General features: G+C 68.0%; 50 protein-coding genes (1 of these 50 running past the window's edge). 21 read left to right on the forward strand and 29 right to left on the reverse strand.

Going from position 1 to position 57,371, the window contains the following annotated elements:
- Positions 1–539: 539 nt before the first annotated feature.
- Positions 540–998, reverse strand: coding sequence for an L-alanine exporter AlaE (alaE, locus tag KYC_RS01870; protein WP_008158270.1), 459 nt, complete (start codon positions 996–998; stop codon positions 540–542).
- Positions 999–1,123: 125 nt separating this feature from the next.
- On the opposite strand from alaE, the gene KYC_RS01875 reads away from it, so the two are divergent.
- Complete coding sequence (locus KYC_RS01875) at positions 1,124–1,747, forward strand: glutathione S-transferase family protein (protein ID WP_008158272.1); 624 nt, start codon at positions 1,124–1,126, stop codon at positions 1,745–1,747.
- A 44-nt stretch (positions 1,748–1,791) separates the two neighbouring features.
- Here KYC_RS01875 and sodC read toward each other — a convergent pair whose 3' ends face one another.
- The 5 genes from sodC to KYC_RS01900 form a co-directional block, all read right to left on the reverse strand.
- On the reverse strand, positions 1,792–2,316 hold the full coding sequence (gene sodC, locus KYC_RS01880; RefSeq protein WP_008158274.1) for a superoxide dismutase family protein: 525 nt from the start codon (positions 2,314–2,316) through the stop codon (positions 1,792–1,794).
- 157 nt (positions 2,317–2,473) lie between these two features.
- Positions 2,474–3,802 carry a DUF445 domain-containing protein gene (locus KYC_RS01885; RefSeq protein ID WP_043517331.1) on the reverse strand — a complete coding sequence of 443 codons (1,329 nt, stop codon included), beginning with the start codon at positions 3,800–3,802 and terminating at the stop codon, positions 2,474–2,476.
- A 78-nt stretch (positions 3,803–3,880) separates the two neighbouring features.
- Positions 3,881–5,203: a cation:proton antiporter domain-containing protein gene (locus tag KYC_RS01890; protein ID WP_008158278.1), complete on the reverse strand. Its 1,323-nt coding sequence runs from the start codon at positions 5,201–5,203 to the stop codon at positions 3,881–3,883.
- Positions 5,204–5,227: 24 nt separating this feature from the next.
- Entirely contained in the window at positions 5,228–6,430 is a 1,203-nt protein-coding gene (locus tag KYC_RS01895) for an AI-2E family transporter (RefSeq protein ID WP_008158285.1), read from the reverse strand.
- Between the two features lie 52 nt (positions 6,431–6,482).
- A complete protein-coding gene (locus tag KYC_RS01900; protein ID WP_008158288.1) occupies positions 6,483–7,415 on the reverse strand; it encodes a LysR family transcriptional regulator in 933 nt (310 codons plus the stop codon).
- 193 nt (positions 7,416–7,608) lie between these two features.
- Between KYC_RS01900 and KYC_RS01905 the strand changes: the two genes are divergently transcribed.
- The 7 genes from KYC_RS01905 (at position 7,609) to KYC_RS01935 (ending at position 17,092) form a co-directional block, all read left to right on the forward strand.
- The gene (locus KYC_RS01905) at positions 7,609–9,729 is read left to right on the forward strand and encodes a 3-hydroxyacyl-CoA dehydrogenase NAD-binding domain-containing protein (protein WP_043517314.1); all 2,121 of its coding nucleotides are present in this window, start codon (positions 7,609–7,611) and stop codon (positions 9,727–9,729) included.
- A 23-nt stretch (positions 9,730–9,752) separates the two neighbouring features.
- Positions 9,753–10,934 carry an acetyl-CoA C-acyltransferase gene (locus tag KYC_RS01910; RefSeq protein WP_008158294.1) on the forward strand — a complete coding sequence of 394 codons (1,182 nt, stop codon included), beginning with the start codon at positions 9,753–9,755 and terminating at the stop codon, positions 10,932–10,934.
- An 8-nt stretch (positions 10,935–10,942) separates the two neighbouring features.
- A complete protein-coding gene (locus KYC_RS01915) occupies positions 10,943–12,139 on the forward strand; it encodes an acyl-CoA dehydrogenase family protein (RefSeq protein WP_008158296.1) in 1,197 nt (398 codons plus the stop codon).
- Between the two features lie 9 nt (positions 12,140–12,148).
- Positions 12,149–13,282 (forward strand): acyl-CoA dehydrogenase family protein, encoded by a 1,134-nt coding sequence (locus KYC_RS01920; RefSeq protein WP_008158298.1) that lies wholly within the window; start codon positions 12,149–12,151, stop codon positions 13,280–13,282.
- A 16-nt stretch (positions 13,283–13,298) separates the two neighbouring features.
- The gene (locus tag KYC_RS01925) at positions 13,299–15,230 is read left to right on the forward strand and encodes an acyl-CoA synthetase (RefSeq protein WP_008158301.1); all 1,932 of its coding nucleotides are present in this window, start codon (positions 13,299–13,301) and stop codon (positions 15,228–15,230) included.
- A gap of 38 nt (positions 15,231–15,268) precedes the next feature.
- Positions 15,269–16,252: a tripartite tricarboxylate transporter substrate binding protein gene (locus KYC_RS01930; RefSeq protein WP_008158302.1), complete on the forward strand. Its 984-nt coding sequence runs from the start codon at positions 15,269–15,271 to the stop codon at positions 16,250–16,252.
- A 153-nt stretch (positions 16,253–16,405) separates the two neighbouring features.
- Positions 16,406–17,092, forward strand: a complete 687-nt coding sequence (locus tag KYC_RS01935; protein WP_008158305.1) for a GntR family transcriptional regulator — start codon at positions 16,406–16,408, stop codon at positions 17,090–17,092.
- Positions 17,093–17,099: 7 nt separating this feature from the next.
- Here KYC_RS01935 and KYC_RS01940 read toward each other — a convergent pair whose 3' ends face one another.
- Positions 17,100–17,972 (reverse strand): LysR family transcriptional regulator, encoded by an 873-nt coding sequence (locus tag KYC_RS01940; protein WP_043517332.1) that lies wholly within the window; start codon positions 17,970–17,972, stop codon positions 17,100–17,102.
- Between the two features lie 127 nt (positions 17,973–18,099).
- On the opposite strand from KYC_RS01940, the gene KYC_RS01945 reads away from it, so the two are divergent.
- On the forward strand, positions 18,100–19,620 hold the full coding sequence (locus tag KYC_RS01945; RefSeq protein WP_008158309.1) for an MFS transporter: 1,521 nt from the start codon (positions 18,100–18,102) through the stop codon (positions 19,618–19,620).
- Positions 19,621–19,676: 56 nt separating this feature from the next.
- Here KYC_RS01945 and KYC_RS01950 read toward each other — a convergent pair whose 3' ends face one another.
- Positions 19,677–20,960 carry a cystathionine gamma-synthase family protein gene (locus tag KYC_RS01950; RefSeq protein ID WP_008158311.1) on the reverse strand — a complete coding sequence of 428 codons (1,284 nt, stop codon included), beginning with the start codon at positions 20,958–20,960 and terminating at the stop codon, positions 19,677–19,679.
- Positions 20,961–21,239: 279 nt separating this feature from the next.
- Between KYC_RS01950 and KYC_RS01955 the strand changes: the two genes are divergently transcribed.
- The 9 genes from KYC_RS01955 (at position 21,240) to KYC_RS01995 (ending at position 30,630) form a co-directional block, all read left to right on the forward strand.
- A complete protein-coding gene (locus KYC_RS01955; RefSeq protein ID WP_008158312.1) occupies positions 21,240–22,115 on the forward strand; it encodes an NAD(P)-dependent oxidoreductase in 876 nt (291 codons plus the stop codon).
- A gap of 61 nt (positions 22,116–22,176) precedes the next feature.
- Positions 22,177–23,142 carry a Bug family tripartite tricarboxylate transporter substrate binding protein gene (locus tag KYC_RS01960; protein ID WP_008158315.1) on the forward strand — a complete coding sequence of 322 codons (966 nt, stop codon included), beginning with the start codon at positions 22,177–22,179 and terminating at the stop codon, positions 23,140–23,142.
- Positions 23,143–23,176: 34 nt separating this feature from the next.
- Positions 23,177–23,848 carry an RraA family protein gene (locus KYC_RS01965; protein ID WP_043517334.1) on the forward strand — a complete coding sequence of 224 codons (672 nt, stop codon included), beginning with the start codon at positions 23,177–23,179 and terminating at the stop codon, positions 23,846–23,848.
- A gap of 2 nt (positions 23,849–23,850) precedes the next feature.
- Positions 23,851–24,903, forward strand: a complete 1,053-nt coding sequence (locus KYC_RS01970) for a hydroxyacid dehydrogenase (protein ID WP_008158319.1) — start codon at positions 23,851–23,853, stop codon at positions 24,901–24,903.
- Positions 24,904–24,936: 33 nt separating this feature from the next.
- Positions 24,937–25,596 (forward strand): GntR family transcriptional regulator, encoded by a 660-nt coding sequence (locus tag KYC_RS01975; RefSeq protein ID WP_008158322.1) that lies wholly within the window; start codon positions 24,937–24,939, stop codon positions 25,594–25,596.
- A 136-nt stretch (positions 25,597–25,732) separates the two neighbouring features.
- On the forward strand, positions 25,733–27,208 hold the full coding sequence (locus tag KYC_RS01980; protein WP_008158323.1) for an aldehyde dehydrogenase: 1,476 nt from the start codon (positions 25,733–25,735) through the stop codon (positions 27,206–27,208).
- Positions 27,209–27,245: 37 nt separating this feature from the next.
- Positions 27,246–28,277 (forward strand): Bug family tripartite tricarboxylate transporter substrate binding protein, encoded by a 1,032-nt coding sequence (locus tag KYC_RS01985; protein WP_043517317.1) that lies wholly within the window; start codon positions 27,246–27,248, stop codon positions 28,275–28,277.
- Positions 28,278–28,295: 18 nt separating this feature from the next.
- Positions 28,296–29,201 (forward strand): NAD(P)-dependent oxidoreductase, encoded by a 906-nt coding sequence (locus KYC_RS01990; RefSeq protein WP_008158328.1) that lies wholly within the window; start codon positions 28,296–28,298, stop codon positions 29,199–29,201.
- A gap of 22 nt (positions 29,202–29,223) precedes the next feature.
- On the forward strand, positions 29,224–30,630 hold the full coding sequence (locus KYC_RS01995; protein WP_008158330.1) for an MmgE/PrpD family protein: 1,407 nt from the start codon (positions 29,224–29,226) through the stop codon (positions 30,628–30,630).
- A 37-nt stretch (positions 30,631–30,667) separates the two neighbouring features.
- On the opposite strand, the gene KYC_RS02000 is transcribed toward KYC_RS01995, so the two are convergent.
- The 11 genes from KYC_RS02000 to KYC_RS02050 form a co-directional block, all read right to left on the reverse strand.
- Positions 30,668–31,558: a LysR family transcriptional regulator gene (locus KYC_RS02000; RefSeq protein ID WP_008158332.1), complete on the reverse strand. Its 891-nt coding sequence runs from the start codon at positions 31,556–31,558 to the stop codon at positions 30,668–30,670.
- A 108-nt stretch (positions 31,559–31,666) separates the two neighbouring features.
- The gene (locus tag KYC_RS02005; RefSeq protein ID WP_008158334.1) at positions 31,667–33,070 is read right to left on the reverse strand and encodes an MmgE/PrpD family protein; all 1,404 of its coding nucleotides are present in this window, start codon (positions 33,068–33,070) and stop codon (positions 31,667–31,669) included.
- A gap of 56 nt (positions 33,071–33,126) precedes the next feature.
- Complete coding sequence (locus KYC_RS02010) at positions 33,127–33,930, reverse strand: N-acyl homoserine lactonase family protein (RefSeq protein WP_008158336.1); 804 nt, start codon at positions 33,928–33,930, stop codon at positions 33,127–33,129.
- Positions 33,931–33,951: 21 nt separating this feature from the next.
- Complete coding sequence (locus KYC_RS02015) at positions 33,952–34,665, reverse strand: ABC transporter ATP-binding protein (RefSeq protein ID WP_008158339.1); 714 nt, start codon at positions 34,663–34,665, stop codon at positions 33,952–33,954.
- The gene (locus KYC_RS02020) at positions 34,652–35,449 is read right to left on the reverse strand and encodes an ABC transporter ATP-binding protein (protein ID WP_008158341.1); all 798 of its coding nucleotides are present in this window, start codon (positions 35,447–35,449) and stop codon (positions 34,652–34,654) included. Before KYC_RS02020 ends, KYC_RS02015 begins: the two co-directional genes overlap by 14 nt.
- The gene (locus KYC_RS02025) at positions 35,446–36,447 is read right to left on the reverse strand and encodes a branched-chain amino acid ABC transporter permease (RefSeq protein ID WP_100148246.1); all 1,002 of its coding nucleotides are present in this window, start codon (positions 36,445–36,447) and stop codon (positions 35,446–35,448) included. Before KYC_RS02025 ends, KYC_RS02020 begins: the two co-directional genes overlap by 4 nt.
- A 7-nt stretch (positions 36,448–36,454) precedes the next feature.
- Positions 36,455–37,318 (reverse strand): branched-chain amino acid ABC transporter permease, encoded by an 864-nt coding sequence (locus KYC_RS02030; RefSeq protein ID WP_008158346.1) that lies wholly within the window; start codon positions 37,316–37,318, stop codon positions 36,455–36,457.
- Positions 37,319–37,336: 18 nt separating this feature from the next.
- A complete protein-coding gene (locus KYC_RS02035) occupies positions 37,337–38,512 on the reverse strand; it encodes an ABC transporter substrate-binding protein (protein ID WP_008158349.1) in 1,176 nt (391 codons plus the stop codon).
- An 83-nt stretch (positions 38,513–38,595) separates the two neighbouring features.
- The gene (locus KYC_RS02040; protein ID WP_008158351.1) at positions 38,596–38,907 is read right to left on the reverse strand and encodes a DUF4387 domain-containing protein; all 312 of its coding nucleotides are present in this window, start codon (positions 38,905–38,907) and stop codon (positions 38,596–38,598) included.
- A gap of 15 nt (positions 38,908–38,922) precedes the next feature.
- Positions 38,923–40,287, reverse strand: a complete 1,365-nt coding sequence (locus KYC_RS02045) for an acyclic terpene utilization AtuA family protein (RefSeq protein WP_100148241.1) — start codon at positions 40,285–40,287, stop codon at positions 38,923–38,925.
- Positions 40,288–40,299: 12 nt separating this feature from the next.
- Positions 40,300–41,664, reverse strand: a complete 1,365-nt coding sequence (locus KYC_RS02050) for an LLM class flavin-dependent oxidoreductase (RefSeq protein WP_043517319.1) — start codon at positions 41,662–41,664, stop codon at positions 40,300–40,302.
- Between the two features lie 104 nt (positions 41,665–41,768).
- Here KYC_RS02050 and KYC_RS02055 point away from each other — a divergent pair, with 104 nt between their 5' ends.
- Both KYC_RS02055 and KYC_RS28360 read left to right on the forward strand, forming a co-directional pair.
- A complete protein-coding gene (locus KYC_RS02055; RefSeq protein WP_081477968.1) occupies positions 41,769–42,704 on the forward strand; it encodes a LysR family transcriptional regulator in 936 nt (311 codons plus the stop codon).
- Positions 42,705–42,862: 158 nt separating this feature from the next.
- A complete protein-coding gene (locus tag KYC_RS28360; RefSeq protein WP_008158355.1) occupies positions 42,863–43,951 on the forward strand; it encodes a flavin reductase in 1,089 nt (362 codons plus the stop codon).
- Positions 43,952–43,965: 14 nt separating this feature from the next.
- Here KYC_RS28360 and KYC_RS02065 read toward each other — a convergent pair whose 3' ends face one another.
- The 9 genes from KYC_RS02065 to KYC_RS02105 form a co-directional block, all read right to left on the reverse strand.
- Positions 43,966–44,979, reverse strand: a complete 1,014-nt coding sequence (locus tag KYC_RS02065) for a diguanylate cyclase (protein WP_043517341.1) — start codon at positions 44,977–44,979, stop codon at positions 43,966–43,968.
- 35 nt (positions 44,980–45,014) lie between these two features.
- On the reverse strand, positions 45,015–46,025 hold the full coding sequence (gene cheB, locus KYC_RS02070; RefSeq protein WP_008158357.1) for a chemotaxis response regulator protein-glutamate methylesterase: 1,011 nt from the start codon (positions 46,023–46,025) through the stop codon (positions 45,015–45,017).
- The gene (locus KYC_RS02075) at positions 46,022–48,334 is read right to left on the reverse strand and encodes a hybrid sensor histidine kinase/response regulator (RefSeq protein WP_008158358.1); all 2,313 of its coding nucleotides are present in this window, start codon (positions 48,332–48,334) and stop codon (positions 46,022–46,024) included. The genes cheB and KYC_RS02075 overlap by 4 nt, the downstream gene beginning before the upstream one ends.
- The gene (locus KYC_RS02080) at positions 48,331–48,996 is read right to left on the reverse strand and encodes a chemotaxis protein CheW (RefSeq protein WP_008158359.1); all 666 of its coding nucleotides are present in this window, start codon (positions 48,994–48,996) and stop codon (positions 48,331–48,333) included. Before KYC_RS02080 ends, KYC_RS02075 begins: the two co-directional genes overlap by 4 nt.
- Positions 48,989–50,275, reverse strand: coding sequence for a CheR family methyltransferase (locus KYC_RS02085; protein WP_008158360.1), 1,287 nt, complete (start codon positions 50,273–50,275; stop codon positions 48,989–48,991). Before KYC_RS02085 ends, KYC_RS02080 begins: the two co-directional genes overlap by 8 nt.
- Positions 50,272–50,814 (reverse strand): chemotaxis protein CheW, encoded by a 543-nt coding sequence (locus KYC_RS02090; protein ID WP_008158361.1) that lies wholly within the window; start codon positions 50,812–50,814, stop codon positions 50,272–50,274. Before KYC_RS02090 ends, KYC_RS02085 begins: the two co-directional genes overlap by 4 nt.
- Positions 50,815–50,822: 8 nt before the next feature.
- Positions 50,823–52,442: a methyl-accepting chemotaxis protein gene (locus tag KYC_RS02095; protein ID WP_008158362.1), complete on the reverse strand. Its 1,620-nt coding sequence runs from the start codon at positions 52,440–52,442 to the stop codon at positions 50,823–50,825.
- 250 nt (positions 52,443–52,692) lie between these two features.
- Positions 52,693–54,159: an amidase gene (locus KYC_RS02100; RefSeq protein ID WP_008158363.1), complete on the reverse strand. Its 1,467-nt coding sequence runs from the start codon at positions 54,157–54,159 to the stop codon at positions 52,693–52,695.
- A gap of 129 nt (positions 54,160–54,288) precedes the next feature.
- A complete protein-coding gene (locus KYC_RS02105) occupies positions 54,289–55,344 on the reverse strand; it encodes an RNA methyltransferase (protein WP_008158364.1) in 1,056 nt (351 codons plus the stop codon).
- A gap of 228 nt (positions 55,345–55,572) precedes the next feature.
- On the opposite strand from KYC_RS02105, the gene KYC_RS02110 reads away from it, so the two are divergent.
- A complete protein-coding gene (locus tag KYC_RS02110; protein WP_050814822.1) occupies positions 55,573–55,935 on the forward strand; it encodes a group III truncated hemoglobin in 363 nt (120 codons plus the stop codon).
- Positions 55,936–55,947: 12 nt separating this feature from the next.
- On the opposite strand, the gene KYC_RS02115 is transcribed toward KYC_RS02110, so the two are convergent.
- Positions 55,948–57,371: the 3' portion of a helicase C-terminal domain-containing protein gene (locus KYC_RS02115; RefSeq protein WP_008158367.1), read on the reverse strand. 847 nt of this gene lie beyond the right edge of the window; only the last 1,424 of its 2,271 coding nucleotides appear in the window; its start codon lies off the right edge, out of view; its stop codon occupies positions 55,948–55,950.

Consider the following 57,371-nt stretch of genomic DNA (forward strand, 5'->3'; position numbering starts at 1 on the left):
GAAAGCCTAGTTTTACCTCCTCCGTTCGCGCCGACAAAGACAACCGACGAACCCGGCTCGACGCTAATCGTCACTGCCGCGTTGGGCGTAGGAATTTGAAAGCTGAACGGCATGCGCGCCCTGTCTTAACTTAAATAGTCGACGCGGGAGTTTAATGCATGTCGATGCGCCTGTACCAATCAAACAAACCTGATTAGTCGTTTTACTAAGCCGAAGATGAGAACGGTACAGCAACTACTCGGCGCGTGGTGCACCGACCCGTACGCAAGCCAGGCCTGGCTTAAGTATTCGCGATACTGACGGGCCACGAGCTACCGTTCGCCCAGCTTCGTCACGTCGCCAGTTGAGTGGCTGTTTGCTCCAAAAACGGATGTCGGGGTCGCAGAGTCCTGACTGCCCGGAATGGGTCGAAATCAGCCGTCCCCTATACCACGCCAATACGTGCGTCACCCGCTCACTCGTACATTCTTCCGCAGTACAGGAAAGTGGCGAATTGACGCCAGGGGTTGGATGCTGGAAGCCCTTTTGCAGCTTCCGCCTCAATAGTTCAGCGACATCGGCTTCTCCCCCCCAGGCGCCAGCCCAAACATCCGCCGAACCCCGTTAAGAAACGCCCCATAAGGCCGCCCCAGCACCAACATCATCACCGCCGCCCCCAGCACTCCGCGCACCAACCCCCACCCCGTCGCGCCGCTAATGGCAATAATCCCGGCATAAATCGGCACCTGAAAACTCATCAAAGCCAAGCTGTCCCAATGCACCCGGGATACCCGCGTATCGCCAGCATGGCTCATGACCCAATCGCGCCACATCCCATAAGGCCGTCCCACCGGAATCATGAGCGCACCGCCGATAAGCCGCGCGTGCAGCACCTGCTCCCAGCTCATTCCCGCGACCCACCGTTCGTTTATCACCCCGGTCGTCGTAAAGAACAGGACCAACGCCAACGTATCGGCGAGGTAAGCCCGCGAGGGGTGTGGCAATCGCATCTTGCGCATCAGCGAGCTATCCCCCTGCTTCTGTTCCGCATCCGTTCTCTCCTATCTGTATCTGGCGGCGCCTTCGCAGGCAGGCTAGACTGCCGCAACCCTGCCCCTGAACACCCCCGCCAACCATACGCACCATGCTGAAAATATTGGGAAAGTCCTCGTCCATCAATGTACGCAAGGTGCTGTGGACCTGCGCCGAACTGAATCTGCCTTTCGAGCGCGAGGATTGGGGTAGCGGGTTCCGCCCTACCAGTGATCCCGGCTTTCTGGCGCTCAATCCCAATGCGATGGTGCCCGTGCTGCAGGATGGGGGCTTTGTGTTGTGGGAGTCGAACAGCATCATCCGCTACCTGGCGGGGCAGTATGGCGGCCAGGGCCTGTACCCGGCGGAGCCGAAACGCCGGGCGCGGGTGGATCAATGGATGGACTGGCAGGCGACGGATCTGAACCGGTCGTGGAGCTATGCCTTCATGGCGCTGGCGCGGCAGTCGGCGTCGCATCGCGACACGGTGGCGATCGAGGCGTCGTGCCAGGCTTGGGGGCAGTTCATGGGTATTCTGGACCAGCGCCTGTCCGCCACGGGCGCGTATGTGGCGGGCGATGCGTTCACGTTGGCGGACATACCGGTCGGCCTGTCCGTGAACCGCTGGTTCGAGACGCCTTTTGATAAGCCGATGCTGCCCGCGGTGGCCGCGTATTACGACCGGCTGGCCGGGCGCGAGGGCTATCGGCTGTATGGCCGCAACGGGACGGCTTAGGCGCAATTGATGATGCGCCGGCGGCGCCGGCGCATTTGCGTGGCTTATTTGACGACGCCGCAGACCAGGCGCCCGCCTCCGCCGCCCAGGGGCTCGGGCTTGTCGCTGTAGTTGTCGCCGCCAGCGTGGATCATGAGGGCGCGGCCCTTTACGTCGGCCAGCTTCAGGTGCGGGGCGACGACGGCCTTGGTGGCGGAGCCGTCGGCGGCGACCGTGAGGAACGGCAGGTCGCCTTGGTGGCCGTCGGTGGCCATGGGGCCTTTGTGGGACTTGGTGCCCTTGGGGTCGAGGTGACCGCCCGCGCCGCCGCCGGGCGCCATTTTGTTGTTCACCATGCCCGGCTCGCAGGAGCCTTTTTCATGGACGTGGAAGCCGCGTTCGCCGGGGGGCAGGCCTTTCAGGTGGGGCGTGAGCTGCAGCCCTTCCTTGGTGTCTTTCAGGGTGATGGTGCCGGCGCTCTTGCCGACGCCCTCGGGCGTCAGGAACGACATCGAGACGTCTTCGGCCAGCGCGGCGCTGGACGCGCCCGCAAATGCCAGGGCCGTGACAAGCATCGAGATTTTCTTCATGAATTGCCTCCAGGGATGATGCCCGCGAGTTGCGGGCGGCCGGCGGCGCAAGGCCCGCCCTGCTCCGCCAGTGGCGCAGATGACAATAGCACCGGCGCCGGGCGGTCGGCCAGCAAACTTCATTCCTGATACAAGGTTGTGACATGGTGTGGGGCGGCTACCCATTCACCAGCAACACCACCCCATGCAGCAGCACGCCGATCAGCCCGCCGACCAGCGTGCCGTTGAAGCGGATGTATTGCAGATCCCGCCCCACGCTCAGTTCCAGCTCGTTGACCAGATGCCGCTCGTCCCAGTTCTTCACGGTGCGCGAGATGTGTTCGGTGACGCCGACGCGCAGGCGACCGGTGAGGCGGCGGGCAGCGCCCAGGATGTGGTTGTTGATGGCTGCTCGCAGGCCGGGGTCCTGGCCCAGTTTGCGGGCCAGCGCCAGCAATGCGCTTTCCAGGTGCGCGGCCAGGGCGGAGTGTTCGTCGGACAGGTCGCGCCGCAGCGCGGCATGGATGTCGTCCCACAGGCCCTGGACATATTCCTGGACCTTGGGGTGGTCGATGGCGCGCTGTTTGAGTGATTCGACCTGTTCGGCCAGCGCCGGATCGCTTTTCAGGCGCTCGATGTAGTTCATCACCCAGGCTTCGTAGTCGCGCCGCACAGGATGGCCAGGTTCGGACAGGACGTCGCGCAGTTCTTCCACCAGCGCCCGGGCAAGGCGGTCGGCCAGGTTGTCGGCGATACCGTCCACGGATTTGACGACGTCGACGGCCGCGATGATGCGCGGCCATTCCTTGCGGGCGAATTTCACCAGCAGGGTCGACGCCCGCTCCTTGACGTCTTCTTCCGCCAGGTAGCCGCCCAGCCGTTCCAGGGCGGCGTCCAGCAGTTCCTGGTGGCGGCCGTCGCGAGTCAGAAGGCCCAGCACTTCGCCCGCGGTGCCGGCCGCGTCCCAGCGCCGCAGGTTGCTGACCACGAATTCCTGGATGACGCCGCGCACCGCCCGGTCGTCCAGCAGGTCCAGGGTCTGCAGGGCGACCCGGCGCGCGCCGTCGCTCAGGGCGTGCGCCTGGGCGGGCCGGGCCAGCCAGCGGCTGAGCCGGGCGGCGGGATCGAAGACGCGCAGTTTTTCGATAAGCGTGTCCGGGTCCAGGAAGTGGTCGCGCACGAACACGGCCAGGCTGTCGCCGATGCGGTCCTTGTTGCTGGGGATGATGGCGGTATGCGGGATGGGCAGTCCCATCGGGCGGCGGAACAGCGCCACGACGGCGAACCAGTCGGCCAGGGCGCCCACGGTGGCCGCTTCGCAGAAGGCCCGCACCCAGGCCCACGGCCCCTGCCCGCCCATGACGTGGCTGGTGATGAAGCCGCTGACCATGGCCGCCAGCAGGGCCAGCGCCGCGATTTTCATCCGGCGCAGCTGCGCGCGGCGCGCGTCGGAATCCAGGGCGGAGCGCGTGGCGGCAAAGGCGGTGGAACGGGATGTATCGGTCATGAAAAATCCGGCGAAATGAGGCACCAGCATACCAACTCGCCATGGCGCGGCCGTTGCGCCGCGGCACCCGGGATGGAGTCAGCGGCGGCCGTCGGGCCGGCGGCGGTAATACCATGTCAGCAAAGGCGACGCCGTGACGCCGTGCACCAGCACCGATCCGGCGATGGCGGCGAGCAGCAGCGGCGCCAGTTCGCGCGCCACGTCGTGCGGCGCTTGCTCGACGGCCAGCATCAGATAATAGAAGGCGCCGACGCCGCGGATGCCCAGCCAGCTCGCCATCCAGCGCTGCCGGCTGTTCATGGAAGACCCGGCCAGGGCCAGCATTACGCTGACCGGGCGCACGGCGACGAACAGGGCCGCCGCGGCCAAGAGCGGCGTCCAGGCCAGCATTTCGCGCCAGTACGCCGACACCACGCTGCCGATAATCAGCATCAGCGCCAATTCCACGAAGCGTTCCAGCCCGACCGAGACCGCCATCATGGACTCGGCCAGATGGGCGTGGGCCAGTTGCGGATCCTGCGCGCTGGCTTCCTGCTCGGCGGGCGTCACCGCTTCCACCGCCTGGCGCGGGCTGCGGGCGCCGCCGGTGGCGCGCAGTTCCTGCTGGCGCAGGGCGACGCCGGCGCAGAACACTGCCAGGAAGCCATAGCCGTGGGCAAGCAAGGTCGCGCCGTAGCACAGGGCGATCAGCCCCAGCGCCAGGAACTCGTCCAGCCCCAGCGCGTTGCCGTAGCGGATGCGCAACATGGCGATGAAGCGTTCGCTGCCGGTGCCCATCAGCCAGCCGATGGCGATGGCTACGGCCACGCCCCAAGTCATTTCGGCGGCCGTCGCCCAGGGGTTTTCTAGCCCGGCGGGCCCGGCGTTGCACAGGGCGATTCCCAGCACCACAAACGGAAACGCGGCGCCGTCGTTGGCGCCGCCCTCTCCGGACAGCGCAAAGCGCAGCGGCTCTTCGTCGCCAGCCTCGACCGGACGCAGTTCATTGGCCAGGACCGGATCGGTAGGCGCCATCGCCGCGGCCAGCAGCAGCGCCGGCCCCCAGGCCAGTCCAAGCGCCAGATGGCCCAGGGCCATCATCAGCCCGATCGTCAGCAGCATGGCGGGCGCCGCCAGGCGCAACGGAAGCCGCCACAAGGGGTCGCCGCAGGCGGCGCGCAGGTGCATGCCAATGGCGAACAGCGAGACCGGCAAGGCGGCCTCGGCGATCAGGCGCAGCGCGTGGCGGTCGTCAAACAGATCCGGCGTCAAGAGGCCCAGGCCGGCAGGCCCGATCAGAAAGCCCGCCGCCAGATACACCATTGCGCCCGTCATGGGCAGCAGGTCGATGAAGCGCCTGGCCAGCGCCATCAGCACAAGCAGCGCGCCCACCAGCAGGAACCAGACGGCCTCGATGTTCACATGCACGCTCCATCCGCGGCGGCGCTACTCGCCCAGGAATTCCGACACCGCCTCCAGGCCCTCGATGTGATCCGCCACCACCTTGGCGATGAACGCGATGGGCACCGAGAGCAGCGTGCCCCACACGCCCCACAGCCAGGTGAAGAGCAGCAGCAGGATGAACACCGCGACGGCGTTCATCTTGGCGATGCGGCCCGACATCCACGTGGTGATGACCACGCCCATCAGCAGGGCGATCGCCACCGAACTCAGGGCTACCGCCAGCGCGGGGCCCAGTTCGCCAAACTGCACCAGGCCCGCGATGCCGGTGCCCACCGCCGTCAGCAGCGGGCCGAAGTACGGAATGATGTGCAGCGCGCCCGCGACGATGGCCCAGGTGGCGGCGTTTTCCAGGCCCAGCAGGCGGAAGGCCGCCCACGACAGCAGCGCCAGCGCCACATTGGTGACGAGCATCATCGCCATGTACATGTGGATGGAGCTGTTGATCTGGTCCAGCATGTGCACGCTGATCTTCTTTTGCGACAGGGTCTTGCCCGCCACCTTCACGAATTTGCGCTTGAAGGCGTTGCCCGACAGCAGCAGGAAGAACACCAGGAACACGCACATGGTGGCCTGGCCCACAAAAGAGGCCACGCTCTTGGAGCCCCACAGCAGGATGTCGGTGAGCCCGCCATCGGACTTGGCGACGACCACCTGCCCCGCCGGCGGCGCCTTGCCGGAATCCTGCAGGAAACTTGCCGCGCCCCTGAGCTTTTCCAGGAAGGACCCGTCCCCGCTCCACAGGCCGCCCAATGTGCGGGACAGCTTGCCCGATATCTCCGGCAGCGCATGGACGATGTCGGCAACCTGATCCTGGGTCACGTAGAACAGGCCGACCAGCGCAACCGCGATGGCGGACATCAGCACCACGGTGCCCAGCGCGCGCGGCAGGCGCGCCCGCTCCATCAGGGTCACCGCGGGATCCAGGGCGTAGGCCACGACAATGGCCATCACGACGGGAACAATGAATTCCTGCGCAAGCTTCAGGCTGAACAGGACGGCCAGCACCGTCAACGTGACCAGGCAGACGCCGCGCGCGCGCACGGCCGGCGTGACGGGCGCGGACGGCTCGATCAGGCCCGCGTCCTGCGCCGTGACTTTTTCCTGGGGCGGTTCGGACGGTTCGGCCGCAGCCGGGGCGGCCTCGGCCGGGGCCGCAGGCTGCGCAGTGGTCACGCTATCCATCATTCCCCCCGCATTCGATTGCCGAATGCCCCCAGCAAGCGCCGTGCCCGACGCCCTACCCGCCGCCGACGGCCAGCAGGCCGGCTTCGCCGTCATGGCGGCGCTGGGCCCGGTCCAGGATGAATTCGATCATCATCGACAGCGCCCGCGGATGGTGGCGGTTGGGCATGTAGAGCATGTACATGCCGCGCCCGAAGATGCTCAGGCGCCAGTCGGTCAGCGCGGGCACCAGGTCGCCGTTCGCGATGTCGTCGTGCACGACGTAGTCGGGCACCACGCCCACCCCGATGCCGGCGCGGATGGCGTCGCGCAGGAAGGCGTAGTTGCGCGAGATGACGGTGGGTTCCAGCACCACGTGCTGGCGGGGCTGGCCGCCGTAGTAGGCGGACAGGCGCAGCGGCCTGCCGATGACGGCGGCGCTGATGACGGGCGTGCCGGCCAGGTCTTCCGGGCGTTGCGGCAGGCCCCGGCTCTCGGCGTAGGCGCGGGACGCGCAGGCCACGTAGCGGACCTGGCCCAGTTCTCGGGCCACCAGGTGCTGGGGCGGCTCGGACATGATGCGCACGGCGATGTCCACTTCGTCGCGCAGCAGGTCTTCGACGCTGTTTTCGAACAGCACGTCCAGCACGATGTCCGGATAGGCCGCCTTGAACTCCAGCAGCCAGGGCGTCATCACGAATTGCCCGTAGCCGCTGGGCACGCTGAGCCGGACCTTGCCCTGCGGGGTCTTGCCCAGTGTCTCGACCGATTCGCGGGCGGCGGCCAGTTCGTCCTGGATGCTGCGCCCATGCTTGTAGAGCTTCAGGCCGATTTCCGTGGGTTCCACGCGCCGCGTCGTGCGCCGGACAAGCTGCATGCCCACCGAGCGCTCAAGCTGGTTAAGGTGGTAGCTGACGTTGGCGCGCGTCATCTTGAGCCGGCGCGCCGCTTCGCTCAGGTTGCCCGCGTCCAGGATCTCCACCAGCAATGTCAGCGATTTGGTGTCCATAGCGCGCTCCCGGCGTGAATTGTCAAAATTTATTGTCCAGACTGTCAATTCTGGATGGCATTGTCAAGACATCTTTGCTGGGAAAGAATAAAGCCATAAGAGACGGGCCGCTTTGGCCCGCCCCGCTCCGTTCGCGCTGCCGCCGGTCCCCCGCCCGGCGCGCGGGCAGGAAGCAACCACGGAGACACTGTCCATGACCGACAGCGCAAGCACCGGCGCGGCGCAAACGCGCCGCTATGAAGACATCCTGGTCGTCGTCATCGACCATCCCCCCGTCAATGCCCTGAGCGCCGCCGTGCGCCGCGACCTGTCCAACGCCATCGCCGAGGCGCAGACGGACACGCGGGTCCGCGCCATCCTGCTCATGGGCGCGGGCAAGAATTTCATCGCGGGCGCCGACATCCGCGAATTCGGCAAGCCGCCGCAGCAGCCCCTGCTGCCGGACCTCTGCAACCAGATTGAAGCCAGCGCCAAGCCGGTCATCGCCGCCCTGCATGGCGCGGCGCTGGGCGGCGGCCTGGAGATCGCCATGGCCGCCCACTACCGTGTGGCCCTGGCGGGCGCCAAACTCGGCCTGCCGGAAGTGAACCTGGGCCTCTTGCCGGGCGCGGGCGGCACGCAGCGCGCGCCGCGGCTGATGGGCGCGCAGGCCGCGCTGGACCTGATGCTGACCGGCAAGCACCTGTCCGCCGACGCCGCCCTGGCGGCGGGACTGGTGGATGCGCTGGCCTCGGAAGAAGATCCCCTGGACGCGGGACTGGCCTATACGCGCCAGTTGCTGGCGTTGAACGCCGGGCCGCGCCGCACGCGCGACGCGGCCGACGCACTGTCTGACAGGCAAGCCCAGCTCGCCGCGGTCGACGCCGCCGCCGAGCGTATCGCCACCACCGCGCGCGGCCTGTTCTCGCCGGCCAGGATCGTCCAAGCCGTGCGCGCCGCCATTGAACAGCCGTTCGACGAAGGCCTGCGCACCGAGCGCGCCCTTTTCCTGCAATGCCTGGACAGCCCGCAACGGGCCGCGCTGGTGCATGCATTCTTTGCGGAACGCGAAACCGCCAAGATCCCCGAACTGAAAGAGGCGCGGGCGCGGCGGCTGGAGCGCGTGGGCATCGTGGGCGGCGGCACCATGGGCGCGGGCATCGCCGTGGCCGTGCTGGACGCCGGCCTGCCCGTGGTCATGGTCGAACAGGACGACGCCGCACTGGCGCGCGGGCGGGCTCGCGTCGAACAGGTCTACGACCTGCTGGTCAAGAAAGGCAGGATCTCCAGCGACGAACGCGCAGCCCGCCTGGCGCGCTTTACCGGCGCCACGAACTACGACGCGCTGGGCGAAGCCGATCTCATCATCGAGGCCGTGTTTGAAGACATGGCGGTCAAGCAGGCCGTCTTCGCGCAGCTTGACCGCGTCGCCAAGCCAGGCGCGGTGCTGGCCACCAACACCTCTTACCTGGACGTGAACCAGATCGCCGAGGCCACTCGCGGCCCGGCCGACGTGCTGGGCCTGCATTTCTTCTCGCCCGCCAACATCATGAAGCTGCTGGAAGTGGTGGTGGGACGCCACACCGCGCCGGATACGGTGGCCACGGGTTTCGAACTGGCGCGCCGGCTGCGCAAGACGCCGGTGCGCGCTGGCGTCTGCGACGGCTTCATCGGCAACCGCATCCTGGCCGTGCATCGCCAGGCCGCCGACATGATGATGGAAGACGGCGCATCGCCCTATGACATCGACGCGGCGGTCCGCGCCTTTGGCTATCCCATGGGCCCGTACCAGATGGCGGACCTGGCAGGCGGCGACATCGGCTGGGCTACGCGCAAGCGCCGCGCCGCCACCCGTGACCCGGCGCTGCGCTACGTGCAGATTCCCGACCGCCTGTGCGAACGAGGCTGGTTCGGCCAGAAGACGGGACGCGGCTTCTATCTGTATCCGGACGGCGCGCGCCAGGGCACGCCCGATCCCGACGTGCTGGCCATCATCGACGACGAGCGCCGCCGCGCGGGCGTTGCGCCCCGCCCGTTCACGCAGGACGACATCCTGAGCCGCTATCTGGCCGCGATGGTCAACGAGGCGGCCAACGTGCTGCACCAGGGCATCGCGCTGCGTCCGTCCGACATCGACGTCGTGTTCCTGTCCGGCTATGGCTTTCCGCGATACCGCGGCGGGCCCATGCACTACGCCGACAGCGTGGACCTGCCGCGCATCCTGGCCGACATCCGCGGCTTTGCCGCCGAAGATCCCGCTTTCTGGAAGCCGTCGCCCCTGCTCGTCGCACTGGCCGAATCCGGCCGCAGCTTTGGCAGCCTGAACGCCGCCTGACCCGCACACTCACAGGAAATCCCATGCGCGAAGCCGTCATCGTCTCTACCGCCCGCACCCCCATCACCAAGGCGGGGCGCGGCGAATTCAACCTGATCGCGGGTCCCACGCTGGCCGCCCACGCCGTGCGCGCCGCCGTTGAGCGCGCCGGCATCGACCCCGCGCTGATCGAAGACGCCTTCATCGGCTGCGGCTATCCGGAAGGCGCCACGGGCCGCAACATCGGCCGCCAGGCCGTGATCCGCGCGGGCCTGCCCGTCAGCGTCGGCGGCGCCACCGTCAACCGGTATTGCGCGTCCGGCCTGCAGGCGATCGCGTCCGCCGCCAGCCGCATCGTCATGGACGGCGCGCCCGCCGTAATCGCAGGCGGCGTCGAACTGGTGTCGCAGATCCGCACGCGCGACGACGGCGTCAGCGGCATGGACCCGTGGATCGTCGCCAACAAGCCGGAACTCTATCTGCCCATGATCGAGACCGCGGACATCGTGGCCGCGCGCTACGGCATCAGCCGCGAAGCGCAGGACCGCTTTGCCGCGCAAAGCCAGGCGCGCACCGAAGCCGCGCAGGCCGCCGGCCGCCTGCGCGAAGAGATCATTCCCGTCACCACCACCATGTCCGTTACGGACCGCGCCACGGGCGCCGTCACGGAACGCGAAGTGACGGTGGACAAGGACACCTGCAGCCGCCCCGGCACCACGTATGAAGCGCTGGCCGGACTGGCGCCCGTGCGCGGCGCGGGCCAGTTCGTCACGGCCGGCAATGCGTCGCAGCTGTCCGACGGCGCGGCCGCCTGCGTGCTGATGGAAGCGGCCGACGCCCAGCGCGCCGGCATCCGCCCGCTGGGCGCGTTCCGCGGCCTTGCCATCGCCGGCTGCGAACCTGACGAGATGGGCATCGGTCCCGTGTACGCGGTGCCCAAGCTGCTGGCGCGCCACGGCCTGAAGGTGCAGGACATCGACCTCTGGGAACTGAACGAGGCCTTCGCCTCGCAAGCGCTGTACTGCCAGGAAAAGCTCGGCATCCCGATGGACCGCCTGAACGTGGACGGGGGCTCCATCGCGCTCGGCCATCCGTTCGGCGTCACGGGCGCGCGCCTGGCCGGCCATGTGCTGATCGAAGGCCGCCGCCGCGGCGCCCGCTACGCCGTCGTCACGATGTGCATCGGCGGCGGCATGGGCGCGGCCGGCCTGTTTGAAATCTACTGAGGATCCCCATGGACCTGGAATTCACCCCCGAAGAAACCGCCTTCCGCGACGAAGTGCGCGCCTTCCTGGACGCCCGGCTGCCCCGCCGCCTGGCGGACAAGGTCGGCAGCGGCAAGCTGCTCACGCGCGACGACATGACCGAATGGCACGCCATCCTGAACCAGCAGGGCTGGCTGGCCAGCCACTGGCCAGAGGAATACGGCGGCACCGGCTGGAGCGCCGCGCAGAAGTACATCTTCGAAAACGAATGCGCGCTGGCCAGCGCCCCGCGCATCGTGCCCTTCGGCCTGAGCATGCTGGGGCCGGTGCTGATCAAGTACGGCACCGAGGCGCAGCGCCGCCATTGGCTGCCGCGCATCCTGGACGGCTCGGACTGGTGGTGCCAGGGCTACTCGGAACCCGGCGCGGGCTCGGACCTGGCGTCCGTGAAGACTACGGCGGTGCGCGACGGCGACAGCTGGGTCGTCAACGGCCAGAAGACCTGGACCACGCTGGGCCAGTACGCCAACATGATCTTCTGCCTGGTGCGCACGTCGCAGGAAGGCCGGCGGCAGGAAGGCATCAGCTTCCTGTTGATCGACATGAACAGTCCCGGCGTCGAGGTCCGCCCCATCATCACGCTGGACGGCGAACACGAGGTCAACGAAGTGTTCTTCTCCGATGTGCGCGTGCCGGCGGAGAACCTGGTGGGCGAAGAGAACCGCGGCTGGACCTGCGCCAAGTACCTGCTGACCTACGAGCGCACCAACATCGCCGGCGTGGGCCAGTCCACGGCCGCGCTGGAACGCCTGAAAGCACTGGCCGCGCGCCAGAAGAAGCATGGCCGCCCCCTGGCAGAAGACCCCGACTTCGCCGCCCGCCTGGCCCGCGTTGAAATCGAGCTGGCCAACATGCGCACCACCAACCTGCGCGTGGTGGCGGCCGTGGCCGGCGGCGGCGCGCCGGGCGCGGAAAGCTCGATGCTCAAGATACGCGGCACGCAGATCCGCCAGGAAATCAGCGCGCTGAACCGCCGCGCCATGGGGCCCTATGCCCGGCCCTTCTCGCCCGAAGCCCTGCACGACGGCTACGACGCCGCGCCCATCGGGCCGGAAGGCGCCGCCAGCGCCGCCGCGCAGTACTTCAACAACCGCAAGCTGTCGATCTTCGGCGGCTCCAATGAAATCCAGAAGAACATCATCTCGAAGATGATCCTGGGACTGTAAGGGCTGGCCATGAATTTCGAACACACCGAAGACCGGCGCATGCTCTCCGACATGCTGCGCCGCTTTGTCGCAGAACAGTACGACTTCGCCACCCGCATGCGCCACGCGCAATCGCCGCAGGGCTACAGCGCGGAATTCTGGCGGCGCTATGCGGAGCTGGGCGCCATCGGCGCGCTGTTTGCCGAGGCCGACGGCGGCCTGGGCGGCGCCGGCTTCGATATCTCCGTCGTGTTTGAGGCCCTGGGCCGCGGCATGGTCGTCGAACCCTTCCTGGACGCGCTGATGGTCGGCACCGCCATCGCCGCGGCCGGCACGCCGGCCCAGCGCGAAGCGCTGGACGGACTGATCTCGGGCGGCATCGTCGCTGCCCTGGCGCAGGCGGAACCCGAGTCCGGCTACGACCTGAACCAGGTGCGCACGCGCGCCGAACGCAGCGACGGCGGCTGGGTGCTCAACGGCGCCAAGGCGGTGGTCGGCGCGGGCGAACACGCGGACCTGTTTCTGGTATCTGCACGCACGGCCGGCGCGGAAGACGACGAAGCCGGCATCAGCCTCTTTCTGGTCAGCGCCGGCGCGGCCGGGCTGACGGCGCGCGGGTACGGCTTGATCGACGGCGGACGCGCCGCCGAGCTGACCCTGGACAAGGTTCAGCTCGGCCCCGACGCCCTGCTGGGCGAGGCGGGCGCTGGCTATGCTTTGCTGGAACGCGCCGCCGGCCGCGGGATTCTGGCGCTGTGTGCGGAGGCCGTGGGCGCCATGGATTGCGCGCGCGACGCCACGCTGGAATACCTGCGCACGCGGCGCCAGTTCGGCACGCCCATCGGCAGCTTCCAGGCGCTGCAGCATCGCATGGCCGACGTGCTGCTGGAAATCGAGCAGGCGCGCTCGGCGGTCATCAACGCCGCCGCCGCCGTGGACCACCCCGACCGCGCCACCCGCGAACGCGCGCTGTCCGCGGCCAAGTACACCATCGGCCGCATCGGCACGCTGGTGGCCGAAGAAAGCATCCAGCTGCACGGCGGCATCGGCATGACCTGGGAACTGCCGCTGGCGCACTACGCCAAACGCCTGGTGATGATCGACCATCAGCTGGGCGACGAAGACCACCACCTGCGCCGCTACATCGCGCTGGGGCAGGCATGAGCGCGGGAGCACGGGCATGATCCAATCCCCAACCGCCCCGGCGCTGGCGCCGCCCTTCGCGGCGCCGTTCCCCGTGCGCACCGCGCAGGATGTACAGCGGCTGCAAGCCCGGCCGCTCGAAGAGACGCTGACGGTGCAAAGCACCTACGAGATCTTCCGCAATTCCGCGGCCGCCTTCGGCGACAAGGCCGCCCTGACCTTCCTGCGCAGCGCCGACCCCGCCGACGACGCCATCACCTGGAACTACCGCGAACTGCTGGCCGGCATCCACCAGACGGCCAACCTGCTGCACAGCCTGGGCATCCGGGAAGGCGACGCCGTGGGCGTGCTGCTGCCCGGCTGCCTGGAATACCACCTGGCCCTGTGGGGCGGCGAGGCGGCTGGCATCGTCCAGCCGCTGAACCCGCTGCTTACCGAAGACAAGCTGGCGTCGCTGATGACCACCGCGCGCGCCAAGGCGCTGATCGCCTACGGGTCGGACGTGGAATGCGGCTCGTGGTCCAAGGCCCTGCGCCTGATGGATCGCGTGCCCACCCTGCAGACGCTGCTGCGCGTGGCGCCCTGGGACGAGCCTGTGTCCGCCCGCCCAGCGCTGCCCGACTGTGCGCTGGACTTCAATGCCAGCCGCGCGGCGCAGCCGTCGGACCGCCTGATCAGCGAACGCGCCATCCGGCCGGGCGACGTGGCCGCCTACTTCCATACCGGCGGCACCACCGGCGCGCCCAAGCTGGCCGTCCACACCCACGCCAACCAGGTCTTTTCCGCCTGGGCGGCGGTGCAGCTCCAGAACGCGGGGCCGGGCGACGTGGTCATCAACGGCTATCCGCTTTTTCACGTGGCCGGCGTGCTGCCGGCGTCGCTGGCGGCGTTGTCGGCCGGCGTGGAAACCGTCATCCCCACGACCCTGCTGCTGCGCAACCGCGACGTGCTGCGCAACTACTGGCGCCTGGTGGAAAAGCACCGCGCCACGTCGCTGCAAGGCGTGCCCACCATTCTTGCAGCACTGGCCGAAGTGCCGCTGGCTGGCGCGGACATCTCTTCGCTGCGCTATTGCCGCACCGGCGCCGCCCCGCTGCCCGCGGAGCTAGCCGCGCGTTTCAAGCGCCTGTTCGGGCTGCACGTGAGCGAAAGCCTGGGCATGACCGAAATGGCCGGCATCACGTCGATTTCGCCACCCGGCTGCGAGTTTCCCGTGAACTGCGTGGGCTTCCCCCTGCCTTACGTGCAGGTGCGCATCGTCAGCCTGGACATGCCCGCGGGCCAGCCCGCGCGCGACCTGCCGCCCGGCACGCCGGGCATGGCGCTGTTTAAGGCCGCCAACGTCATCCCCGGGTTCCTCGACCCCGAGGACACCGCGCGCGCCTTCACCGAAGACGGCTGGCTGATCAGCGGCGACGTCGGGTTTCTTGACGGCGAAGGACGGCTGCACCTGCAAGGCCGCGCCAAGGACCTGATCATCCGCGGCGGCCACAACATTGATCCCAAGACCATCGAGGACGCGCTCGCCAGGCATCCGGCCGTGCAGCTATGCGCCGCCGTCGGCGCACCCGACGCCTACGCCGGAGAACTGCCCATCGCCTTTGTCACGCTGGCCGAAGGCAGCACGGCCACGGAGGCCGAACTCGTCGCCTACGCCGCCGAGCACGTGGACGAAGGGCCCGCGCGGCCCAAGCGTGTGGTGGTCCTGGACAGCATGCCCATGACCAACGTGGGCAAGATCTACAAACCGGATTTGCGCCGCCTGGCGACCGCGGTCGCGGTCCAGGCCGTGGTGGCGCGCACCCTGCAAGAGGCCGGCCTGGCGCACGACGATCCCGTCCTGCGCGTGCTGGCCGATGCGCAACCGGACGTCGCCGTAGAAGCCGGCGCCGGTGCGCCCGCGCCGCTGAAGGAGCGGCTGCGCGAGGCGCTGTCCCGGCTGCCCGTCAAAGTCGACCTGCGCGACTGACCCGCCGCCCCATAACTACACACCCGGAGACAAACCACATGGCCCAACTGCCCCTGCGCCGCGCTTGCCTGAGCGCCCTGCTGCTCACCCTGGCCGGCGCCGCCCTGCCCTTATCCGCCAGCGCGCAAGGCGCGTTCCCCACCAAACCCATTACGCTGATCGTGCCCTTCCCGGCCGGCGGCTCCACCGACCGCCACCTGCGCATCGTGGCGCAGGACGCGTCCAAATACCTGGGCCAGCCCGTCATCGTGGAAAACCGCCCCGGCGCGGGCGGCACGCTGGGCACCGCCACCATGGCCAAGACCGCCAAGCCGGACGGCTACACGATCGCCCTGTACACGCTGGCAATGCTGCGCATGCCTTACATGCAGAAAAGCAGCTGGGATCCGATCAACGACTTCACCTTCATCCTGGGGCTGTCCGGCTACACCTTCGGCTTCACCGTGCGCTCCGACTCGCCGTACAAGACCTTCAACGAGTACATCGAAGCCGCGCGCCAGGCGCCCGGCAAGATCGACTACGGCTCCACCGGCATCGGATCGTCGCCGCACCTGCTGATCGAGGAAATCGCCATCAACGCCAAGGTCAAGCTGAACCACGTCCCGTTCAAGGGCAACGCCGACATGCAGCAGGCGCTGCTGGGCGGCCACGTGATGGCGCAGAGCGACGCCACCGGCTGGGACCAGTTCGTCGATTCCGGCAAGATGCGCCTTCTGGTCACCTTTGGCGAGAAGCGCACCACGCGCTGGCCCGACGTGCCCACCGCACAAGAGCTGGGCTACAAGGTCGTGTCCACGTCCCCCTACGGCCTGGCCGGCCCCAAGGGCATGGACCCCGCGGTCGTGAAGACCCTGCACGACGCCTTCAAGAAGGCGCTCTTCGACCAGGCCAGCATGGACGTCATGAAGCAGCTCAACCAGTCGCCCGCCTACCGCAACAGCGAGGACTACAAGGCGTGGGCGCAGGCCACCTTTGTCAAGGAAAAGGGTCTGATCGAGTACCTGGGGCTGATGGCCAAATAGCGCCAGCTCGCGGCATCCAGGACGGGCGGCGGCGCGCGGGGCCGCCGCCCGTCCGACAAAACTTGTATGCAAAAAATGTCGCCGGCCCCGGCGGGCTTTTGTTAGACTGGCTGCCCGACGGTTTTTCCCTCCCGGCAGCCGCTGCCGCGTCCCATGATCCAGGAAGTCCAGCCCGATCCCAGCGCCGACCACATCGCCAAAGAGGTGGCCGCCGCCATCGTGGCGCACAAGCTTCCGCCCGGCACCCGGCTGCGCGAAGAGGCCCTGGCCCGGGTCTACAAGGTCAGCCGCACCAAGATCCGTGCGGCCCTGCTGATGCTGTCCAAGGACAAGCTGATCAACATCATTCCGGACAAGGGCGCCTTCGTCAGCAAGCCCGACGCAAACGAGGCCCGCGAGGTCTACGCCGTGCGCCGCATCCTGGAAGCCGCGCTGGCCCGTGAATTCGTCGCGCGCGCCACCGCCGCCGACTACCGCCGCATTGATGCCCATCTGGCCGAGGAACGCCGCGCCGTCGAAAGCGGCGACGTGCAGGCCCGCAATCACCTGCTAAGCCACTTCCACATCCTGCTGGCCGAGGCCGTCGGCAATTCCGTGCTGACGGGCATGCTGCGCGAACTCTCGGCCCGCAGCGCCGTGATCACCGTGCTGTTCCAGAGTTCGCACGACGCCAGCTGCTCTTCGCGCGAGCACCACGCGTTCATCGAAGCCGCCCGCGCGGGCGATGTCGACAAGGCCTGCGCCCTGATGGACGAACACCTGGAACACGTGCTGGCCGCACTCAACTTTTCCGGCGACCGCCAGGCCGGCAGCGACCTCGTCGCCGCGCTGCTGAGCTGACTCAGCCCTACTCCGCCCGCAGCAGTTGCTCCATGCGCTGCTGCAACCACCGTTCCGTCTCGCCCAAGCTGGCCCCCTGCAGCCACAGCGTGCGCACGGACAGCATCGGCAAGGCCAGGTCCGCGCACGGCACCGGCGTCAGTGTGGTGCGGAAGCTCTCGTATTCCGCGATGTTGAGCGGCAGGATCGCCCACCCCAGTCCGTCCGCCACCATGCCGGCGATGCTGTAGAAGCTGTCGGTGCGCCACACCGTGGGACTCAGCACCATGTCGTCCACCCCTTCCATCTGCATCACCAGTTGCCGGTGGCGCGCCAGGTCCTTGCGCGCCACCCGCGGCAGGGCCGCCAGCGGATGCCCCGCCGCCACGTAGATGCCTTGCGCCACCGTGCCCAGGTAATGGTGCGCAAAATCGCCGCCCGGGTCGCCGCGGTCGAAGTGGAACGCGATGCTCGCCCGTCCCTGCCGCACGTAGTCGGCCACTTCGGTCGCCGTGCCGTTTAACTGCGTCAGCTCCAGCGCCGGAAAGCGCGCCGCCAACTCGACCACCAGCGCGCCCAGCACCAGATACGGCAAGGCCTCGTCCAGCGCGATCGACAGCCGCGCGTCTTCGCCGCCCGCGAACGACAGCGCCCGCTGCGACAGGCCGCCCGCCTGGCGCAGCAGTTCTCTGGCTTCCTGCAGCATGACCTCGCCTGCGGGCGTCAGGACCGCATTGCGGCGCGAGCGGTCGAACAGGTCTACCCCCAGATCGGCCTCCAGCAGACCCACCGATGAACTGACGGCCGACTGCGCGCGGCCGATCCGCCGGGCGGCGGCCGAGAACGATCCCGCTTCGGCAGCGGCCACGAATTGCCGGAGCTGGTCCAAGGTCCATTGCATGCGCATCCTCCTGTCTTATCCATCTATTTTATAGATGGATTCCAACTTTTTAATTCAAATATATAGATGGACAATGCCGAGCCCGAGGTCCTGCCGCATCGGACCCGGCATTGAAAGGAGTAGAACCATGCAGCGGACTCTTTCGAACGCTGTCGCCGCGGCCGCCCCCGGCCGCTGGCTGGTGCTGGCTATCGTGTCCAGCGCCTTGTTGCTGATCGTCGTGGACATGACGGTCCTTTACACCGCCTTGCCCCGCTTGACCCATGAGTTGGGCGTCACCGCGTCGGCCAAGCTCTGGATCGTGAACGTGTATGCGCTGGTCGTGTCCGGCCTGCTGCTGGGCATGGGCACCCTGGGCGACCGTCTGGGCCACAAGCGCCTCTTCATGATGGGGCTGGCCGTGTTCGGCGCGGCGTCGCTGGCCGCCGCCTATTCGCCCGGCGCCGCCATCCTGATCGCGGCGCGCGCGCTGCTGGCCGTGGGCGCCGCCATGATGATGCCCGCCACCCTGTCCATTCTGCGCCTCACCTTCGCCGACGAGCGCGAGCGCGCCGTCGCCATCGGCGTGTGGGCCTCGGTGGCCTCGGGCGGCGCGGCGCTGGGGCCGGTCATCGGCGGCGTCCTGCTGGAGCACTTCTGGTGGGGCTCGGTGTTTCTCATCAACGTCCCGATCGTGCTGCTTGCGCTGCCGCTGGCCTGGCGCTTCATTCCAGCCAGCCGCCCCGACGCGTCGCGCCCCTGGGACCTGACCGGATCGCTGCAGGTGATGGCCGGGCTGATCCTGTGCGCCTACGCGCTCAAGGAACTGGGCCGCGCATCGCCGTCGTGGCTGCATGCGAGCCTGGCCTGCGCGGCGGGCGCCGCCATGCTGGCCGTTTTCGTGCGCCGCCAGCGCCGCCGGCCCTATCCGCTGATCGACTTCGCCATCTTCCGCAACGCCGCGTTCAGTTCCGCCGTGGCCGCCGCGCTGTTCGCCGCCGCCGCGCTGCTGGGCATGGAGCTGGTGTTCAGCCAGCGGCTGCAGCTGGTGCTGGGCATGTCGCCGATCCAGTCGGCCCTGTTCATCCTGCCGCTGCCGCTGGCCGCCTTCGTGGCCGGCCCGCTGGCCGGCCTGCTGCTGGGCCGCGTCGGCAGCAAGCGCCTCTTGTTCCTGGCCCTGCTGGTGTCGGGCGCGGGCATGGGCGGCTACCTGCTGACCTACGAAGGCCCGGTCATGCCGCAGCTGGTCAGCCTGAGCGTGCTGGGCCTGGGCATCGGCGCCACCATGACGGCGGCGTCCAGCACCATCATGCAAAGCGCCACGCCCGAACGCGCCGGCATGGCCGCCTCCATCGAGGAAGTGTCGTACGAACTGGGCGGCGCGCTGGGCGTGACCCTGATGGGATCCATCCTGTCCGGCGTCTATGCGCAATCGCTGTCCGTGCCCGCCGGCGTGGGCGACGCGACCGCCGCCCGCGACAGCCTGGACGAGGCGCTGATCGTCGCCGAAAGCCTGCCGGCCGACCTGGCCGCCACGCTGACCCGCCTGGCCCGCGCAGCCTTCGAAACCGGCTACGCCGCGGTGATCGCCACCGCGACGCTCATGCTGCTGGCGACCGCGGTCTTCGTGCTGCTGAACCGTACGCGGCGCCCGGCGCGGTCGGGCTGAGCACTGCCCGAAAGCGGGCTCAGCCGGCGGCAGGGGCGCCCCCCGGGCATCAGCGCTCAGCCGTTGCGAAACGCGTGGTCCATGTCCGCGATCAGGTCTTCCTCGTGCTCCAGGCCGATGGAAATCCGGATCAGCCCCTCCGACACGCCGGCGGCATCGCGCTCCGCCGCCGGCACGCCCGAATGCGTGGTCGACGCCGGATGGCACACCAGCGTTTCCGTGCCGCCCAGGCTGACCGCCGACCGGAACAGGTGCAGCGCGTTGATGAAGCGGAACGCGCGCTCGCGCCCGCCGTCCAGCACGAACGCGAAGGTCGATCCCGGTCCCGTGCACTGGCGCTTGTAGACCTCCTGGTAGGCCCGGTCGGCGATCAGCTCCGGATGGAAGATCCGCACCTTCTCGTGCGGATTGCCCGCCAGCCACTGCGCGACCTTGGTCGCCGTGCGAGCCGCCTGCTTCATGCGCAGCACCACCGTTTCCATCGACCGCGTGATCATCCAGCACGAATGCGGATCCAGCTGCGAACCGAACGCGCTGCGGATCGCGCGCACCTTGCGGATCAGATCCTTGTTGCCCGTCACCGCGCCCGCCACCAGATCGCTGTGGCCCCCCACGTATTTCGTCAGCGAATACACGCACAGGTCCACGTCATGCTCCGCCGGCTTCTGGAAGATCGGACCCAGCAGCGTGTTGTCGCACACGGAGATCGGCCGGTAGCCATGGCGCGCCTGGAACGCGTCCAGCTCGTTCTTCATGGCCTCGAAATCGAACAGCGCATTGGTGGGATTGGCCGGCGTCTCGACATAGAAGAGCTTGACCGGCCCCTTGGCCGCCGCCTCTTCCAGCGCGGTTCGCATGCTTCGGGGCGACAGGCCGTCGGCAACCGGGTGCGAGCCGACGCCCCACTCCGGGAAAATCTTGCCCAGCAGCGTCTCGGTCCCGCCGTACAGGGGCACGGACTGCACCAGCTGGTCGCCCGGCCGCAGAAAGGCCATCAGCACGGCGCTGATCGCGGACATGCCGCTGGAGGTCACCGCCGCATCCTGCGAGCCATCCAGCATCGACAGCCGGTCTTCCACGATCTCCAGGTTCGGATGGTTGAAGCGGCTGTACACCAGCCCCGCGGTTTCCCCCTGCGGCAGCGGCTTGCGGCCCGACACCAGATCGAAGAACGCCGCGCCATCCTCGGCGGACCGGAACGCGAACGTCGACGTAAGGAACACCGGCGGCTTGACCGCACCTTCCGACAGAAAGGGGTCGTAGCCGTAGGACATCATCTGCGTTTCCGCGTGCAGGGGACGACCAAAAATGTCCTTCTTGTGATAGCTCGAGTAAGTCATGGGGGTGCCTCTTTCTCTGCTGTTCCAGCCGACCGGGCAGGCGCGTCGTGCATCTGTCAGACGATAGCGCCGAGCCAGACGGGATGCATTGCGGTATGTGACCTTCAGCCCCGACGGTAGATCTGCCACTCAATCCGGCCTCGCGCCTGAACCGCTGCATCACCTTTGTTTTGTTTTTTTTATGTACTTAAAAAACACAAATCCCAGGGTAAACACCAGCTTTTCGCCCGTTAATCGTCGTTCTATAAACACACATTGTTTTTTTTATGTGTTTTTAAAATGAAAATCGCACTGATAGGATGCGGCGAAGTCGGGCACTGCTACACCCGCGCCTGGACCGCCGCCGGACACGACATCGTGGGCATCTGCGAACTGCGGCAAGACAAGGAAATGGCCGGCCGCGCCCAGGCCGCGGCCTCGGTCCTGCACGCCGAACCGGGCCCCTGGCTGGCCGAGGCGGACGTCGTCGTGTCGGCGGTCTATGGCTACAACGCGGCCGAGGTCGGCCGGCAGGCCTTCCCCCACATGCGCGCGGGCGCCGTCTACGCGGACTTCACCACCGCCAGCGCGGCGGACATGCAGGCCGCCGCCCAGGCCGCTGAATCCTTCCCGGTGGCGTTCATGGATGTCGCCATCATGGGCGCCATCGCGCTGCTGGCCGAGAAGACGCCCCTCCTGTGCGCCGGCGAAGGCGGACAGGCGGTGACCGAGCTGGGCGAAAGCGCCGGCGCGCCGGTGCGGATCATCGACGGCAAGCCGGGCGACGCGGTGCGCCTGAAGCTGCTGCGCAGCGTGATGACCAAGGGCATGGAAAGCCTGGCCGTGGAATGCATGGTGGCCGCCGAGCGCATGGGCCTGCGCTCATCGCTGTACGAGGTGCTGGCCGACATAGATCGCACCCCGCTCACCGCATTCATGGACTCCTTCGTCCGTTCCCACGTCCTGCACGCGCCCCGCCGGCTGGCGGAAGTGCGCGAAGCCCGCGACCAGCTGCATGAAGCCGGACTGGAGCCGCTGGTGCTCAACGGCGTCGAACAACTGTTCGACCGGACGACCCGCGGCATCCAGACCGCGCGCGCCAACGGCCATGCCGACGTGCCGGATTCCGTCGAAGCGCGCCTGGCCTGGCTGACCACGCTGGCGCGCCAGCACTGAACCCCCAATCGCGCCATAGAGCGCGGTTTCGAATCCTAGATAAGACTGTGTGAGGAAGACAATGAAACTGTTCAAGAAACTGCTGGCCGCGACGCTGGTGCTGGGCTGCGCCGCCGCGCAGGCCGCCGACCTGGGCAAGGGCCCCGTCACCCTGATTTCGCCCTTTCCCCCGGGCGGCGGCACCGACACCCTGACGCGCATGATCGGCAGCGCGATCGGCCAGGACACCGGCTGGAACATCGTCGTGGAAAACAAGCCCGGCGCCGGCGGCAACCTGGCACTGGACGCGACGGCGCGGGCCAACCCGGACGGCCACACGCTCGTCATGGCGCAGACCGACAACATCGTGCTGAATCCCTGGCTCTACTCCAAGCTCAGCTACGACACGTTCAAGGACTTCAAGCCGGTCGGTCCGGTGGCCTCGTCCCCCAGCGTTTTCGTCGTGCTGCCGGATTCGCCCTTTAAGACGGTGGCCGACGTGGTGAAGGCTGCCCAGGCGCGCCCCAACCAGGTTTCGCTGGGAATTCCCGGCATCGGCGGCACCGGCGACCTGACCGGCTACCTGTGGCGCAAGGCCGCCAACATGGAACTGATGCATGTGCCCTACCGCGGCTGGAGCCAGGCGTTCCCGGACCTGGCCAGCGGACGGATCGACATGTATGTCGGCTCGGTGGCGTCGCTGCTGCCGCAGATTCGCGGCGGCAAGGTCCGCGCGCTCGCCGTCGTGGCCGATCAGCGGTCCCCGGCCCTGCCCGACGTCCCGACCTTCCCCGAGAGCGGCTTCAAGACCATCAACCAGTCGATCTGGTGGGGCCTGATGGCGCCCGGCAAGACGCCCGACGACGTGATCGCCGTTCTGAACGAAAAGCTGCGCAAGGTCCAGTCGAACCCCGAACTGGTCAAGAAGCTGGAAGACGCCGGCTACAGCGTCATGACGGGCTCGCCGCAAGACCTGGCCCGGCAGCACCGCGCAGACCACGACGCCTTCGGCAAGGTCGTGCAGGAAGCCGGCATTCCCAAGCAATAGCCAGAACGTATCCCCTTAAAGATCAGGAGCAATGATGATCGGCTTTGAAATCCATCCCCGCCAGCGCGCGGTCAGCAAGGAACTGGTCGACAAGTTCCGCCAGGTGCCGGTGGCCAACGTCAGCGACTGCATGTCGCGCATGGCGGCCGGCGGCGCGCGCCTGCGGCCCATGCACAATGGCCAGCCGCTGGCCGGCCCCGCCCTCACCGTGCGCACGCGGCCCGGCGACAACCTGCTGGTGCACAAGGCGCTGAGCCTGGCGCAGCCGGGCGACGTCATCGTGGTGGACGCGGGCGGCGACCTGACCAACGCCATCATCGGCGAGATCATGACCACCTACGCCGAATCGCGCGGCATCGCCGGCATCATCATCAACGGCGCCATCCGCGACTGCGGCACGATCCGCCGCAGCGCCTTCCCGGTGTATGCCGCCGGCGTTACCCATCGCGGTCCCTACAAGGACGGCCCCGGCGAAATCAACTGCGTCGTCGCGCTGGACGGCATGACGATCGCCCCGGGCGACCTGATCATCGGCGACGAGGACGGACTGCTTGCGGTTCCGTACGACCAGGCCGAGGCCATCTACCAGGCGGCCGCGGCCAAGCACGACGTCGAAACCAAGATGTTGGCCGACATCGCCGCCGGCACCCTGGATACGTCCTGGGTCGATGCCCGGCTGCAGGCCCTGGGCTGCTCGGGAGTCTGATCATGACCGTCCCGGCAGACAGCAGGCATCCATTTCGCGTCGCGCGGCTGGATCTCTGGATCGACCCGGCGTTCGACGACGCGATCGGGCGCAATGCCGCGCTGGACCTCCAGGTGCTGCCCGCCCACGGCGACGCCGTGACGGCGGCGGGCCTGGCCCGCGCGCACGCCTACCATGTCAGCGCGGCCAAGGACGAAGTGCCCGCCCGCTGGCAGGTGTCGGCGGACCTTCTGGCGCAGTGTCCCCAGTTGCTGTGCGTGTCTTCCGGCGGCGCCGGCTACGACACGGTCGACGTCGCGGCCTGCACCCGGGCGGGCGTGGCCGTCGTGAACCAGGCCGGCGCAAACGCCGCCTCGGTCGCGGAAATGACGTTCGCGCTGCTGCTGTCGCTGGTCAAGCGGCTGGGCGAGTCCGAAGCCGCGCTTCGCGCCGGCACGGCCGTCAGCCGGGAAGCCCTGATGGGCCACGAGATCGAAGGCCGCGTGCTCGGCCTTGTCGGCATCGGCGAGATCGGCCGCAAGGTGGCCAGGATCGCGGCGGGCTTCGGCCTGAAGGTCATTGCGTACGATCCGCTCATCACGGCGGCGCAGATCGCCGAGCGCGGCGCCGAGCCCGTCGCGTTCGACGATCTGCTGGATCAGGCCGACATCGTCAGCCTGCACTGTCCGCTGGATGCCGGCACGCGGGGGATGTTCGATGCCGCCGCCTTTCGGCGCATGAAGCGCGGCGCGCTGTTCATTTCGACCGCGCGCGGCGGCATCCATGACGAAGACGCCCTGCTCGCCGCGCTGCAGGCCGGCCATCTGGCCGGCGCGGGCCTGGATGTGTGGCAAGTGGAACCGCCGCCGCCCGGCAGCGGACTGCTGCAGCGTCCCGACGTGGCGGCGGCGTTCCATACGGGCGGCGTCACGCATGAAGGCCGCCGCAAGGTGGCGCAAGGCTCGGCCGCGCAGATCATGGACATGCTGGCCGGCCGCAAGCCTGCGCGCCTGCTCAACCCCGAGGTCTGGCCGCGCTTCCTGGAGCGCCTGGCGGACCGCTCGCCGTTGGTATAGTCCACGGTTTGACACCCGGAACGACCCGCCCTCATGTCCAGCGCCAGTGATTACGTATACGGAGAATTGCGCCGCCGCCTGATGGCCGGATCGTTCCTGCCGGGCGAACCGCTGCGCGAGGAACACATCGCCACGCAGCTCTCCGTCAGCCGCACGCCCGTGCGCAACGCGATCGAACGCCTGATCGCGGACGGTCTGGTCACGCGCGAAGGGCGGCGCGGCGCGGTCGTGCTGGGCTGGCAGGACCGCGACATCGACGAAGCCTTCGAATTGCGCATGCTGCTTGAGCCCTACTCGGCCAAGGCCGCGGCCGAACGCGCCACGCCGGAACAGATACTGGAGCTGGAACGCATCAACCAGTGCATGCTGGACGCGGTCAATTCCGACGCCCCCGATCACGTCGCGCAGGTGCAGCACTACAACAACCTGTTCCACCACACGCTGCTCGAAGCCGCCCAATCGGCCCGGGTGCGCACCATGGTCGAAAACCTGCTGGACATGCCCATCATCATCGGGTCGTTCTACTTCTACGGCCGGGAAGACATGCTGCGCAGCGTGGAACACCACCGCCAGATCATCGCCGCCTTGCGCGCCCGCGATCCCGAATGCGCGCAGATCGCCATGCGCTTCCACCTGGCCGCCACCCATCTGCTTTTCCGCACGCACCGCAAGGATAAGAAGACGGGCGGGTAATCCCCTACTCCCTGTTCCATCCGGCGCCTGCACACGGCGCGCATCCCTATCACAGAATTCGTGATTCCGTATTGGACGCGATCAAGCCGCGGCCCCAGACTTTGCGCATCCCCCATGCCAATCGGAGACCGCGCACATGCAGCGTTATGGCTTGTTCATCAATGGCCGGAGCGTTCCGCCCCTACAGGGACGCTTGATCGCCGCCCACAACCCGTACACCGGAGACGCCTGGGCCGAAATCCCCGACGCCTGCGCAGAGGACGTGGACCTTGCCGTCCAGGCGGCCGAGCAGGCGTTTGAACAGACCTGGCGCCACACGTCCGGCATCAAGCGCGCCCAGTGCCTGCTGCGCCTGGCGGACCTGATCGAGCAAAACGCCGACCGGATGGCCCGTATCGAATCCACCGACAACGGCAAGATCATCCGCGAGACCCGCCCGCAGATGGTGTGGGTGGGACGCCAGCTGCGCTACTACGCCGGCTATGCCGACAAGCTGTACGGCCAGCAGATCCCGCTGGACCAGCCCGATACGCTGGACTACCTGAGCCTGGAACCCTACGGCGTGGTGGCCCTGATTACGGCCTGGAATTCTCCCCTGGCGCTGCTGGCGAACAAGCTGGCGCCCGCGCTGGCGGCGGGTAATTGCGTGGTGGTCAAGCCCAGCGAACACGCGTCCGCGTCCACACTGGAATTCGCCAGCCTGGTTCAGGCGGCGGGCTTTCCGGACGGCGTGTTCAATGTGGTCACGGGCGGCGCCGACACCGGCCGCGCGCTGGTCGAGCATCCCGGCGTCGCGATGGTCAGCTTTACCGGCAGTCCCGGCGTGGGCGCCGAGATCGCGTCCATGGCCGGCCGTCGCCTGACGCCCGTGAAGCTGGAACTGGGCGGCAAGTCGCCCAACATCATCTTCGACGACGCGGACCTGGACAAGGCTGTGGTGGGCGCGCTGGCCGGGATCTTCGGCGCCACGGGCCAGACCTGCGTAGCCGGTTCGCGGCTGCTGGTGCAGCGCAGCGTGATGGATCGCGTGCTGGCGCCCCTGGTCGACAGGGCGCGCAAGATACGCATGGGCAATCCGCTGGACACGGCCACGGAAATGGGCACGGTGGCCAACAAGCCCCAGTTCGACCGCATCCTGGCCACCATCGACAGGGCGCAGGGCGCCGGGGCCACATTGGCCTGCGGCGGCAAGCGCGCCCAGGGCGCGGGCCTGGAACGCGGCTACTTCATCGAGCCGACCATTTTCGCGGGCGTCGACAACGGCAGCGACCTGGCGCAGGAAGAGGTCTTCGGCCCGGTGCTGGCGGTCATCCCGTTCGATACCGAGGACGAAGCCATCCGCCTGGCCAACGGCACCCGGTACGGCCTGGCGGCCGGCCTCTGGACCCGGGATTTGAACCGCGCCATGCGCGTCTCGCGGGCGATGCGCGCGGGATCCGTGTGGGTGAACACCTACCGCGCCATCGCCGCCCAGGCCCCGTTCGGCGGTTTCAAGCAGTCGGGCATCGGCCGGGAACGCGGCGAGGCCGGGCTGCGCGAATACCTCACCACGCGCAACGTGATGATTGATTTTTCTGAAGCGGTCCGCGACCCCTTCGCCATCCGGACCTGAGCCGATCGAGCCAGGCCAATCTGCCAAAGGAAGAGACATGAACGCACGAAAAATGGCGCCTCCGCGCGGGCGGCGCAGCATCCTGCGCGCCGCCCTGGCGGCCGTCGCCGCCGCGGCCACCCTGCCCCTGGGATACGCCGCGCAGGCAGCGCCCGCCTGGCCGTCGCAGCCCATCCGCATGGTGGTGCCCTTCCCGCCCGGCGGCTCGGTGGACACCGTCGCCCGCACGCTGGGCCAGGCGCTGCAGGAAGCGCTGGGCCAGCCCGTCATCATCGAAAACAAGCCCGGCGCCAGCAGCGTGCTCGGCGCCCGCTACGTCAAGCAGGCGGAGCCCGACGGCTACACCCTGCTGCTCAATGCCTCGCTGCAGGTCGCCAATCCGCTGCTGCTGGACACCGTGACCTACGACGCGCTCAAGGACTTTGCGCCCATCACCGAGATCGGCGCGCAGCCCCAGCTTGTGCTGGTGCGCAAGGACAGCCCGTACCAGACCCTGAAGGACCTGGTGACAGGCGCCAAGGCGAAGCCCGGCGAACTGACCTGGGCCATCGCCGCCTATGGGGCCGCGGGCCACCTCGCCTGCGAACTGGTCAACGAGCAGGCCGGGGTGAAGATGGAGGTCATTCCCTATCGCGGCGGCGGCCCGGCGCTGGTCGACCTGATGGGCGGCCAGGTCACGGCGATGACCGAGCCCATGGCGTCGGCCTACCCCCACGTCAAGGACGGCAAGCTGCGCGCGCTGGCGGTCACCAGCAGCCAGCGCGTGGCGGCGATCCCCGACGTCCCCACCGTGGCCGAGGCCGGCTACGCCGGCTTCGACATGCCGAGCTGGTACGGGATCTGGGCGCCCGCTGGCACGCCGCAACCCGTGATCGACAAGGTCTACGCGGCCACGCGGGAAGCGCTGAAGAACCCGGCGGTCAAGGCGAAATTCGAGGCCCTGTCCTTCATCCCGGTGGGTTCCAGCCCGCAGGAGTTCGCCGCCTTCCAGGCCAACGAATACAAGACCTACGAAAAAGTCATCAAGGTCATCAAGTCGCGCGGCGCGAACGCCGCGCCGCGCACCTGAACATCAAGGAGACATCGAATGAAGAGCGAAGCGGATATCCTGGGTTTCATCGGCCTGGGCGTGATGGGCGGCCCCATGTGCGCCAACCTCCTGAAAAAGGCCGGCCGCAAGGTCGTCGCCTATGACACCGTGCCGGCCGCGGCGGACGAGGCCGCGGCGCAAGGCGCCGAACTCGCCCCCGGCGTGGCGCAGGTGGCCGAACAGGCAGACATCGTCTTCCTGTCGCTGCCCTCCATCGACCAGGTCGAATCGGTCTGCCAGGCTATCCTCGCGGCGCCCCGGCGGCCGTCCCTGATCGTCGACATGAGCACCAGCAATGTCACCCGGACGCGCGCCCTGGCCGACCGCCTCAAGGCCGAAGGCATCGCCTTCGTGGATGCGCCCGTCGCCCGCACCAAGCAGGCCGCGGTAGACGGCAAGCTGTTCATCAGCGTCGGCGGGTCGGCGCAGGACTTCGAGCGGGTCGCGCCCTACCTGCGCTGCATGGGCAGCGACGTGCTGCATTGCGGCGACGTGGGCAGCGGCCAGATCGTCAAGATCCTGAACAACTACGTCGTGTTCATGACCGTCAACGCGCTGTCCGAGGCCATCACGATCGGGCGCCAGGCCGGCATGGAGGCCGAGAAACTGCTGTCGCTGCTATCGCAGGGGTCGGCCGACAGCTTCGTGCTGCGCAACCACGGCATGAAGTCGCTGGCCAAGGACGACTTCCCGGAAAAGACCTTCCCCATGACCTACGCCATCAAGGACTGCTCGCTGGCCCTGGACCTGGCGAAGGAAGGCGGCTTCAGTCCGCGCATCGGCGCCTACACCCACGACATGATGTGCCGGGCGCGCGACGCGGGCTACGCGCAGAACTACCACCCCGCCGTCATCAAACTGATCGACGGACGGGTCAAGACCAATCTGCCCGAACGGGTCTGAGCCGCCACGTCAGGACCGCAGCATGAACCCCGATCCGGCCGCCGCCCCGCCCGACGCCACCCGTACCTTGGCCGCCTTCGCCAGCGGCTTGCAATACGCGTCGATCCCGCAGGCGGTCGTCGACAGGATGAAGACCAGCCTGATCGACAGCATCGGCTGCTGCCTCTACGGCATCTCCTTGCCCTGGACGCGGCACGTGCTGGCGATGGCGCAGGAAGACGGCTGCCGCCCGGCGGCGGTCATCTTCGGCGCCGGCGAACGCACCAGTCCGGGCAACGCGGCGCTGGTCAACGCCACGGCCGGACACGCCTTCGAACTGGACGACATCCACAAGGAATCCATCGTCCACCCCGGCTCGCTGGCGCTTCCCGCCATCGCCGCGCTGGCCGGCCAGGCAGGCCAGCGATCCGGCCGCGACTGGCTGGCGGCGCTGACCGCGGGCTACGAGGTCGGCACGCGCGTCGGCAACGCCGCCACCATGCAGCTGTTTTTTCGCGGCTTCCATCCGCAAGGAACGTCCGGCTGCTTCGTCGCGGCCGCCGCCGCGGCGCGCATGCTGGACCTGGACGCGGACCAGACCCAGCACGCTTACGGCATCGCCGGCTCGCAGGCGGCGGGCCTGATGGCCGCGCAGGAAGGCGCCATGGTCAAGCGCCTGCACGCCGGTCGCGCCGCGCAAGGCGGTGTCATGGCCGCCCTGCTCGCCCGGCGCGGCTTCACCGGTATCGCCAACGTGCTGGAAGCCGACTATGGCGGATACCTGAGCGCCTATTCGGGGGCCCCCACGCCCGCCCGGCTGACCGATGGGCTGGGCAAGGACTGGGAAGCCGGCAAGGTCGGCTACAAGCCGTATGCCTCCGTGACCAGCATCCATGCCGCCCAGGACGCGCTGCGCGCCCTCTGCCGCGAAGGCGCGCTGACGGCAGGCGACATCGCCCGCATCCGCGTCGGCGTCAGTTCCATGACGCACGTGCATTGCGCCTGGCCCTATCGCGCACAGGGCGTCACTGCGGCGCAGATGAATCTCTACTACGGCCTGGCGGCCATCGCGGTGGACGGAGAGGCCTTCGTCGCGCAATATCGCGAAGACCGTCTGAGCGATCCCCGGCTGCTTGCGCTGATCGGCCGTATCGAGGCCCATGCCGATCCGGAAATCGACGCCATGGGCGCCGCGTTCCGGCATGCGGCGCGCGTGGAAGTCCTGACGCGCGACGGCGCCGTCCTGCGGCGCGACATCCTGCACCGCCGCGGCAGCCCCGAGAACCCGCTAAGCCACGATGACGTGGTGGCCAAGTTCCATCTTGTCGCGGCCGAGGTCATTCCAGACGCGCGCGCCCGCGCCATCGTCCAGACGGTCGAGGACCTGGACAGCCTGCCCGACGCAACGTCTCTGCTTGCGCTGCTGGAGCCCCCGATCCGCAGGCCCTGACGGCTTGCGCTTCAGGCTGCCGCCTCAGGCAACCGCTTCAGGCGTCCAACGCCATGCGCTTTACCAGGTGGCCGACCACGCGCCGGGTCAGGTCGCTGGCGTGCTTGTCGCTCCAGATCAGTTCCAGGCACACCTGCCCCGAGCTCTGCGGCAGCTCGCGAAAAACCACGCCCGCGAACCCCGTTGTCGCATAGGATGCCGGCGCGACGGACACGCCCAGGCCCAGGCGCACCATCTGGAAAATCGTGAGCGGGCTGCGCGCCGTGTGCCGGAAGTCCGGGCTGAATCCCGCCTCGTGGCAGCAGGCGACGATGGCGTCATAGATGGCCGGGCCGTGTTCGCGGCGCAGCGCGACCATCGGTTCTTCCGACAGCATGGACAGCTGAAAGCCTTCTGTCTGCGCCAGCGGGTGCCGGCTGGGCAACACCGCCACCAGCGGTTCGCGATAGATGAGCTGGCGCCGCACCTCGGCGCGTTCCGGCCGGGCGTGCACGATGCCCACGTCCAGCAGCCCCAGCGACACCGCCTTCACCTGCTCGGCCGACACCATGTCGACCAGCGACAGCGCCACGCCCGGGAATTCCGCGGCCACCAGGCGCTGCACATGCGACACCAGGTGAAACAGCGCGGACGTGGCGACGCCCATCCGCAACACGCCCGCATCATCGTTGCCGGCCCGCACCGCCGCGTTGACCGCCGTGCGCATCTGGTCCAGCAGGATGCGCGTCTCGCGCAGGAAGGCCTGGCCGGCCGGCGTAAGCTTGACCTCGCGGCGGGTGCGGTGCAGCAGTTGCACCCCCATCTCTTCTTCCAGCGACTTCACGTGCTGCGACAGGGGCGGCTGTGAAATGTTCAGCCTTTCGGCGGCCCGGCGGAAGCTGAGCTCCTCCGCGACAGTCACAAAGTACCGCAGTTGGCGCATGTCCATGGCATGACATCTTCTTGTTCGGGCTGGGAACGGACCGCCGCCAGCGGGCGGCAGGCAAGCATACTCCGCTGCGCCGCCCTTGCCCATCCTCCCTGTCGCGCTGCGCCTTCAGCCCAGCAGCTTGGTCAGCGCCCGGACCGGCGTCGACGGCTCCGCCGACAGGAAGGCGTCCAGGATCAGCGCGACCCGCACGTCGGGCAGCGTCAGGCCGGCGTTCGCCTTGAACTTTTCAACGATGTCGGCCTGGCCCAGCGCGCGCTCGCCGCTGCCCAGGTTGACCGGCACGTCCTCCTGCAGGCGCGTGCCGTCATGCAGCGTCACCGTCACCGCGCCCGAGAAATACCGCGGGAACGCCGTGACTTCCTGCGCCCGGCACGTGGTGCGCCCGGCCAGCGACAGCAGCGCCGGATCCGCCAGCCGGGCGGGCGCCAGTTCCTGCAGCGTGAAACGCCCCAGCGCCAGGCAGCCCGCCACGACGAACTGCACGCTGAACTTGGCGTCGTAGTCGCTGCGCGGCCGGGTCTTGATGTGGGCCGGGTCGGCGACGATGGGCAAGGTGGCTGCGGGCAGGTCGCATTCCACCGACCGGATGCGCCCCGCGTCCTTGATGCGGGCATGGATGCGCAGCGCCGCTTCCGCGCAGCCGTGGATGAAATGGCACACGGGATAGGGCTTGATAGAGGTTTCCATCAACGTCCACTCCGCCCCAAGCGCGTTGATGACCGAGTCCGCGTCCACCTGGTCGGCACGCGCCTGCATGTGGGTCTCGTATAGACCGAACTGGCCCTCATAGGGCCGCCGCGGCCCGAAGAATCCGGCCTGCGCCATCTGGGCGGCCGTGATGCCGGCAAAGGCGCCCCAGCCGGGATGCAGGCGCTTGGTCCAGGCTCCGTCTTCCAGGAACACCTGCACCCCCGATGCCGTGCTGGCCGCGATGCCCTGCGCCGCCACCAGCTGGTCTTCGCTCAGCCCCAGCAGCTTGCCGGCCACCAGCGCCGAACTGAAGTGCGACACCACGCCCGTGGCGTGATACCCGCCCTGGTGAAAGCCGCCCTTGACGGACCGGCCCAGGCGTATGGCCGTCTCCATGCCGATCGCGTAGGCGGTCAACAGCTCTGCCCAGCTCAGGTCCAGGGTCTCGCCCAATGCCAGCGCCGCCGGCAGGCAGGCCACCGACGGATGCACGATGGCGCCCGGGTGCGTGTCGTCGAAATCCAGTCCGTGCATCAGGTAGCCGTTGGCCATGGCCGCGTCGCGCGCCTGCAGCGCCGCGCCGCCCCCGATGACCGTGGCGTCGCCCGGCGCGCCAGCCGCGCGGATGCCGGCCAGCCCCGGCCCGGAAAAGTCGAACTGGTGGGCGGCGATGCCCAGCCCGATGGCGTCGATGATATGGAGCAGCGATTTTTCGCGCACCGCCTCCGGCATCGACGCCAGCGTCAGGCCGCGGGCAAAGCGCGCCAGGCCCAGCGCCAGGCTGGAGGACGGCGCTTGCAGATTCGAAGTTGCATGCATGGTGACCAGGTTTCCAAAGTAGAAGCCGCCACGCCCGCGGGCGCGGCACGCGGGAATCAGGATTCGGGGTTCTCGTGCAGAATCGCCACCGGGACAGGCAGGTCTCCTGGCAGGTTGGGATAGCGTTTCAGCACCTGCGGATCGTGCCCCGGCACAAAGTGGCTCACCGAGCCGGCCAGCTTGAGCAGGCGCTTGTGCCCGGCCAGCATCTGCTCCACGTCCACCACCACGGGAAACGGAAGCTTCAGCGTGGCGTTGTCGTAGTAATGCGCGGCATCAGAGGCCAGGACCACCCAGCCGCGCGCGGTATGCACCCGCACCGCCTGCAGCCCCTTGGTATGGCCGCCGATCCGCAGCAGCTCGATGCCGGGCTGCAAGACGTCGTCGCCGTCATGGAATTCCACCCGGTCCTCGTACAGCCGGCGGACGAACTCGCAGACGTCCTCGACGGCAAAGGCCCGCCGCAGCACCGGCTGGCACATGCAGGGCCCGGTGGCGAACGCCGCTTCGGCCTCCTGCAGGTGAAACCGGGCGTTGGGCAGCTTGTCCAGATTGCCGGCGTGGTCCCAGTGCAGGTGGGTCAGGATCACGTCCCGGATCTGCTCGGGCCGCACGCCCAGGTGCCGCAGCGCGTCGATCGGGCAGCAGTCCAGCGGCCGCCCGCGCTGCGACGCGCCGCGTTCGCCAAACCCGGTGTCCACCAGGATGGCGGTATCGCCCAGTTTGATCAGCCACACGTAGAAATCCATGTCCACGGTGCCGTCGTGGGCATCGTGCAGGATGAAATTGTGCGAAGCCGGACGCGTCATGCGGGCATAGCGCAGCGCATAGACTTCATAGCAGGGTAAGTTGTCGGTCATGGCCGGGCGCCTCCTACGCCCTTATACGCCAAGATAGGCTTGCCTTACGAAATCGTCCTCAAGCAGTTCCTGGCCCGTGCCCGTGCGCACGACTTCGCCGCGCTCCAGCACATAGGCCCGGTGCGAAAGCCGCATGGCCAGCCGGGCGTTCTGCTCCACCAGCACAATGGACAGGCCGGTTTCCCGGTTCAGCCGTTCGACGGCCTGGGCGATTTCCGCGATCACCTTGGGCGCCAGTCCCAGCGACGGCTCGTCCAGCAGCAGCAGCCTGGGCTGGGCCATGAGCGCCCGGCCGATCGCCACCATCTGCTGTTCGCCCCCCGACAGCGATCCGGCCATCTGGGCGCGCCGCTCCTGCACGCGGGGGAACAGGCCGTAAATCAGATCCAGCGTCCGCCGGCGCGTAGCCGCGCAGCGCGTGGTGTAGGCGCCCAGTTCCAGGTTGTCCATCACCGTCATGCGGGGAAACAGCCGCCGCCCCTCGGGCGACAGGGCGATGCCGCGCGCGACGCGTCCCGCGGCGGACATGCCGGAAATCGACATGCCGTCCCAGCGCAGGTCGCCCCGCGCCAGCGTCTTGAGCCCCATCATCGCCTTCAGGGTGGTGGACTTGCCGGCGCCGTTGGATCCCACCAGGGCCACGATCTCGCCCTCGTCGACCCGCAGCGACACATCGTGCACGGCCTCCAACGGGCCATAGCAGACCGCGATGGACTGCGCTTCAAGCGTGGGCATAGTCGGGGGCTCCCAGATAAGCTTCGATCACCGCGGGGTCGGACTGGATTTCCCGCGGCGTGCCTTCGGCGATCTTGCGGCCCTGCACCAGCACATAGATGCGATGGCACAGTTCCATGACCACCGCCATGTGGTGTTCCACGAACAGCACGGAGATGCCGCGATGCGCGCGCAGCCGCTGCAGCAGCCGGCCCAGTTCGGCGCACTCCTCGCCGTTCAGCCCGGCCGCCGGTTCGTCCAGCAGCAGGATCTTCGGCCGGGTCGCGAAGCCGATCGCCACCCCCAGCAGCTTCTGGTGTCCGTACGCCAGCCCGCCCGCCGCGACGTGGCGGTACGGGCCCAGGCCTGACAATTCCAGGATTTCGTCCACCTCCCGCGCCACGCGCAGCAGTCCCGCCCGGCGCTCGCGGGTGGTCACGGCATGGGTCCAAACGGACCCCGGCAGGGTCGAAAGCGCGCCGCGCAACAGGTTCTGTTCCACCGTGGCGCTCTGGTAGACCGAAGTCGATTGGAAGGTGCGCGCCAGACCGCGCCGCACCACCGCGCTGGGCGCCATGCCCGTGATGTCGCCGCCTTCCAGCACGACCCGGCCGGCCGTGGGAATCAGGGTGCCGCTGATCAGGTTGAAGGCCGTGCTCTTGCCGGCCCCGTTGGGTCCGATCAGGCCCACCACCTCGTCGCGCGCCACGTGCAGGTCCAGGTCGCTGACGGCCTGCAGCCCGCCGAACCGCTTGGAAAGGCCGCGCACCTCAAGCAGCGGCTGGGATGTCGTTGGGTTCGTCATGCCGATTTCCTTTTCTTGCCCGGCAGCCGCATGCCGGCCAGTCCTTGCGGCAGGAAGCGCAGCATGAGGATCAGCGCCACCCCGTACAGAATGTCCTGCGATTCCACCGCGCCGCGGAAGAACTCCGGCAGCGGCGTCATAACCAGCGCGCCGACCAGCCCGCCCAGCAAGTATCTGCGTCCGCCGACCACCATCATGATGATGAGCGCGACCGACAGGTGCATGTTGAACGACTCCGGCGAGATGTATCCCACGTAGTGCGCCAGCAGCGCCCCGCCCAGGCCGGCAAAGACGCTGGCCAGCGTGAAGGCGAACAGCTGCGTGCGCCGCACGCCGATGCCGCTGGATTCCGCCAGCGCCGGATTCTCGCCCACCGCATCCACGGCTTCGCCGGCCGGCGAGGCGTAGAACCAGCGGAAAAAGGCCAGCACGCCGATCGTGACAACCGCCGCCAGCGCGTAGAACGCCGCCTTGTCGGAGAACACGTAGCCCGCGATGGACGCCGGCGGGATATTGGTAATGCCGTTCGCGCCGCCCGTCACGTCCCCGAACTCCAGCAGCACCAGCCGCAGCAGCTCGCCGAACGCAAAGGTCACCAGGACGAAGTAGACGCCCTGCAGCCGCAGCACGATGCGCCCCAGCAGATAGGCCACGCACCCCGCGGCGATCATGGCGGCGGCCACGCCCACGACGAACGGCAGCCCCAGCCCCTTGACGCAAAACACCGAGGCATAGGCGCCCACACCGGCCAGCGCGCCATGGCACAGCGATATCTGCCCCGCCCTGGCCAGCACCGACAGCGAGGTCACGACAATGGCGTTGATGCAGATGAAAATGGCCAAGTGGTACGTGAAGGCCTGGTTCAGGAAGAACGGCACGCAGGCCAGCGCCGCCAGGCCCAGCAGGCTGGCCGCCCCCAAAGGCTGCGGCGCGGCGGCGCCGCGGATCAGGGTCTGCGCGGCGGCCGGAGAGACCGGCGGAAGAATGGCTTTGCTCATTTCCATCTCACGCCTCCGCCTTGCCCAGCAGCCCGGACGGCCGCAGCACCAGAATGCCCATCACCAGCGCGAAGATCAGGATCTCCGCCAGGCTGTTGCTCATGAAGGAACTCGCCAGGCTCTCGGCCACGCCCAGCAGCAGGCTTGCCGCCGCGGCGCCCGGCACGCTGCCCAGCCCGCCCAGGATCACCACGATGAAGGCCTTGAGCAGCGGCGTGCTCCCGATGAAGGGCGACACCGAGAACAGCGGCGCCATCAGCGCCCCCGCGATCGCAGCGAGCCCCACGCCGATGCTGAATCCCAGCGGATACATGAGCTTGGCCCGCACGCCCTGCGCCGTCGCGATCTCCATGTCCTGCACCGCGGCGCGCAGAGCCTTGCCCTGCCGCGTGTGGATCAAGAAGACGTACAGCACCGCCAGCACGATCACCGAGCAGACGGCCACGTACAGCCGCGACGCCGGGATGATCACCGTTCCCAGCTGGAACACGCCTTCGGCGACCTGCGGCATGATCTGCGAATCCGGGCCGAACACCACCAGCGCCACCGCCTGCAGAATCATGGCCACGCCGATGGTCGCGATCATGCCGTTCAGCTCATCGTGGCGGAAGGGCTTGAGGACAGCCCATTCCACCACCCAGCCCAGCGCAGCCGTCACGACGAAGGCGCCCAGCAGCGCCAGCAGAAATGGCGCTTGCCAGTGGCTCATCAGCACATAGGTTGCGAACGCCCCCACCATATAGAACTGGCCGTGCGCAAAGTTGACGACGCGCATCACGCCGAACACCAGCGTGAACCCCACCGCCATCAGCAGGTAGAGCAGGCCGATGATGACGCCGTTCACCAGCGCCTGGGATAGCAAGTTGGACATGGGTATCCCTCCGCCCGCTTATTTCTGGATATCGACGCACTTGTCGATATCGCATCGCGCCACGGTGACTTCCTGGCCGTCGCGGACCTCGGAAATGAAGAACGGCGAGGCAACCTGGTGGTCGATGCCGTAGCGCGCCTTGCCGCTCCAGTTCACCACGCCCTGGATGCCCTTGTAGTCCTTCAGCTTGGCCAGTTCGTCGCGGACTCGTGTGCTGTCGGCCACGGTGCCCGCGTTCTGCATGGCCTTGAACAGCATGTGCGTGCCGTCGTAGAAGGCCGGGCTGAAGCCGTTCATCTTCTTGTTGTACTTGTCCTGGTAGCGCTGGGCGTAGCGCGCCACTTCCTTGTTGTCCGGATCCTGCAGGGACGTGACCATCATGCCTTCGGTCGCGGCCTTGCCGGCAACGGCCACGATCTCGGGCGTCGCCGGGCCGCCGTTGCGCACGATGGGCCCCTTGAAGCCAAGCTCGCGGGCCTGGCGCACGATCATGCCGGCCGTGGCCGGCGAGTTCCCGTCCAGCTCGATGGCGTCGATGCCTGCGCTGAGCATCCGGGTCAGCAGCGGCACCATGTCCACGCGCTGGCGCTCGAAGAATTCCTTGCTGGACAGCGCGGCGCCCGCCTTTTCATAGGCGCGGGCCAGGTCGCCGGAAATCTGCTGGCCGGATTCGTCATTGGGGAACAGGCCGCCCACCTTCTTCAGGTTGAAGCGCTTGACCAGCCACGCGATGATGGGCGGCGCCGTCTCTTCCGTCGTCAAGTTGGGCCGGAACGAATAGGGCTTTTCCGGGCTCAGCGCCTTGTTGGTGAAGCCCAGCGTCATGATGATGACCTTCTCGCGCTCGGTGACCGGCTGGACGGCCAGCGCCGGCGCCGATCCCATCGGCCCGATGATGTACTTCACCTTGTCGTCGCTGACCAGCCGGTTGGCGGCCGTCACCGCATCCGCGGACTGGTACTTGTCGTCGTAGGGGATGACGCTGATCTTGTACTTCTTGCCGCCCACCTCCAGGCCGCCCTGCGCGTTGATGTCGTCGGCCGCGAGTTCGGCGCCGTACAGCAGCGCCTGGCCCCAGGCCGCGCCCGCTCCCGACAAGGTCACCAGCGCGCCGATCTTCAGCGTGTCCTGCGCCATGGCTACCGCGGGCAGCGCTAGCGCGACGGGCAGCATCGCCTTGAATATACGAATCATGTCTCTCTCCTGTGCTTTTTGTGTTGGCAGTGCTTGAACAGCAGGTGTCGTGCGCCTGAGCGGCCGTTGTCGGCAGCCTGGCGTCACAGGGGTATTTCGATATCCAGCAGGGGCGCATGCTGCTGCGCGCCGTATACGTCCACGTCGCCCACCGCGCCCGATGCCACCGGACGCGGCAGGGTCGCCTTCCAGGCGAGCGCCGGCGGATACTCGGTAAAGAGCACGTCCTCTTGCTGCACGCCATACAGCCGGGCGATCAGCGCGGCGCTGACGACGTCGGTGGCGCGCACGCGCTCGAACAAGGCCGGATCATCGAACATGATGTCCAGCGTGATGGAAAACGGCCCAGCGTTCTTGCTCTTGCAGGCCTTGGCGATGTCTTTCAGCTTGGCCACGTTGGCTCTCCCCGCTCAGACGGTTTCGTATTCGATGGGAAACAGGCTGAGCGGATCAGCCACCTTGATCACGTGCTGCATGAAGAATTCGTAGATCGGGCCGCGCTCGATATCCGACGGCGAGAACGGGAACGCCATGTTTCCTTCGCGGCACATGCGCCCCGGAAAGTCGGAATGCAGCAGCGTCACGCGCGCCAGCGACAGCGCCGCGTTGGCGATTTCCTGCGTTCTGCCCACGACTTCCGCGACGATGGCGAGCTCCTGCGGCCTGAAGCCGGGGTTCGGCTCCCAGGCTCCCATCACGCCGTGCGCGCCATACACCCTGAGCACCAGCTGCCAGTCTTCCGGCGCAATCCCCAGCGCCGCGACCTTGGTCGCCGTGGAGGCGCGCACAAATTCCAGGAAGCTGTCGGTTTGGCCGATCAGGCCGGGATCGCGGGTGGCGGCGAAGGCCACCGCGCTGAACCCGGCGCGCCGCACGCCTTCCAGCTTGATGGTGTAGGGCTCGGGGAGCCACTTCATGCCCGTGATCCGCACGCGGCGGTCCGACACCGCGCGGATTTCGCAGTCGCGCGTGTCCACGCATCCGCCCGGCTCGTAGCGCAGCACGGGGCTGGCGTTCTCGTGCAGCGCCTGCACCGCCACCGACAGCGGCGTGCAGCGCAACTCGGGATTGAGCGGCTCCGCCTCGACATAGTCCTGTCCCACCGTGACCATCAGGCAGTCGTGCTTCTTGGGAATCGCCGCATTGCACGCGCACTCCAGCATCTTGCCGGCGTACCAGGCGGGCGCCGCCGGGACGCCGTGATGCATGGCCAGCGCCACCCATGGCGCCGGGTCTGTGCCGCGCCCTCCCAGGATCACCTGCGCGCCCTCGGCCAGGGCCTGGCGATACGGTTCCGGGCCCATCATGCCGACAATGCGCACGGCCTGGCCGATATCTTCCGCAGTCAGGGCGCCCGCCGTGCCCAGGGCCCGGATGCGTTCTTCCGCCAGCGCCCGCTGAATGACTGCCGGATCCTGTTCGGCATGGATTAGCGCCATCTTGAAATGCAGGCCGTGTTCGCGGGCGATTTCGCGCACGATGTCGGCGCAGGCTTGCAGGTGCGGCTCGCCGCCCGCGCCGCCGCAGGTGCCGACCATCATCGGAATGCCGTTCGCGATCGCGGCGCGCAGCAATAGCGACAGATCGCGCTTCATCGCCATCCGGGAGTTCAGCGTCTTGCCGGACCCCAGGTAATGCGGACCGGGATCGCTGGAGCCGCCATCCACGCCTACCATGTGGGGCTTGAGCTCCATGGCGGCCTTGATGGAGGCTTCGGGAAACCCGTAGCCCAGGATGCCGCTGGCGGACATCATCCGCACGCTTGCATGTGTCATGTCGGTGGTCCTTTAGCGGCTGCCGCCCTTCCAGTCGCCGGCGCGCGGCCGACGCAGCCCCAGGTTGCCGCGCAGCGTGCCGCCGGCATATTCCTTGCGCACCAGTCCGCGCTTCTGCAGATGCGGGATGACGAGGCGCACGATATCCTCGTACGTGCCCGGCACGGCGGTCGCCGACAGCACGAAGCCGTCGCAGCCCTTGCTGAACCATTCCTCCATCATGTCGGCCACCTGCTCGCCGGTGCCGCAGAACACCGGCCCGTCGTTCAGCGTGCCGCGGCCGGAGGCCTCGACGAAATCGCGCACCGACGGATTCTTCTTGCCGCTGACCTGCACCACTTTGTCCCGCAGGCTCTGCCAGGACATCGCGGCCAGTTCCGCGTCCGTGAAGGGCTGGTCGTAGGGGCGGCCCGAAAAGTCGATGTTGGCGGTCTCGCCGATCATCGTCAGCCCGTCGATCGGCCGCGACAGGGCGGCGATCATGTCGCGCTTTTCCCTGGCCAGGCTTTCCGTTTCCGCGGCGATGATCTTGACCTCGGCGGCGACCTTCAGATCATCGGGATTGCGCCCGGCCTTGGCCACGCCGTCCTTTAGCGCCTGGTACTGCTTGATGCCGCCTTCCAGCGTCGGATACTTGGCGAACACGACCTCCGCCCAGCGCGCTGCGAAGGCCAGCCCGCGGCCGCTCTGGCCCGCCTGCAGGATCACCGGGTTGCCTTGCGGAGAGCGTGGCACCGTCAGCGGCCCGCGCGACCGGAAGAAGCGGCCCTCGTGGTCCAGCCTGCGCACCTTGTCCGGGTCGGCGAAGAAGCCCTCTTCCTTGTCAGCGACGATGATGTCGTCTTCCCAGGTGTCCCAATGGCCCATCACCACTTCCATGAACTCGTCCGCGCGGTCGTAGCGCAGATCGTGCTCCAGGTGCTCGGTGTGGCCGAAGTTGGCGGCCTCGGAGTCGTTCATGGACGTGACCACGTTCCAGGCCACCCGCCCCTTCGTCATCAGATCCAGCGTGGCGAACAGGCGGGCCACGTGGAAGGGCTCGTAGTACGTCGTGGAATACGTGGCGCCCAGCCCGAGGTTGCGCGTGGCCATGGCCATCGCCATCAGCACGGCGGTCGGCTCCAGCTTCACGGCCCGCACGCCATTGCGCACGGTCTCGCGGTGGTTGCCGCCATAGATGTCCGGCATGGCCAGGCGGTCATCGAAGAACGCCATGTCGAAGCGGCCGTCTTCCAGCGTGCGCGCAATGCGCTGGTAGTACTCGGGCGTCAGGTAGTCAGTCATGCTCGACGGATTTCTCCACGAGCCGACATAGTTGGAACAATTCTGGGCTTGCAGGAAGGCCACCAGGGCCATTTGGCGGGAAGTTGTGCTCATGCTGTCCGATTTCCGGTTGGTTCGCATTGATGGCGAGGTGGCGTCAGTATTGGTGTCGACTCGGATATGCACAATTTCCGCGGCGTGATACATCTATAACCACAATGAATCAATCAACCGACCGCCCAGCCCTCACCCGGCTCGAACTCTCCGAACTGGAAACCTTTTTGTGGGTCGTGCGCGAAGGCAGCTTCAGCGACGCGGCCCGCAAGCTGCATCTATCCCAGCCTGCCGTCACCAATCGCATCAAGCGGCTGGAAGACAAGCTGCGCACCAAGCTGCTGCAGCGGACCACGCGCCAGGTCACGGCCACGCCGGATGGCATCCGCCTGCGGGACGCGGCCGAAGAGGCGCTGGCCGGCTTGCGCGACGTCATGCGCCAGTTTCAGAAAAGCGCGGAAACCGGGCGCCACCGCATCGTCGTGGCGTGCACGCCGATGCTGGCGGCGACGGTGCTGCCGCGCCTGATCCACGACTACCAGCAGCGCTACCCGGATATCCAGGTGGTGCTGCGCGACCTGCCCTACGCCCAGGTCGTGCAGGCGGTCACCCAGGACGCGGCGGACTTTGCCGTAGCGGCGCTGGATACCAAGCAGCGCGGGCTGCAGTTCCAGTCATTGGCCGAGGAAAAAGTGCTGCTCGTCGTGCCCGCCGGCCATCCGCTGGCCGCGCACGCCCGCGTCACGCTGTCGATGATCGCGCCCTACCGGATCATGTTCCTGGACCGCTACCTGTCGCTGCGCAAGCACCTGACCGAAGAGTTCGCCAAGCAGGGGCTGAGCTTCGAGCACACCACGGCGTCGACCCTGCCCACCCTGCTGGGCATGATCGACGCGGGCAACTGCGTCACCTTCCTGCCCCGCACCATGGTCCAGCGCAACGCGCAGTCTTCGCGTGTGCTCATCGAGATCCAGGACCTGGACGCCACCCGCCATTGGGGCTGCATCCTGTCGCGCCGGGCCGAACTGTCCGCCGCCGCCCAGGCTTTCAAGGAGTACCTGCGCAAGCACTTCCGGGAGCAGCTTGCCGAACCGGTCTGACACCGGCGCATTCATAACGCGGCGTAATAGACGCATACCGGAACACAATTTGTGGGCGGTTCCACGCCGCCCCTAGACTGGGCGCCATGCCAGGACTGGCGCCGGCGGACCCCGTTTCCGCCGCCGGGCCGCTGGCATCCACGAAACAGGATGCGAGCATGACACCCTTCGACAGCCGGGAATTCCGCCGCGCGCTTGGCGCATTCCCCACCGGCGTTACCGTAATCACCACCTGCGACGCCGGGGGCAAACCCTATGGCGTCACCGCCAACTCCTTCAGCTCCGTATCGCTGGACCCGCCGCTGATCCTCTGGAGCCAGTCCACCACGTCCAGCAGCTACCCGGCGTTCCGCGACTGCGACCGCTTCGTCGTCAACATCCTGGCGGACCATCAGGTCCACGTGTCCAACCAGTTCGCGAAGTCGGGCGCCGACAAATTCCGCGAAGTGCCGGTCACGGCCGGGCTGGGCGGCGTGCCGGTTATCGACGACTGCGCGGCCCACCTGGAATGCGTGAAGGTCGCCGCCTATCCCGGCGGGGACCACGTGGTCTACCTGGGCCAGGTGGAAAAGATCTTCCGCAGCGGCCACCATTCGCTCGCCTTCGGCGACGGCAAATATCTCAGGACCTACGCGCACGATCTGGGAGAAGTCGGAAGCCAGACAGGCGCAGCCGGACTGGACAGCCTGAAAGCGCAACGCATGGCATTGGCGGCGCTGCCCGACATCTGCGAGCGCATCGGCCAGCGCACCGTCGGCATCGCGGTCTGGGGCAACCAGGGGGCCACCATCATCGGCTGGGAACCTTCCACGCACCCGGTCAGCCCGTACCTGCAGGCGGGCGTGGTCGTCAGCCTTACGCAATCGGCAACGGGAATCGCGTTCGCCGCCTTCATGCCGCCCGGGCAGACGCAGGCGGCCATCGACGAAGAGCTGCAGGCTCGCGTCCGCAGCGGCCAGCCGGATACCGGACAGTTTGCGCAACGCGTGGCCGAGACGCTGCATCACGGATTGGCGCGGGCCGTCGGCGCCGCGGCATCGCCCCGGCACCAGGTCAAGGTCAACGCCTTCAGCGCCCCTGTCTATGACGCGAGCGGCAACATGGTGCTGGCGATCTCGACCACCTGCGAGGCAGAGCGGCTGGCGCCGGACTGGGACGGCCCGGTTCCGGCCGCATTGCGCGAGGCGGCGCGGGAGCTATCGCTGCGGCTGGGATACCCCGCCGGCGCGTCCCTGCTGGCGGGCTAGGCGCCGCCAGCAAGTCAGAACTGCCCCGGCACCACCCGGTTGCGCCCCTGGCGCTTGGCCTCGTACAGGCCTCGGTCGGCCGCCTGGATCAGATCCGTGCATGGCCGCTCGGCTTCGGGCACGGCGGTGGCCAGGCCCACGCTGACCGTCAGCCAGGGCCCGGAATCCGCTTCCCGCTGCGGAATCTGCATCGCTTCGACAGCGCGGCGCACCTTTTCGGCGGCCAGGCGTGCGCTGCCGGCCGGCGTGCCCGGCAGCACCAGCGCGAACTCTTCGCCGCCGAAGCGGGCCGCCAGGTCCGTCGAGCGGTCGCAACTGCTGAAAATGGTGTTGGCCACGCGCTTTAGCGCCTCGTCGCCCGCGATGTGGCCGTAGGTGTCGTTGTAGGACTTGAAGTGGTCCACGTCGATCATGAGCATGCTGATCTCGCGGCTGTCGCGGCGCGCGCGCTGCCATTCGGCATTCAGGTATTCGTCGAAATATCGCCGGTTGCCCAGGCCCGTCAGGCCGTCGGAATTGGTCAGCCGGCGCAGTTCCATATTGCTTTCCAGAAGCTGCTGCTGGCTCTGGCGCAGGGCCTGGTAGGCCTCGTCGCGCTGCACCAGCGCCATGTAGGAACGCGAGTGATAGCGGATGCGCGCCACCAGCTCGATGGAATCCGGCAGCTTCACCAGGTAATCGTTGGCGCCGGCTGCAAAGGCCGCGCTCTTGATCGCCGGATCTTCCTTGGTGGACAGCACGATGATGGGGATGTCCCGCGTCACGGGGTGGTTGCGGTATTCGCGCACCAGGCTCAGGCCGTCCACCCCAGGCAGCACCAGGTCCTGCAGGATGACCGTGGGCCGCGTCTGGACCGCCACGGTAAGTGCCTTGTAGGGGTCCGAGCAATAGTGAAAGTCAATATTGCCTTCGGGCACCAGCGCTCGCCGGATGGCTTCTCCAACCATGACCTGATCGTCGACGAGCAGCACCATCGCCCCATGCGAATTCAAATCCGCCGAGGCTGTGTCGTCAATGGAGGGGAGCATATTGAGGTCCTTGATTTCCGCCGGGGTCCCGCGCATCAGGCAAACGCCTGGATGACGCGGGCGGCAATTTGTTCGAGTGGCCTGATTTCCACCGCGGCCTGCATGGCCGCGGCCGCCTTGGGCATGCCGTAGACGGCGCTGGTGGCCTGGTCCTGCGCGATGGTCAGGCAGCCGCGTTCGCGCAACGCCTTCAGGCCGCGTGCGCCGTCCTGGCCCATGCCGGTCAGCAGCACGCCGACCGCCACGCCGCGCCAGTGCTGCGCCACGCTATGGAAAAAAACGTCGATGGAGGGCCGGTAAAGGCTTTCCGTCGGGTTGTCCGTGTAGCGCAGGGTACCATCGTCCAGCAAATGCAAATGGTCGTCGGTGCCCGCCAGCAGAATCTGTCCGGGCTGTGGCCGTTCACCTTCGCGCACCAGCCTGACCGGCAGCGACACCTGATCGTTGAGCCAGTCCGCCATGCCGGCCGCGAACGACGCGTCCACATGCTGCACCAGCACGATGCCAGCCGGAAAATCCGTCGGCAGGTCGCGCAGCAATTGGGCCAATGTGGCCGGCCCGCCGGCCGATGCGCCGATGACCAACAGGCGCCGCGCGCCGGGCTGGGGCGCAGGCGTGGCCAGCGGCGTCAGGGCCGGCCGGCTGCCATAGCGCCCGATCAGCCAGCCGACATTGCGGATCTTGCGCAGCAGCGCCGCCGCGGCGGTGCGCATGTCCCCGCTGCCGACGACCGGCGTGTCCGCCGCGTCCAGCGCGCCGTGGCCCATGGCGTCGAATACCCGCGAGGTGTGGCGCGCCACGTCCGCCGTCACCACCACGATCGCGCAGGGCGTTTCCGCCATGATGCGGCGCGTGGCCTCGACCCCGTCCATGACGGGCATGATGAGGTCCATCAGCACCACGTCGGGACGGTCGCGCGCGCACTGCTGCACGGCCTCCAGGCCGTCGGACGCCGTCCACGCCACTTCCAGGCCGGGCTCCAGCGCGATCGCGCGCCGCAGGGTCTCGACCGCCATGGGCATATCGTTGACGATCCCGATTCTCACGTGCGTGCCTTTCCGATGAGGTCTTCAACGGCATCGAGCAGCGCATCATCGTGGAAGCTGCCCTTGGCCAGATAGTAGTCGGCGCCGGCGTCCAGCCCGCGCCGCCTGTCCTCTTCACGGTCCTTGTACGACACCACCATCACCGGCAGGCCCTGCAGCTTGGGATCCGCCTTGATGCGCGACACGAGTTCGATGCCGTCCATCCGCGGCATGTCGACGTCGGTCACGATCAGGTCGAAGTCCTCGGCGCGCAGCATGTTCCAGCCGTCCATGCCATCCACCGCCACGGCCACATCGAAGCCGCGGTTCAGCAGCAGCTTGCGCTCGAGTTCGCGCACCGTCAATGAGTCGTCCACGACCAGCACCCGCTTGCGGCGCCGCGCCGTGGCGGCCTCGGTCCCGCTATCGACCCGGGACAGCCCGCCGCCCTCGATGAGTTTCTGGACGGACACCAGCATGTCCTCGACGTCCAGGATCAGTAGCGGCGTGCCGTCGTCCATCAGCGAGCCCGCCATGACGTCCTGCACCTTGCCCAGCCGCGGATCCAGCGGCTGCACCACCAGGGTGCGCTCGCCCACGTAACGGTCCACGGCGATGCCGTAGAGCCGGTCGTGCTCGCCCGCCACCACCACCGGCAGCGTATCGGCGGCGGGCGCGGGCGCGCCGGCGCGCAGGATCTGGCGCGCCGACACCAGGCCGATCTGGCGGTCCATGAAGCGGAAATGCTGCTGGCCTTCAAGCTGTTCGATGTCTTCGGCGCGCACCTGCAGCGCATGCCTGACGTAGGCCAGCGGAAACGCGTAGATCTGGCCCTGCACTTCCACCAGCAGGCTGCGCACCACCGACAGCGACAGCGGCATCTCCAGCACGAAGCGCGTGCCCTGCCCGGCCTGCTGGTAGACCCGCACCGCGCCGCGCAGCTGCCGCACCATGGTCTGCACCACGTCCAGCCCCACGCCGCGCCCCGAGATTTCGGTCACTTCGTCGCGCGTGCTGAACCCCGACAGGAAAAGGAATTCAAGCAGCTCGGCCTCGCTCAGGCGGGCAGCGGTCTCCGCATTCGTGAGCTTGCGTTCGACGACCTCGGCGCGAAGCTGGTCCAGCGAAATGCCGGAACCATCGTCCGCCAACTCGACCAGCAGCATCCCTGCCGAGTGACGCGCCGACAGCCGGATCAAGCCTTCGGGCGGCTTGCCCGCCGCGGCCCGCGCCTCGGGCGTTTCGATGCCGTGATCCACCGCATTGCGCAGCAGGTGCATCAGCGGCGCATCCAGCTTCTCCAGGATGTCGCGGTCCACCTGCGTGTCTTCGCCGTCGATCTCCAGGCGCACCTGCTTGCCCAGCGAACGGCCCAGGTCCCGCACCATGCGCGCCATGCCGCCCAGCCCGTCGCCGAACGGCCGCATGCGGCAGGCCAGCGCGGTGTCGTAGAGGCGCCGCGTTAGATGGTTCATGCGCCAGCCGAATTCGTCGACTTCGCTCGCGCGCTGCGTCAACTCCCGCTGGCACTGGTCCAGGATGCGCTGCGTATCGTCCAGCGCGGCCTGTCCGCGCGCATCCAGCTGCTGTCCGGCCAGCACGCTGCGCAGGCTGTCCAGCGCCTGCGCGGCGCCCGCCTGGATTCGCCGCAGCCGCAGCATGGACGCGCTGAAGGGCGCGATCCACTGCGATTCCACCAGCGTTTCGCTGGACAGGCCCAGCAGCTTGTTAAGCGTGTCGGCCGTGACGCGCAGCACGCGCTCGCCTTCGCCCAGTCCACGGTCCGAACTGCGGCGCGAGGGCGCGGACGGAATGGCCGCGGGGGCCGGCGCATCCAAGGGCGCGGGAGCCGGGACGGCAACGGGCGCGTCGGGCGCGTCCTCCAACAGCACGATAGGCGGCAGGAAGTCCGACGGCCTGGGCGGGCGCGGCGGCAAGGCCGGCGGCGCATTGGGCGCGCTGCTCAGGCGCGCCACCAGGTCGCCGATTTCCGCATCGAGGTCCACGCCAGGCGTAGCCACGCGCTGCAGCAGGTCGGTGCCCAGCAACAGGGCGTCGATATCGGCCGCCTGCAGGCGCAGCCGCCCCTCTTGGGCCGCCACCAGGCAATCTTCCATGGCGTGCGCGATGCGCACGGCAGGATGCAGGTCCACGATGCGGGCGGCGCCCTTGAGCGAATGCGCGGCGCGCATGCAAGCCTCAAGGTGCGGGGCCGATGTGGGGTTCTGTTCCAGCGCCAGCAGGCCGTCGTTCAGCACCTGCACCTGGGTGCGGGTCTCGATCTGGAACAATTCGAGCAGCGACGCGTCGCGCATCTGATCCGGATTCACGCAAGGCTCCGTTCCAAGGCCTGCATCAGCAGAGTTTCATCCAGCACGCCGACGCCGCGCCCGCCGCAGCGGGCCATGCCGCGCGAATATTTCAGGCGGGCTCCCTGCACCGTCGCCGGCAGCGGCTCCAGCGCGTCCAGGTCCACGTCATGCATGCCCTCGACCTCGTCCACGGGCAGCACCACCGCGCGCCCCGCGCCGCCGAAGATCAGCATGCGCGCAGCCGCCGGGCGCTCGCGCGCCTGCGCCGCCGCGGCCTCCAGGCCCAGCAGGGTCGACAGCGACACGCACACCGTCAGCGTGCCGCGCACATTGGTCACGCCCAGCACCGCCGGATCGCGCCGGTGCGGCAGGCTGACGATGCCGCGCATGCCGGCCACCTCGTCCAGCGCGCGGGTGGGCAGGCCCAGCCATTCCTGGTGCAGCCGGAACACCAGCAGCGAAGACAGGTTCGCGTCATGACGCCCGGCGGCGGGCGGCTCGGCCTGCGCTTCCATGCCTGGCGGGAGCCGGTCGAGGATGCGCTTGGCGGCCGCCGAATACACAGGGCAATTGCGGCAATGCACATGGCCGGCCAACTGCGCGCAGCTCTTGTCGCCGCGTATGCCGATGCGGTTCCAGCAGTCGTCCACGTCGGACAGCGTCGCGGTCAGTTCACTCACGTCGCGCCTCCTGGCGCGCCGCACGCGCCTGCAGGCGGCGGGCGCCCTCGTGATCGCCGTCGGACGCGACCAGCGCCGCCAGGTGCAGCAGCGCCTCGCGATGGGTCGGATCCAGGTACAGCGCCTTGCGGTACGCGGCCTGCGCCTGGCGGGCGTCGCCCGCGGCGTCCAGCAGCAGGCCCTGCAGATGCAGCACCTCGGCGCTGGCGCCGTGAAGCTCAATGTGGGCCTGGCACTGCGCCATCGCCTCCTGGACCTTGCCCTGGTCGGCCATGGCGGCGATCTGTTGCAGCGACGTCTGCGCCGCCTGTCCGGATGCGCCAGCGGCAGGCATGGGCGGCGCATCCGCAATCGCCGCGCGCGGCAATGGCAAGCGCGGCGCGGGCGCCTGGGCGGCGGCGCGACGGGGCGGCGTCCAGGCGTGCACGATGGGACGCGACACGCGCAGGGGCGCCGGCGCCGCGTCGGCGTGGGCGGGAGCGGGCCTTGCCTGGAACGCGAACGAGCGGGCAATCGGCACCGGCGGCAGCCGCCGTCCCGTCAGGAGGCTGGTCTCGGCGGGTCCGACAAAGATCACGCCGTCCTCGCGCGTATGCCGCCGCAGCACCTGGATCGCGCGATCCTGTGTGGCGGCGTCGAAGTAGATGAGCAGGTTGCGGCAGAACACGAAATCATAGGGGGCCGCGCCCGCCAGCAGGCCGGGATCGAACAGGTTGCCCGGCCGGAACCGGACTTGCGCCGTCACCCGCGCGGCCAATTGATGGCCGTCGGGCGCGTCCGAAAAATGCCGGTCGCGGAACGACAGGTCGTCGCCCCGGAAAGAATTGCGGCCATACACGGCGCGCTGGGCGAATTCGACCATGCGCACGCTGATGTCCACGGCGTCCACCTGGAAGCGCTGCGGCGGCACGCCGGCGTCCAGCAGCGCCATGGCGATGGAGTACGGCTCCTCGCCGCTGGAACAGGGCACGCTCAACACCCGCAGGATGCGGCCCTCGCAGCCGGGCGCAAACAGGCGGTCGCGCGCCAGGGCCGCCATGGCGGCCTGCGATTCCGGGTACCGGAAGAACCAGGTCTCCGGCACGATCACGGCTTCGATGAGCTGCTGCATTTCGTCGGGCCAGGACTGCACCCGCATCAGATAGTCCTGCTCGTCATCCACGCCGGCGGCGTGCATGCGGTGGCGCACGGCGCGTTCGACGGCAGCCTGGCCGATGGAGCCGCTGTCCAGCCCCATCCGGCGCTTGAGCAGGCCGCTGAATTCGTCCATCACGGTCATGGCAGGGCCTCGCCAGACGCCGCGCCGGACGCGGGCGGAAACAGCAGCGACCGCACGTGCAGCGGCAGCAGGTCATCCACCCTCACCGACTGCACCATACCCAGCGCATCGCTAAGGACCGGCCCGAGATAACGGGCCTCGGCATTGTCCAGCGCATGTGGCTGGAACGCCGCGGGGTCGTAGTGGACGGTTTCGGTGGCCTGTTCCAGGATCAGGCCCAGCAGGCGCTCGCCGGCCAGCGCGTCCGCGCGGTAGCGCACCATCGCCAGCCGCGTGCTGGTCACGCAGGCCGCCGCGCCCGCGCCGGCCAGCGCGCTCATGTCCAGGACCGGCACGGCCGCGCCGCGGCGCTCCATCATGCCCGCCACCCAGTGCGGCGCGCCGGGCACCTGCTTGAACACGCGCAGCCCCAGCACCTCGGCGATGTCCGCAGCGTCCAGCGCGTAGCGGTCGGCGCCGATGCGGAAAAGCAGATACAGCCGGCGCCCGGCGCCGGCATGGGCCGGGCCGGCGGGCGCACGGGGCACGGACTGCGTCATGACGGCGCTCACACCTTGAAGCGCGAAACGCCGCTGCGCAGGTCGTTCGCCACCAGCGTCAGCTCTTCAATGGCCAGGCTGGACTGGCGCAGCGATTCCACGGTCTGCTGCGCCGCGTCGCTAAGCTGCTGCAGGGCCTGGTTGATCTGCTCTGCGCCGGTCGCCTGCGCCTGCATGCCCTCATTTACCATCTGCACGCGCGGCGCCAGCGTCTGCACCTGCTGGATAATCTGCGAAAGCTGATCGCCCACCTGCTGCATGTCGGTCATGCCGCGGCGCACTTCCTCGGAAAACTTGTCCATGCCCATCACGCCGGCCGACACGGACGACTGGATCTCGCGCACCATCTGTTCGATGTCGTACGTGGCCACCGCCGTCTGATCGGCCAGGCGGCGGATCTCGGTGGCCACCACCACAAAGCCCCGGCCGTACTCGCCGGCCTTTTCCGCTTCGATGGCCGCATTCAGCGACAGCAGGTTGGTCTGGTCGGCCACCTTAGTGATCGTCGTCACCACTTGCGTGATATTGCCCGCCTTTTCGTTCAGGATGGCCAGCTTGGCGTTGACCGACCCGGCAGCGCCCACCACATTGCGCATGGTGTCTTCCATGCGCGCCAGGCCCACCTGGCCGCTGCCGGCCAGCGTCGCGGTCTGCTCGGCCGCGCTGGAGACTTCGGTCATGGTGCGCACCAGTTCGCGCGAGGTTGCGGAGATTTCACGCGAGGTGGCGCCGATCTCGGTGGTGGTGGCGGCGACTTCCGACGCCGTCGCCTGCTGCTGCTTGGACGTGGCGGCGATCTCGGTCACCGACGTCGCCACCTGCACGGCGGACCGCTGCGTCTTGCCGACCAGGCCGGTCAGCTCGTCCACCATGCCGTTAAAGCCCGTCTCGATGGCGTTGAATTCGTCCTGGCGCGCCAGCTTCAACCGGCGAGTCAGATCGCCGCCGCCGGTGGCTTCCAGCGTTTTGACGATGTCGCGCATCGGGTTGCCGATGGCGCGCATCAGCATGATGCCGCAGACGATCGCAGCGGCAATGGCCAGGGCCAGCGACACCAGCATGCCGGTTTCGGCCGACCTCACGGCCTGCCGGATACTGACCGCGGCCAGATCCGCCTGCCTTTTGTTTTCGATCACCATCTTGGCCAGAACATCGCGGCCCTGATAGAACGCGGGCCGCAGTTCGGTCGCGATGCGCGCCTGCACGCGCGCCGGATCCGACTGGGTTGCGGACGCAAGGATGTCGGTACGGATGCGCTTGTATTCGCGCAGGTCCTTCTGGAACTGGTCGAACAGCTGCTGGTCGTCCTGCCGGGTGATGGCCTGCCGGTAGAACTCGATGTGCTCGTCCAGCAACTGGTCATTCTTAGGCAGCGATTCCAGCGCCACGTGGCGCGCCGGCTCGTCGCTGGTATTGAAGGCGTCCTGCACCACGACGAAACCGGCGAACCACGCCGCCCGGATCGACGTGCTGTAGTAGATCCCCGGCACGGCGTCGACGTTGATCATTTCGACTTCCGACTCGATGTGCAGCAGCCGCCGGTAGTCCACCACCACCATCAGCGTCATGATGGCAAGGATTACCAGGAAACTGGCCTGGATGCGCCGGCGGAGCGTCAGATTCTTCATTCCGAGAGACCTTTGTACTGTTTCAATTTGTCAACGCCCGACCGGGACGCCCCTAGAATCCTGCCGCGCCGGCCAGCTTAAAGCTGACAGCTCTGACGGGATGTGGGAAATATCGACAATTATTACAAAGGAGCCGCCTCGCAGCCACGAAAAACAGGGGAAAACCCAAAACTTCCAGCCCTTCGTCGGGAAAACGCAAAGTTTTATTACAGAGACATTTGTATTTTTGTGACCGTCGGTGCGTCCCCGTTCAGGCCCGGATATCCCAGAGCGCCTGAGGCGGCCGCTGGCCCACCCAGTCGCAGGCCTGTTCATAAGCGTGCGCCAGTTGCAGTACAGCCAGGTCGCCGCGCGGCGGCCCGATAAGCTGCATGCCCATCGGCAGGCCCGCCGCATTGAAGCCCACCGGCACGCTGATCACCGGGCAGCCCGCCAGCGTCCACGGGGTGACGGTCTCCATCCAGCGATGGTAGGTATCCATGGGCCGGCCGGCGATTTCCTTGGGCCAGTCCAGCGCCACATCGAAGGGAAACACCTGCGCCGACGGCACGGCCAGGTAGTCCACGTCCTCGAACATGCGCAGCACGGTCTGGTACCACGCGCTGCGCTCCTCGGTCGCCCGGTAGATCTCGTGCGCCGTCAGGCCCTCCAAACCTTCGACTTCCCAGATCAGCGCCGGCTTGACCAGCTTGCGCGTGTCGGGGTTCTGGACCAGCGCGTGGAATTGCCCGCCTACCATCAGGTGGCGATGCGCAAGCCAGATGCGCCACAGCCGGTCGCCCGCGAACGGCACCTGGTAGTCGTCGACGCGGCACCCCGCCGCTTCCAGGCCTTTCAAAGCCTGGGCGCACAGATCCAGAATGCCGGACTCCATCGGCAGATAGCCGCCCCAATCGCCCAGCCAGCCCACGCGCCTGCCGGCAAGATCGGCATCCAGCGGCTGCGCGTACTGGGCTGGATCGTCCGTCAGCGACAGGGGCGCGCGCTTATCGTGGCCCGCCATCACCGACAGCATCAGGGCCACGTCGCGCGGGGTGCGCCCCATGGGCCCTTCATAGGACAACTGCTTGAGAAACACCTCCGGCGCGGGTCCCGCCGGCACCCGGCCCGCGGACGGGCGCATGCCGTAGACATTGCAAAAGGCCGCCGGATTGCGCAGCGATCCGCCAAAGTCGCTGCCGTCGGCCACCGGCAGCATGCGGGCCGCCAGCGCGGCCGCCGCGCCACCGCTGCTGCCGCCGGCAGTCTTGGTGGCATCGTAGGGATTGCCCGTGGCGCCGTAGACCTTGTTGTAGGTGTGCGATCCCAGTCCGAACTCCGGCACGTTGCTGCGGCCGATGAAGATCGCGCCGGCGGCGCGCATGCGCTCGACCATGATCGAGTCGTGCTGCGTCTTTACATCCTTGTAGACCAGCGATCCCATCGACGTGACCATGCCGCGCACCGCCGTCAGGTCCTTGGGCGCCTGCGGCATCCCATGCAGCCAGCCCAGCCACTGGCCCGCGGCCAGCTGGGCATCGCGCTCTTCGGCCTCGCGCAGGAGCTCGTCGCTGTCGCGCCGCGCGACGATGGCGTTCAGCTTGGGATTGACCTGGTCGATATGCGCCAGATAGGCCTGCATCACCTCGCGGCAGGACACGCGCCGGCCGCGGATGGCGTCCGACAGCGCGTGCGCGGGCATGGCCACAATTTCGTTCAGCGGGGCGGCGGTAGGCATGGCGGCGAGTCTCCTGGCGGCGCCTCGGGCCAGCCGGACGCGCGCATTGTCATTGAACGCGCGGCGGCCACCCGCCTGCGCTTGGCGACAATACTACGCAAATCCGCGCCCGATCGGTGAAACGCGGCGCTAGGCGGCTACCGGCCTGATGGCGACCGGGCGGCGCAGTTCGACCACGCGCTCCGCGCCGACCGCACGGGCGCGCAACTGGCCACAGCCGGCGTCCACGTCCTGCCCGGCGCTGTTCCTCACTTTGACCAGCACGCCACGGCTGTGCACATAGCGGACCACGTGGCGGATACGCTCGGGGTCGGGACGCTCGTAGTCCGCCCCTTCCAGGCTGTTGAACGGTATGACGTTGAGCACGCAGTATTTGCCCTTGAGCAAACCCAGGACTGCGTCGAGTTCGTCGTCCCCGTCGTTGACGCCTTTGAGCAGCGTCCATTGGTACTGGATCGGATAGCCGGTGTCGCGGGCGTATTTTTCGCCGAGTTCGATCAATTCGTCCGGCGCGATCCTGGGCGCGCGCGGCAGCAGGTGTTCGCGCAATCCGGCCTTGGTCGTGTGCAGCGACAGCGCCAGCGCGGGCTTGACCCGCTGTCGCGGCAGCGCATCGAACACGCGCAGGTCGCCTACGGTGGAGAACACAAGGTTCTTGTGCGCGATATTGCCCTCGGTGCCCAGCAGGTCGATCGCTTCGAGCACGTTATCGAGGTTGTGCGCAGGCTCGCCCATGCCCATGAAGACGACTTTCTTCACCGCGCGCATCCGGCGCGCCAGCACGACCTGGGCAAGGATTTCCATGCTGGAGACCTGGCGGATCAGGCCGCTCTTGCCGGTCATGCAAAATCGGCAGCCGACCGCGCAGCCGACCTGGGTCGACACACAGAGCCCGTCGCGCGGCAGCAGCACGCTTTCCACCATCTGTCCGTCGGCCAGCTCGACGAGCAGGCGCGAGCCGTCGTTGCCAGCGTGTTCGGAGCGGACGCGCGCAAGGCCATCGAGTTCCGCCGTCAGGGCGGGAAGCGCGTTGCGCAGCGTCAGCGGCAGAAAGTCCGCGGCGGACCGCCGCCGGGTGCCGGTATCCAGCGCCTGTCCGTTCAGCCAGACACGCACAACCCGCCCGCGATGGATGGGCTGGGCGCCGAGGTCGGCGAGGCGTCGGTCAAAGTCGGAAAAGCGCATGGGGAGCGGATTTTACCCCGTCCGCGGGACAGGCCGCCGGACGGCCAGGCCGTCCGCCCCTGGGCTGACCAGCTGGCCGCGCCGGTGTCCGCGTAAATTCCGCTGCGGCGCTTGAGCCAGATCAAACCGCAAGGCTCTGCGCCCGCCCTAAGATCGCCTCCTGCCCACCGTCCGGAGACGATCTTGACTACCCCCGCCGACCTCTGCACCGAAGCCGAAATCCAGGACATGGTCCACACCTTTTACGGCAAGGCGCGCGCCGACGAGGCGCTTGGCCCCATCTTCAATGGCATGATTCACGACTGGGACGAACACCTGGCAACGCTGTCCGATTTCTGGTCCGCGGTGCTGCTGGGCACCCGGCGCTTCGCGGGGATGCCCATGCCCAAGCACGCGGCCATGCCCAACCTGAAGGCCGAACTCTTCGAACGCTGGCTGGCGCTGTTCGGCGAAACCACCGACGCCCTGCCCAACCGCGCGCTGGCCGACGCCGCACAGGAAATGGCCAAGCGCATGGCGCGCAGCCTCTGGTATGGGTATCAGCTGTCGCGCGATCCCAGCCAGCCGCTGACCGAACTGCGGCCCGCGTAGCGCACGGCCGGATCAGTCCACCCGCCACCAGCCCGGCAGCAACCCGCGCACCTTGGCGCGGCGGTAGCGGTCGTCAATGAGATGCACCGTGCCCACGTCGTGCTCGGTGCGGATGACGCGGCCCGCCGCCTGCACCACCTTCTGCATGCCGGGGTACAGGTAGGTGTAGTCGTAGCCGTTTTCTTCACCGTAGCGCTGGTCCATGGCGCGCTTCATGTTTTCGTTCACGGGGTTCACCTGCGGCAGGCCCAACGTGGCGATGAACGCGCCGATCAGCCGCTTGCCCGGCAGGTCCACCCCTTCCGAGAAGGCGCCGCCCAGCACCGCGAAGCCCACGCCCTGCCCCGTTTCCGTGAAGCGCGCCAGAAACGCCGCGCGCCCCGGTTCATCCATGCCCGGCGTCTGCAGCCAGATCGGCACCTGCGGATGGCGCTGCCGCATCAGGTCGGCCACGCGCTTCAGGTAATCGAAACTGCTCAGGAACCCCAGATAATTGCCCGGCCGTTCGGCATACTGGCGCGCGATCAGGTCCGCGATGGGCGCCAGCGAGCGCTCACGGTCGCGAAAGCGCGTCGACACATTGCCCACCACCCTCACCGCCAGTTGCTCGGCCTGGAATGGCGCGGCCACGTCGATCCACGGCGTGTCCCTGGGCAGGCCCAGCGTGTCGCGGTAGAACTGCTGCGGACTGAGCGTGCCCGAGAACAGCACCGTGGCGTGCGCCCCCGCGTAGCGCGCGGCCAGGTATGGCGCGGGAATGACATTGCGCACGCACAGAACGGACGGCGGCGTCTTGGCGCCGGCGAACGCCGCTTCGCTCTGCGTGACGTCGAACAGCGCATGCGAGCCGAACTGCTCGGCCAGCCGCATGAAATGCAGGGCATCGAAGTAGAACCCCAGCAACGGATCGTCCTGCGCCAGCGGCGTCTGGCCCAGGTACTCGGTGATGGCCGCCACCGCCTTCTGCACGGTCGCCAGCACCCCCGCCGGCGCGGCCTCGTAGGCCTGGTAGCGTTCGGCCTGCTTCTTGTTCAGGGCGTTCCAGGACCGATGCAGCCCGTCCAGCGTCTTCTTGAGCGCCTTGGGCGCCGCGTGGCGGGCCGCCGTGAGGCGGTCCTGGTCCAGTTCGCCGGTGTACATGCGGCGCGCGCGGTCCACCAGGTTGTGGGCCTCGTCGACCAGCACCGCCACCTTCCACTGGTGCGCCTGCGTCAGCGCGTACAGCATCGCCGTGGAATCGTAGTAATAGTTGTAGTCGCCCACCACCACGTCGCTCCAGCGAATCAGTTCCTGCGACAGGTAGTACGGACAGACCTCATGTTCCAGCGCAGTGGCGCGCACGGCGGGCGCGTCCAGGCGCGTGTGCTCGAGCGCGGCGGCGCGCGCCTGGGGCAGGCGGTCGTAAAAGCCCCGCGCCAGGGGGCAGGAATCGCCGT

This window comes from Achromobacter arsenitoxydans SY8 (assembly GCF_000236785.1).
Classification (GTDB): Bacteria; Pseudomonadota; Gammaproteobacteria; order Burkholderiales; family Burkholderiaceae_B; genus Achromobacter; species Achromobacter arsenitoxydans.

Excerpts from the sequence above, each read along its gene's own strand:
- alaE (WP_008158270.1), bottom strand. The coding sequence starts at position 998 with ATGCGCAAGATGCGATTGCCACACCCCTCGCGGGCTTACCTCGCCGAT.
- KYC_RS01875 (WP_008158272.1), top strand. The coding sequence starts at position 1,124 with ATGCTGAAAATATTGGGAAAGTCCTCGTCCATCAATGTACGCAAGGTG.
- sodC (WP_008158274.1), bottom strand. The coding sequence starts at position 2,316 with ATGAAGAAAATCTCGATGCTTGTCACGGCCCTGGCATTTGCGGGCGCG.
- KYC_RS01885 (WP_043517331.1), bottom strand. The coding sequence starts at position 3,802 with ATGACCGATACATCCCGTTCCACCGCCTTTGCCGCCACGCGCTCCGCC.
- KYC_RS01895 (WP_008158285.1), bottom strand. The coding sequence starts at position 6,430 with ATGATGGATAGCGTGACCACTGCGCAGCCTGCGGCCCCGGCCGAGGCC.
- KYC_RS01900 (WP_008158288.1), bottom strand. The coding sequence starts at position 7,415 with ATGGACACCAAATCGCTGACATTGCTGGTGGAGATCCTGGACGCGGGC.
- KYC_RS01905 (WP_043517314.1), top strand. The coding sequence starts at position 7,609 with ATGACCGACAGCGCAAGCACCGGCGCGGCGCAAACGCGCCGCTATGAA.
- KYC_RS01910 (WP_008158294.1), top strand. The coding sequence starts at position 9,753 with ATGCGCGAAGCCGTCATCGTCTCTACCGCCCGCACCCCCATCACCAAG.
- KYC_RS01915 (WP_008158296.1), top strand. The coding sequence starts at position 10,943 with ATGGACCTGGAATTCACCCCCGAAGAAACCGCCTTCCGCGACGAAGTG.
- KYC_RS01920 (WP_008158298.1), top strand. The coding sequence starts at position 12,149 with ATGAATTTCGAACACACCGAAGACCGGCGCATGCTCTCCGACATGCTG.
- KYC_RS01925 (WP_008158301.1), top strand. The coding sequence starts at position 13,299 with ATGATCCAATCCCCAACCGCCCCGGCGCTGGCGCCGCCCTTCGCGGCG.
- KYC_RS01930 (WP_008158302.1), top strand. The coding sequence starts at position 15,269 with ATGGCCCAACTGCCCCTGCGCCGCGCTTGCCTGAGCGCCCTGCTGCTC.
- KYC_RS01935 (WP_008158305.1), top strand. The coding sequence starts at position 16,406 with ATGATCCAGGAAGTCCAGCCCGATCCCAGCGCCGACCACATCGCCAAA.
- KYC_RS01940 (WP_043517332.1), bottom strand. The coding sequence starts at position 17,972 with ATGCAATGGACCTTGGACCAGCTCCGGCAATTCGTGGCCGCTGCCGAA.
- KYC_RS01945 (WP_008158309.1), top strand. The coding sequence starts at position 18,100 with ATGCAGCGGACTCTTTCGAACGCTGTCGCCGCGGCCGCCCCCGGCCGC.
- KYC_RS01950 (WP_008158311.1), bottom strand. The coding sequence starts at position 20,960 with ATGACTTACTCGAGCTATCACAAGAAGGACATTTTTGGTCGTCCCCTG.
- KYC_RS01955 (WP_008158312.1), top strand. The coding sequence starts at position 21,240 with ATGAAAATCGCACTGATAGGATGCGGCGAAGTCGGGCACTGCTACACC.
- KYC_RS01960 (WP_008158315.1), top strand. The coding sequence starts at position 22,177 with ATGAAACTGTTCAAGAAACTGCTGGCCGCGACGCTGGTGCTGGGCTGC.
- KYC_RS01965 (WP_043517334.1), top strand. The coding sequence starts at position 23,177 with ATGATCGGCTTTGAAATCCATCCCCGCCAGCGCGCGGTCAGCAAGGAA.
- KYC_RS01970 (WP_008158319.1), top strand. The coding sequence starts at position 23,851 with ATGACCGTCCCGGCAGACAGCAGGCATCCATTTCGCGTCGCGCGGCTG.
- KYC_RS01975 (WP_008158322.1), top strand. The coding sequence starts at position 24,937 with ATGTCCAGCGCCAGTGATTACGTATACGGAGAATTGCGCCGCCGCCTG.
- KYC_RS01980 (WP_008158323.1), top strand. The coding sequence starts at position 25,733 with ATGCAGCGTTATGGCTTGTTCATCAATGGCCGGAGCGTTCCGCCCCTA.
- KYC_RS01985 (WP_043517317.1), top strand. The coding sequence starts at position 27,246 with ATGAACGCACGAAAAATGGCGCCTCCGCGCGGGCGGCGCAGCATCCTG.
- KYC_RS01990 (WP_008158328.1), top strand. The coding sequence starts at position 28,296 with ATGAAGAGCGAAGCGGATATCCTGGGTTTCATCGGCCTGGGCGTGATG.
- KYC_RS01995 (WP_008158330.1), top strand. The coding sequence starts at position 29,224 with ATGAACCCCGATCCGGCCGCCGCCCCGCCCGACGCCACCCGTACCTTG.
- KYC_RS02000 (WP_008158332.1), bottom strand. The coding sequence starts at position 31,558 with ATGGACATGCGCCAACTGCGGTACTTTGTGACTGTCGCGGAGGAGCTC.
- KYC_RS02005 (WP_008158334.1), bottom strand. The coding sequence starts at position 33,070 with ATGCATGCAACTTCGAATCTGCAAGCGCCGTCCTCCAGCCTGGCGCTG.
- KYC_RS02010 (WP_008158336.1), bottom strand. The coding sequence starts at position 33,930 with ATGACCGACAACTTACCCTGCTATGAAGTCTATGCGCTGCGCTATGCC.
- KYC_RS02015 (WP_008158339.1), bottom strand. The coding sequence starts at position 34,665 with ATGCCCACGCTTGAAGCGCAGTCCATCGCGGTCTGCTATGGCCCGTTG.
- KYC_RS02020 (WP_008158341.1), bottom strand. The coding sequence starts at position 35,449 with ATGACGAACCCAACGACATCCCAGCCGCTGCTTGAGGTGCGCGGCCTT.
- KYC_RS02025 (WP_100148246.1), bottom strand. The coding sequence starts at position 36,447 with ATGAGCAAAGCCATTCTTCCGCCGGTCTCTCCGGCCGCCGCGCAGACC.
- KYC_RS02030 (WP_008158346.1), bottom strand. The coding sequence starts at position 37,318 with ATGTCCAACTTGCTATCCCAGGCGCTGGTGAACGGCGTCATCATCGGC.
- KYC_RS02035 (WP_008158349.1), bottom strand. The coding sequence starts at position 38,512 with ATGATTCGTATATTCAAGGCGATGCTGCCCGTCGCGCTAGCGCTGCCC.
- KYC_RS02045 (WP_100148241.1), bottom strand. The coding sequence starts at position 40,287 with ATGACACATGCAAGCGTGCGGATGATGTCCGCCAGCGGCATCCTGGGC.
- KYC_RS02050 (WP_043517319.1), bottom strand. The coding sequence starts at position 41,664 with ATGAGCACAACTTCCCGCCAAATGGCCCTGGTGGCCTTCCTGCAAGCC.
- KYC_RS02055 (WP_081477968.1), top strand. The coding sequence starts at position 41,769 with ATGAATCAATCAACCGACCGCCCAGCCCTCACCCGGCTCGAACTCTCC.
- KYC_RS28360 (WP_008158355.1), top strand. The coding sequence starts at position 42,863 with ATGACACCCTTCGACAGCCGGGAATTCCGCCGCGCGCTTGGCGCATTC.
- KYC_RS02065 (WP_043517341.1), bottom strand. The coding sequence starts at position 44,979 with ATGCTCCCCTCCATTGACGACACAGCCTCGGCGGATTTGAATTCGCAT.
- KYC_RS02085 (WP_008158360.1), bottom strand. The coding sequence starts at position 50,275 with ATGACCGTGATGGACGAATTCAGCGGCCTGCTCAAGCGCCGGATGGGG.
- KYC_RS02090 (WP_008158361.1), bottom strand. The coding sequence starts at position 50,814 with ATGACGCAGTCCGTGCCCCGTGCGCCCGCCGGCCCGGCCCATGCCGGC.
- KYC_RS02095 (WP_008158362.1), bottom strand. The coding sequence starts at position 52,442 with ATGAAGAATCTGACGCTCCGCCGGCGCATCCAGGCCAGTTTCCTGGTA.
- KYC_RS02100 (WP_008158363.1), bottom strand. The coding sequence starts at position 54,159 with ATGCCTACCGCCGCCCCGCTGAACGAAATTGTGGCCATGCCCGCGCAC.
- KYC_RS02105 (WP_008158364.1), bottom strand. The coding sequence starts at position 55,344 with ATGCGCTTTTCCGACTTTGACCGACGCCTCGCCGACCTCGGCGCCCAG.
- KYC_RS02110 (WP_050814822.1), top strand. The coding sequence starts at position 55,573 with ATGGTCCACACCTTTTACGGCAAGGCGCGCGCCGACGAGGCGCTTGGC.